General features: G+C 72.6%; 56 protein-coding genes and 1 riboswitch (2 of these 57 running past the window's edge). Of the genes, 26 read left to right on the top strand and 30 right to left on the bottom strand.

Features of this window, described 5'->3' with window-relative positions; translation table 11 throughout:
- On the top strand, nt 1-297 hold the final stretch of the coding sequence (locus CLV70_RS32315) for a neprosin family prolyl endopeptidase (protein WP_158277872.1). It extends 780 nt beyond the left edge of the window; only the last 297 of its 1,077 coding nucleotides appear in the window; its start codon lies off the left edge, out of view; its stop codon occupies nt 295-297.
- A 44-nt stretch (nt 298-341) separates the two neighbouring features.
- Here the strand turns inward: CLV70_RS32315 and CLV70_RS32310 are convergent, their stop codons facing one another.
- The 4 genes from CLV70_RS32310 to CLV70_RS32295 form a co-directional block, all read right to left on the bottom strand.
- On the bottom strand, nt 342-1,037 hold the full coding sequence (locus CLV70_RS32310; RefSeq protein ID WP_158277871.1) for a 2OG-Fe dioxygenase family protein: 696 nt from the start codon (nt 1,035-1,037) through the stop codon (nt 342-344).
- Between the two features lie 51 nt (nt 1,038-1,088).
- Entirely contained in the window at nt 1,089-2,093 is a 1,005-nt protein-coding gene (locus CLV70_RS32305) for a hypothetical protein (RefSeq protein ID WP_106130416.1), read from the bottom strand.
- Between the two features lie 1,285 nt (nt 2,094-3,378).
- Complete coding sequence (locus tag CLV70_RS32300) at nt 3,379-4,224, bottom strand: ABC transporter permease (protein ID WP_106130415.1); 846 nt, start codon at nt 4,222-4,224, stop codon at nt 3,379-3,381.
- Nucleotides 4,221-5,198: an ATP-binding cassette domain-containing protein gene (locus CLV70_RS32295; protein ID WP_106130414.1), complete on the bottom strand. Its 978-nt coding sequence runs from the start codon at nt 5,196-5,198 to the stop codon at nt 4,221-4,223. Before CLV70_RS32295 ends, CLV70_RS32300 begins: the two co-directional genes overlap by 4 nt.
- Before the next feature lie 238 nt (nt 5,199-5,436).
- On the opposite strand from CLV70_RS32295, the gene serA reads away from it, so the two are divergent.
- Entirely contained in the window at nt 5,437-6,651 is a 1,215-nt protein-coding gene (gene serA / locus CLV70_RS32290; RefSeq protein WP_106130413.1) for a phosphoglycerate dehydrogenase, read from the top strand.
- 19 nt (nt 6,652-6,670) lie between these two features.
- Here the strand turns inward: serA and CLV70_RS32285 are convergent, their stop codons facing one another.
- Together CLV70_RS32285 and CLV70_RS32280 are read right to left on the bottom strand one after the other, a co-directional pair.
- A complete protein-coding gene (locus CLV70_RS32285) occupies nt 6,671-8,110 on the bottom strand; it encodes a hypothetical protein (protein WP_158277870.1) in 1,440 nt (479 codons plus the stop codon).
- A gap of 133 nt (nt 8,111-8,243) precedes the next feature.
- Nucleotides 8,244-8,906, bottom strand: a complete 663-nt coding sequence (locus CLV70_RS32280) for a response regulator (RefSeq protein WP_106130411.1) — start codon at nt 8,904-8,906, stop codon at nt 8,244-8,246.
- Nucleotides 8,907-9,146: 240 nt separating this feature from the next.
- On the opposite strand from CLV70_RS32280, the gene CLV70_RS32275 reads away from it, so the two are divergent.
- The 5 genes from CLV70_RS32275 (at nt 9,147) to CLV70_RS32255 (ending at nt 13,191) form a co-directional block, all read left to right on the top strand.
- Nucleotides 9,147-9,824, top strand: a complete 678-nt coding sequence (locus tag CLV70_RS32275) for an AfsR/SARP family transcriptional regulator (protein WP_106130410.1) — start codon at nt 9,147-9,149, stop codon at nt 9,822-9,824.
- 196 nt (nt 9,825-10,020) lie between these two features.
- Complete coding sequence (locus CLV70_RS32270; RefSeq protein WP_106130409.1) at nt 10,021-10,638, top strand: class I SAM-dependent methyltransferase; 618 nt, start codon at nt 10,021-10,023, stop codon at nt 10,636-10,638.
- 61 nt (nt 10,639-10,699) lie between these two features.
- Nucleotides 10,700-11,185: a MarR family winged helix-turn-helix transcriptional regulator gene (locus tag CLV70_RS32265; protein WP_245908591.1), complete on the top strand. Its 486-nt coding sequence runs from the start codon at nt 10,700-10,702 to the stop codon at nt 11,183-11,185.
- Nucleotides 11,182-12,834, top strand: a complete 1,653-nt coding sequence (locus tag CLV70_RS32260) for an MDR family MFS transporter (RefSeq protein ID WP_106130408.1) — start codon at nt 11,182-11,184, stop codon at nt 12,832-12,834. The genes CLV70_RS32265 and CLV70_RS32260 overlap by 4 nt, the downstream gene beginning before the upstream one ends.
- 54 nt (nt 12,835-12,888) lie before the next feature.
- On the top strand, nt 12,889-13,191 hold the full coding sequence (locus tag CLV70_RS32255; RefSeq protein ID WP_106130407.1) for an antibiotic biosynthesis monooxygenase family protein: 303 nt from the start codon (nt 12,889-12,891) through the stop codon (nt 13,189-13,191).
- Between the two features lie 3 nt (nt 13,192-13,194).
- Here the strand turns inward: CLV70_RS32255 and CLV70_RS32250 are convergent, their stop codons facing one another.
- Both CLV70_RS32250 and CLV70_RS32245 read right to left on the bottom strand, forming a co-directional pair.
- The gene (locus CLV70_RS32250) at nt 13,195-14,187 is read right to left on the bottom strand and encodes a GAF and ANTAR domain-containing protein (protein WP_106130406.1); all 993 of its coding nucleotides are present in this window, start codon (nt 14,185-14,187) and stop codon (nt 13,195-13,197) included.
- A gap of 47 nt (nt 14,188-14,234) precedes the next feature.
- Nucleotides 14,235-14,438 (bottom strand): hypothetical protein, encoded by a 204-nt coding sequence (locus CLV70_RS32245; protein WP_106130423.1) that lies wholly within the window; start codon nt 14,436-14,438, stop codon nt 14,235-14,237.
- A 300-nt stretch (nt 14,439-14,738) separates the two neighbouring features.
- Here CLV70_RS32245 and CLV70_RS39935 point away from each other — a divergent pair, with 300 nt between their 5' ends.
- The gene (locus tag CLV70_RS39935; protein WP_158277869.1) at nt 14,739-14,930 is read left to right on the top strand and encodes a hypothetical protein; all 192 of its coding nucleotides are present in this window, start codon (nt 14,739-14,741) and stop codon (nt 14,928-14,930) included.
- A gap of 47 nt (nt 14,931-14,977) precedes the next feature.
- Here CLV70_RS39935 and CLV70_RS32235 read toward each other — a convergent pair whose 3' ends face one another.
- Both CLV70_RS32235 and CLV70_RS32230 read right to left on the bottom strand, forming a co-directional pair.
- Complete coding sequence (locus CLV70_RS32235; protein ID WP_106130404.1) at nt 14,978-15,508, bottom strand: DUF1360 domain-containing protein; 531 nt, start codon at nt 15,506-15,508, stop codon at nt 14,978-14,980.
- 10 nt (nt 15,509-15,518) lie between these two features.
- Nucleotides 15,519-15,764, bottom strand: coding sequence for a DUF6158 family protein (locus CLV70_RS32230; RefSeq protein ID WP_106130403.1), 246 nt, complete (start codon nt 15,762-15,764; stop codon nt 15,519-15,521).
- A 111-nt stretch (nt 15,765-15,875) separates the two neighbouring features.
- On the opposite strand from CLV70_RS32230, the gene CLV70_RS32225 reads away from it, so the two are divergent.
- From CLV70_RS32225 to CLV70_RS32215, 3 genes are all read left to right on the top strand, one after another.
- A complete protein-coding gene (locus tag CLV70_RS32225) occupies nt 15,876-16,307 on the top strand; it encodes a hypothetical protein (RefSeq protein ID WP_106130402.1) in 432 nt (143 codons plus the stop codon).
- A gap of 11 nt (nt 16,308-16,318) precedes the next feature.
- The gene (locus tag CLV70_RS32220) at nt 16,319-16,648 is read left to right on the top strand and encodes a DUF3817 domain-containing protein (RefSeq protein ID WP_106130401.1); all 330 of its coding nucleotides are present in this window, start codon (nt 16,319-16,321) and stop codon (nt 16,646-16,648) included.
- A 219-nt stretch (nt 16,649-16,867) separates the two neighbouring features.
- Nucleotides 16,868-16,994: riboswitch (cyclic di-AMP (ydaO/yuaA leader) on the top strand.
- Between the two features lie 42 nt (nt 16,995-17,036).
- Nucleotides 17,037-17,966: a C40 family peptidase gene (locus CLV70_RS32215; RefSeq protein WP_106130400.1), complete on the top strand. Its 930-nt coding sequence runs from the start codon at nt 17,037-17,039 to the stop codon at nt 17,964-17,966.
- 146 nt (nt 17,967-18,112) lie between these two features.
- Here CLV70_RS32215 and CLV70_RS32210 read toward each other — a convergent pair whose 3' ends face one another.
- The gene (locus tag CLV70_RS32210) at nt 18,113-19,114 is read right to left on the bottom strand and encodes a sigma-70 family RNA polymerase sigma factor (RefSeq protein ID WP_106130399.1); all 1,002 of its coding nucleotides are present in this window, start codon (nt 19,112-19,114) and stop codon (nt 18,113-18,115) included.
- Between the two features lie 547 nt (nt 19,115-19,661).
- On the opposite strand from CLV70_RS32210, the gene CLV70_RS32205 reads away from it, so the two are divergent.
- The gene (locus tag CLV70_RS32205) at nt 19,662-20,348 is read left to right on the top strand and encodes an SDR family NAD(P)-dependent oxidoreductase (RefSeq protein ID WP_106130398.1); all 687 of its coding nucleotides are present in this window, start codon (nt 19,662-19,664) and stop codon (nt 20,346-20,348) included.
- 104 nt (nt 20,349-20,452) lie between these two features.
- On the opposite strand, the gene CLV70_RS32200 is transcribed toward CLV70_RS32205, so the two are convergent.
- Nucleotides 20,453-21,238 carry a dTMP kinase gene (locus tag CLV70_RS32200; RefSeq protein ID WP_106130397.1) on the bottom strand — a complete coding sequence of 262 codons (786 nt, stop codon included), beginning with the start codon at nt 21,236-21,238 and terminating at the stop codon, nt 20,453-20,455.
- A 184-nt stretch (nt 21,239-21,422) separates the two neighbouring features.
- On the opposite strand from CLV70_RS32200, the gene CLV70_RS32195 reads away from it, so the two are divergent.
- From CLV70_RS32195 to CLV70_RS32170, 7 genes are all read left to right on the top strand, one after another.
- Entirely contained in the window at nt 21,423-22,010 is a 588-nt protein-coding gene (locus tag CLV70_RS32195) for a nucleotidyltransferase family protein (protein ID WP_106130396.1), read from the top strand.
- Nucleotides 22,007-22,261 (top strand): hypothetical protein, encoded by a 255-nt coding sequence (locus CLV70_RS32190; RefSeq protein WP_106130395.1) that lies wholly within the window; start codon nt 22,007-22,009, stop codon nt 22,259-22,261. The genes CLV70_RS32195 and CLV70_RS32190 overlap by 4 nt, the downstream gene beginning before the upstream one ends.
- Complete coding sequence (locus CLV70_RS32185; protein WP_106130394.1) at nt 22,258-23,001, top strand: metallophosphoesterase family protein; 744 nt, start codon at nt 22,258-22,260, stop codon at nt 22,999-23,001. The genes CLV70_RS32190 and CLV70_RS32185 overlap by 4 nt, the downstream gene beginning before the upstream one ends.
- A gap of 110 nt (nt 23,002-23,111) precedes the next feature.
- The gene (locus tag CLV70_RS40205; RefSeq protein ID WP_170148689.1) at nt 23,112-23,255 is read left to right on the top strand and encodes a GPGG-motif small membrane protein; all 144 of its coding nucleotides are present in this window, start codon (nt 23,112-23,114) and stop codon (nt 23,253-23,255) included.
- 203 nt (nt 23,256-23,458) lie between these two features.
- Nucleotides 23,459-24,370 (top strand): MHYT domain-containing protein, encoded by a 912-nt coding sequence (locus CLV70_RS32180; protein ID WP_106130393.1) that lies wholly within the window; start codon nt 23,459-23,461, stop codon nt 24,368-24,370.
- Between the two features lie 44 nt (nt 24,371-24,414).
- A complete protein-coding gene (locus CLV70_RS32175; protein ID WP_106130392.1) occupies nt 24,415-25,134 on the top strand; it encodes an HD domain-containing protein in 720 nt (239 codons plus the stop codon).
- Between the two features lie 9 nt (nt 25,135-25,143).
- Nucleotides 25,144-26,772 (top strand): glycoside hydrolase family 13 protein, encoded by a 1,629-nt coding sequence (locus CLV70_RS32170; RefSeq protein WP_106130391.1) that lies wholly within the window; start codon nt 25,144-25,146, stop codon nt 26,770-26,772.
- On the opposite strand, the gene CLV70_RS32165 is transcribed toward CLV70_RS32170, so the two are convergent.
- The 3 genes from CLV70_RS32165 to xylA are packed head-to-tail and all read right to left on the bottom strand — an operon-like array spanning nt 26,750 to nt 30,791.
- Nucleotides 26,750-28,156, bottom strand: a complete 1,407-nt coding sequence (locus CLV70_RS32165; protein ID WP_106130390.1) for an MFS transporter — start codon at nt 28,154-28,156, stop codon at nt 26,750-26,752. The genes CLV70_RS32170 and CLV70_RS32165 overlap by 23 nt on opposite strands.
- 10 nt (nt 28,157-28,166) lie before the next feature.
- Complete coding sequence (gene xylB, locus CLV70_RS32160; RefSeq protein ID WP_106130389.1) at nt 28,167-29,582, bottom strand: xylulokinase; 1,416 nt, start codon at nt 29,580-29,582, stop codon at nt 28,167-28,169.
- Nucleotides 29,583-29,603: 21 nt separating this feature from the next.
- The gene (gene xylA, locus CLV70_RS32155) at nt 29,604-30,791 is read right to left on the bottom strand and encodes a xylose isomerase (RefSeq protein ID WP_106130388.1); all 1,188 of its coding nucleotides are present in this window, start codon (nt 30,789-30,791) and stop codon (nt 29,604-29,606) included.
- Nucleotides 30,792-30,877: 86 nt separating this feature from the next.
- Between xylA and CLV70_RS32150 the strand changes: the two genes are divergently transcribed.
- Nucleotides 30,878-32,020: an ROK family protein gene (locus CLV70_RS32150; RefSeq protein ID WP_106130387.1), complete on the top strand. Its 1,143-nt coding sequence runs from the start codon at nt 30,878-30,880 to the stop codon at nt 32,018-32,020.
- Between the two features lie 5 nt (nt 32,021-32,025).
- Here the strand turns inward: CLV70_RS32150 and CLV70_RS32145 are convergent, their stop codons facing one another.
- Nucleotides 32,026-32,499 (bottom strand): MarR family winged helix-turn-helix transcriptional regulator, encoded by a 474-nt coding sequence (locus CLV70_RS32145; RefSeq protein WP_106130386.1) that lies wholly within the window; start codon nt 32,497-32,499, stop codon nt 32,026-32,028.
- A 50-nt stretch (nt 32,500-32,549) separates the two neighbouring features.
- Here CLV70_RS32145 and CLV70_RS32140 point away from each other — a divergent pair, with 50 nt between their 5' ends.
- Complete coding sequence (locus CLV70_RS32140) at nt 32,550-33,680, top strand: PP2C family protein-serine/threonine phosphatase (RefSeq protein ID WP_106130385.1); 1,131 nt, start codon at nt 32,550-32,552, stop codon at nt 33,678-33,680.
- 45 nt (nt 33,681-33,725) lie between these two features.
- Here the strand turns inward: CLV70_RS32140 and CLV70_RS32135 are convergent, their stop codons facing one another.
- The 3 genes from CLV70_RS32135 to CLV70_RS32125 all read right to left on the bottom strand — a co-directional run bounded on the left by CLV70_RS32135 (nt 33,726) and on the right by CLV70_RS32125 (nt 37,614).
- Nucleotides 33,726-35,423: a VWA domain-containing protein gene (locus CLV70_RS32135; protein ID WP_106130384.1), complete on the bottom strand. Its 1,698-nt coding sequence runs from the start codon at nt 35,421-35,423 to the stop codon at nt 33,726-33,728.
- 217 nt (nt 35,424-35,640) lie between these two features.
- Nucleotides 35,641-36,735: a lactonase family protein gene (locus CLV70_RS32130; protein ID WP_106130383.1), complete on the bottom strand. Its 1,095-nt coding sequence runs from the start codon at nt 36,733-36,735 to the stop codon at nt 35,641-35,643.
- 78 nt (nt 36,736-36,813) lie between these two features.
- Nucleotides 36,814-37,614 carry a hypothetical protein gene (locus CLV70_RS32125; protein WP_106130382.1) on the bottom strand — a complete coding sequence of 267 codons (801 nt, stop codon included), beginning with the start codon at nt 37,612-37,614 and terminating at the stop codon, nt 36,814-36,816.
- A 137-nt stretch (nt 37,615-37,751) separates the two neighbouring features.
- On the opposite strand from CLV70_RS32125, the gene CLV70_RS32120 reads away from it, so the two are divergent.
- On the top strand, nt 37,752-39,404 hold the full coding sequence (locus CLV70_RS32120) for an AfsR/SARP family transcriptional regulator (protein WP_158277868.1): 1,653 nt from the start codon (nt 37,752-37,754) through the stop codon (nt 39,402-39,404).
- A gap of 318 nt (nt 39,405-39,722) precedes the next feature.
- On the opposite strand, the gene CLV70_RS32115 is transcribed toward CLV70_RS32120, so the two are convergent.
- From CLV70_RS32115 to CLV70_RS41875, 4 genes are read right to left on the bottom strand one after another with little or no spacing between them, the layout of a single operon-like run.
- Nucleotides 39,723-40,319: a GTP-binding protein gene (locus CLV70_RS32115; protein ID WP_106130380.1), complete on the bottom strand. Its 597-nt coding sequence runs from the start codon at nt 40,317-40,319 to the stop codon at nt 39,723-39,725.
- Nucleotides 40,300-40,686 (bottom strand): DUF742 domain-containing protein, encoded by a 387-nt coding sequence (locus tag CLV70_RS32110; RefSeq protein WP_106130379.1) that lies wholly within the window; start codon nt 40,684-40,686, stop codon nt 40,300-40,302. Before CLV70_RS32110 ends, CLV70_RS32115 begins: the two co-directional genes overlap by 20 nt.
- A complete protein-coding gene (locus tag CLV70_RS32105; RefSeq protein ID WP_106130378.1) occupies nt 40,676-41,092 on the bottom strand; it encodes a roadblock/LC7 domain-containing protein in 417 nt (138 codons plus the stop codon). The genes CLV70_RS32110 and CLV70_RS32105 overlap by 11 nt, the downstream gene beginning before the upstream one ends.
- Nucleotides 41,093-44,728 carry a sensor histidine kinase gene (locus CLV70_RS41875; protein WP_281260514.1) on the bottom strand — a complete coding sequence of 1,212 codons (3,636 nt, stop codon included), beginning with the start codon at nt 44,726-44,728 and terminating at the stop codon, nt 41,093-41,095.
- A gap of 257 nt (nt 44,729-44,985) precedes the next feature.
- Here CLV70_RS41875 and CLV70_RS32090 point away from each other — a divergent pair, with 257 nt between their 5' ends.
- Nucleotides 44,986-45,630, top strand: coding sequence for a hypothetical protein (locus tag CLV70_RS32090; RefSeq protein ID WP_106130377.1), 645 nt, complete (start codon nt 44,986-44,988; stop codon nt 45,628-45,630).
- 11 nt (nt 45,631-45,641) lie between these two features.
- On the top strand, nt 45,642-46,577 hold the full coding sequence (locus tag CLV70_RS32085) for a hypothetical protein (protein WP_106130376.1): 936 nt from the start codon (nt 45,642-45,644) through the stop codon (nt 46,575-46,577).
- Nucleotides 46,578-46,621: 44 nt separating this feature from the next.
- On the opposite strand, the gene CLV70_RS32080 is transcribed toward CLV70_RS32085, so the two are convergent.
- The 3 genes from CLV70_RS32080 to CLV70_RS32070 all read right to left on the bottom strand — a co-directional run bounded on the left by CLV70_RS32080 (nt 46,622) and on the right by CLV70_RS32070 (nt 50,773).
- Nucleotides 46,622-47,080, bottom strand: a complete 459-nt coding sequence (locus CLV70_RS32080; RefSeq protein ID WP_106130375.1) for a hypothetical protein — start codon at nt 47,078-47,080, stop codon at nt 46,622-46,624.
- A gap of 210 nt (nt 47,081-47,290) precedes the next feature.
- The gene (locus CLV70_RS32075; RefSeq protein ID WP_106130374.1) at nt 47,291-49,126 is read right to left on the bottom strand and encodes a M48 family metallopeptidase; all 1,836 of its coding nucleotides are present in this window, start codon (nt 49,124-49,126) and stop codon (nt 47,291-47,293) included.
- A 180-nt stretch (nt 49,127-49,306) separates the two neighbouring features.
- Complete coding sequence (locus CLV70_RS32070) at nt 49,307-50,773, bottom strand: beta-N-acetylhexosaminidase (protein WP_106130422.1); 1,467 nt, start codon at nt 50,771-50,773, stop codon at nt 49,307-49,309.
- A 212-nt stretch (nt 50,774-50,985) separates the two neighbouring features.
- Between CLV70_RS32070 and CLV70_RS32065 the strand changes: the two genes are divergently transcribed.
- On the top strand, nt 50,986-51,525 hold the full coding sequence (locus tag CLV70_RS32065; RefSeq protein WP_106130373.1) for a GNAT family N-acetyltransferase: 540 nt from the start codon (nt 50,986-50,988) through the stop codon (nt 51,523-51,525).
- A 218-nt stretch (nt 51,526-51,743) separates the two neighbouring features.
- On the opposite strand, the gene CLV70_RS32060 is transcribed toward CLV70_RS32065, so the two are convergent.
- Both CLV70_RS32060 and CLV70_RS32055 read right to left on the bottom strand, forming a co-directional pair.
- Complete coding sequence (locus CLV70_RS32060; protein ID WP_106130372.1) at nt 51,744-52,232, bottom strand: NUDIX hydrolase; 489 nt, start codon at nt 52,230-52,232, stop codon at nt 51,744-51,746.
- A 20-nt stretch (nt 52,233-52,252) separates the two neighbouring features.
- Nucleotides 52,253-53,095: an LLM class flavin-dependent oxidoreductase gene (locus CLV70_RS32055; RefSeq protein WP_106130371.1), complete on the bottom strand. Its 843-nt coding sequence runs from the start codon at nt 53,093-53,095 to the stop codon at nt 52,253-52,255.
- A 142-nt stretch (nt 53,096-53,237) separates the two neighbouring features.
- Between CLV70_RS32055 and CLV70_RS32050 the strand changes: the two genes are divergently transcribed.
- Nucleotides 53,238-54,038, top strand: coding sequence for an ATP-binding protein (locus CLV70_RS32050; protein ID WP_106130370.1), 801 nt, complete (start codon nt 53,238-53,240; stop codon nt 54,036-54,038).
- 286 nt (nt 54,039-54,324) lie between these two features.
- Here CLV70_RS32050 and CLV70_RS32045 read toward each other — a convergent pair whose 3' ends face one another.
- Nucleotides 54,325-54,888: a riboflavin biosynthesis intermediates N-glycosidase gene (locus CLV70_RS32045; RefSeq protein ID WP_106130369.1), complete on the bottom strand. Its 564-nt coding sequence runs from the start codon at nt 54,886-54,888 to the stop codon at nt 54,325-54,327.
- Between the two features lie 80 nt (nt 54,889-54,968).
- Nucleotides 54,969-55,236, bottom strand: partial view of a helix-turn-helix transcriptional regulator gene (locus CLV70_RS32040; RefSeq protein WP_106130368.1) — the final stretch only. 767 nt of this gene lie beyond the right edge of the window; only the last 268 of its 1,035 coding nucleotides appear in the window; its start codon lies off the right edge, out of view; its stop codon occupies nt 54,969-54,971.

Genomic DNA, 55,236 nt, shown 5'->3' with positions numbered 1-55,236 from the left:
TACTTCCTCGACGAGCTGTGGGAGGGGCGGTACACCAAGGCCGGCCTCGTGCAGTGGTTCGGCGAGGTGACCGGCGACGACGCGTCGCCCTGCACCGACATGGGCAACGGCCGGCACGCCAAGGACGAGAAGGCCTCCGTGCTCGGCAACCTGGCCCTGACCGCCGGCCCGCCGGTGAACGCCGAGGTCTTCGCCACCAGCGGTTTCTACACCGCCAAGGCGGCACTGAAGGACGAGACCGACCCCACCGAGCCGGTCCTCAACGTCCGCTACGGCGGCCCCGGCGACAACTGCTGAGCACAGCGTGACGAGGGCCCGGCGGATCTCCCCGCCGGGCCTTCTCAATTCCGGTCGTAGCTGACGAGCAGCATGTCGCGGTGGGCCGGCTCGGCGTCCGCCGGCGAGATCGGCGACGTGTAGTGCAACAGCGCCCGATCGTCGAGGTACAACGAGTCGAGCGGCTGCTCCAGGACGCCCTTGAGCAGGTGGGAGCCGTCCTCGCCGCGGACCTCCGTCTCGCCGCCGACCACGTTCTCGCGCTTCATCAGGTGCATGGAGACGTACGCGAAGCCGTCGCGGTGGACGCCCTCGGGCACGGGTTCGCCGACGACGTCGCGGGAGCCCACGATGCGTACCAGATGGATGTTGACGTCCCAGCCGGTCGCCGACGCCGGAAGCTGGCCGATGTTGAACCGCAGCAGTTCCGCCAGGAACGGGTTGCTGCCGGCCTCGGGCGTCACGGGCGCGAACGTACGCTCCGTGCCGCCGAAGAGCCGGTTGTCCTCCGCCGACTGGTAATACGGCCCGTCGGGCTGCCGCACCAGCTCACCGCCGGCGAAGCGGTAGCGCGCGTGCCGCCGGAACCGGTAGCGGTGCGGCTCCGCGAGGTAGGGGTCGGCGGGCAGGTCGTCCCATGCGGCGGCGAGCTCGGACAGGGCCGCCCGCTCGCCGGGGCCGAGCACGAGTTCGGGTCCTCGCAGGAGGCAGAAGCCGCGTTCGGCGAGGTCGGTGCTGATCAGGTGCCGTGCTGAAATCACGATCGTGTCGCCTCCACAGCGGATCTTCCCATAGTACGGCGTCCGCCGAGGTCAGACGGTTTCGGGCGCCCCGTCGCCGGGTTCGCGCACGCGCCAGGAGATGTCGAAGCCCTGGTGCGGGAGGATCGCGTACGCCATGGTCCAGATGCTCTGGGTCCGGTCGCTGTGCACCTGTTTGCTGAACGCCCGCCACGGCGCCGACTGGAACGCGGAGACCTCCAGTTGCTCGTCGTGCTCGATGTCCAGCTCGACGCTCTCGGTGGCCTGCAGCGCCCGCCAGAAGTTGACGTCGTTGCTGCGCTGGATCTTCGTCCGCCGCACCATGATCATGATCTCGTCGCCGGGATCCACCCGGGGCGTGGGGATGTGATACTCGATCGCGCTGCCGAGGCGTTCCGCGTACCGGGCGAGCTTCTCCTCGTCGAGCGTCTGGTCGTCGTCCGAGCCCACGCCGTCGGCCCGCAGGCGGTCACGGAGGCGGTTGGGCTGGAGGCGGACCTCGGTAAGGCGCCCGTACCCGGGAAACCGGTCCTCGTAGTTGAAGTCCGACATGCAATGCAGATCCAGCACCCGCGACTCGGGCGAGGTGTTGCACAGCCGGTAGCGCTCGAAAATCTTGATGCTGACGAACTCCGGCGCCTCGGGCAGCCGATGAATCTTGAGGTTGAGCCGGTAGTCCCGGTTCACCACCGGCACGTCGATGATCTGCCGCTGGATCGAGAGGAACACCGGCTCGGTGATCTTCTCGGCCAGCAGGGCCCGCACGCTGCCGCGCTCAAGCACGCTCTCCAGCATCCGCTCGGAGATCTCCCGCTGCTCCTGCGAGAGCCGGCGAACGAACCGCTCCATGTCCCGCCGCGACGAGCGTTCCCAGGTGGCGAGGACGATGCCGGCCAGGAGAACCGTCGTGGTCACGTCCGACCAGATCCGGTCCAGAACCGGCAGGTGGGTCTGCAACTTCGCGGTCTCCCGCAGCGTGTAGAGCGTGAGATAGGAGACGACCGAGACACCGAGCAGCAGACCGGGGACCACCCACTGGTTGTTGCGCGCGTTCAACCGGCCTCCCCAAGGTCGCATCCCGGCGTCCACAGTGTCAGCAACGGGCAAGATTGCGCCAGCACCTCCCCGCAGGCGCCGGCGCGACCCAGCCGGTCCTCGGCGCCGACGCGGCTCGGCCCGGCCCTGGCGCGAGGGCGGCCCGACCGGGCACCGACGCGGGCGCGACCCAACCGGGCGCCGGCACGGGCGCGGCTCAGCCTGGCTCCGGCGCAGGCGGGACCCAACCGGACGCCAGCGCGGGCGCGACCCAACCGGACGCCAGCGCAGGCGCGGCTCAGCCTGGCTCCGGCGCAGGGGCGGCCCGACCGGGCCCCGGCGCGGGGCTCCGGGCCGCACTCATTCCGAGCACTCCGGATCGGGCGCGAACGGGTGCCGGTCCGGCCTCCCCCGAGCGAGCCGGGCCGCGTGCCGGTCGGCCAGCCCGTGCCGCCTGCGACGCCGGCGCTGCGCCCGCGCCTCCGCGGCACCGGCCCGCCGCCGCACCGTTTCGTCGGTCCCGCAACCGACGCCGCCAATCGACAACAGCTTCGCTGATCTCTTCCCGCATCCCCCGACGCTATCGACCACCCCCGACACTTTCCGGCGCTCATCCCCACCCGCACCGGACGCTCCCACCCGATCGCGTAGCGGGTACATCCAGCCCCTCAACTTCTCGGGGTCGTAGAACGTCCGCATCGCGACCGGGAACAGCAGGTCGCGCCGCAGCCGCCCGGCACAGCCCGCCGCACGCGACCGACGCCAGCCCGGTAGCCGGCGCAGCACGGCACGCCGCGCAGCCGACACGGACCCGGTGACCGGCAAATTGCTCGCCATGCCCGAGGCGGCGCGGCTCTTTCGCGGTCACGGTCGCGGGCGCGGTAGCGGGCACGGGCGCGGGCACGGGCGCGGGCACGGTCGCGGGCACGGTCGCCCGGTCGCGGGTCCGCCGGCGAGCTCGCTGGCTGGAGCAGGCCGGTCGGCGAGCTCGACGACCGGAGCGGGCCGGTCGCCGCGGCCCGAGGCCCCGGCCACGGGCAAGGTCCGGCGGCCGAGCCCTGAACCGCGCCGGACGCGCCGTTCACCGATCCGGGCCCAAGACGGCCCGTTCACCGGTCCGGGCCCAAAACGAGCCGTTCACCGATCCGGGTCTGGGACGGCTCGTTCGCCGGGGTGCGGGCGGCGCGCGATCGGCCCGGTCTGCGGGGCGTGGCGAAACCTCCGGCCGGGCGCCGGGCGGGCGCCGGGCGGGCGCCGGGCGGGCGGGCGGCGGGCGCCGGGCGGGCGGGCGGCGGGCGGTCCGGGTCTACTTGCGGTTGTAGAGGCGCATTGTGAGGGGGCCGAAGATCAGGACCAGGACGGCGCTGGCCGCGAGGACCCAGATCGTCTCGGTGGTGTTGCGGTCGCCGGCCATCAGGGAGCGGACCGCCGCCACCACGTGGGTGATGGGGTTGACCTTGACGAAGGCTTGCAGCCAGCCCGGCATCGTGCCCGGGTCGACGAAGACGTTGCTCAGGAACGTGAGGGGGAAGAGCACCAGCATGCTCACGCCCATCACCGATTTCTCCGACCTGAGGAACAGGCCGAACATCGTCCAGATCCAGGAGAAGGCGAACGAGAAGAGGACGAGCAGGCCGATGCCCGCGAGGACGCCGAGGACGCCGCCGGCGGGGCGGAAACCGAGGATCAGGCCGACCAGCATGATGGTCGTCGCGGCAAGGACGTAGCGGAGGACGTCGCCGAGGATCATGCCGACCAGGGCTGCGGGGCGCCACACCGGGAGGGTGCGGAAGCGGTCGAAGACGCCCTTCTCGATGTCCGTGTTGAGGCCCACGCCGGTGTACATGGTGATCATCACGACGCTGGTGACCATGATGCCGGGAAGCAGGAACTGCAGGTAGTCGCGGGTGGAGCCGGCCAGCGCGCCGCCGAAGAGGTACGTGAACATCAGCGTCATGATGATCGGGAACGCGGTCACGTCGAAGAGCTGCTCGGGGACGTGCTTGATCTTCAGCATGGCGCGCCAGCCGAAGGTCAGGGACGCGGCGAGGGCGCTCGGCCGGCGGGGGCGTTCCTCGCGGGTGAGCACGGCTCCCAGCGTCTCCGCGGACGGCATGGAAGCCGCGGCGGTGGCCTCCGTCGTGGCGGTCATGCGGGCACCTCCTCGGGGATCGGGCGGTCGGTCAGGGCCAGGAACACCTCGTCGAGGCTGGGCTGGCCGAGGGAGAAGTCGTCGACCACGATGCCCGCCTCGGCCAGCGCGGCGAGGGCGCGGGACGCCTGCTCGGCGGCGCCGCGGTCGGAGCCCTCGACGCCGGCGCGTGCGGTCAGGGCCACCGGGTCCGCCTCGGTCTGCACGTCCGTGCCGAGCACCGCCGCCAGCAACCGCACCGCCTCGGGTCGCTGCGCGCCGTCGCGGAGTCGTACGTGGACCGTGCCCGACCCGATCGACGCCTTGAGCGAGCCCGGCGTGCCCTCGGCGATCACCCTGCCGTGGTCGATCACCGCGATCCGGCCCGCCAGCCGGTCCGCCTCGTCCAGATATTGCGTGGTGAGCAGGACCGTGGTGCCGTGCGCGACCACCACCCGGATGATGTCCCACACCTGGTTGCGGCTGCGCGGGTCGAGGCCGGTCGTCGGCTCGTCCAGGAACAGCAGGTCGGGCGTGTTGAGGATGCTGGCCGCGATGTCGATGCGCCGCCGCATGCCGCCGGAATACTTCTTCACCTGGCGGGCCGCCGCCTCGGTCAGCCCGAACGCCTCGAGCAGCTGGGCGGCGCGGTCGCGGGCGGCCCGCTTGCCGTGGCCCAGCAGCCGGGCGAGGAGCACGAGGTTCTCCGTGCCGGTGAGGTCCTCGTCGACGGAGGCGTACTGGCCGGTGAGGCTGACCCGGGAGCGGACCGTGTCGGCCTCGCGCACCACGTCGTGGCCGAAGACCCGGGCCTCGCCGCCGTCGGGTCTCAGCAGGGTCGCGAGCATGCGCACGACGGTCGTCTTGCCCGCGCCGTTCGGGCCGAGCAGCCCGTACACGGTGCCGGGCGGCACGGTCAGGTCCACGCCGTCGACCGCGCGGTTGTCCTTGAAAGTCTTGACGAGACCGTTCGTCTCGATGGCCGGTGCACTCATCTCATGTCCCTCCGCCGGGCATGGACGCATCTTGCCGCAAGGGTGTGACATTTTCCCCGGTACGGCCGATCACCCAGGATCCTCCCAGCTGAACTCCGCCGGCGCGGGCTGACCGGCTGGTGGGACCTCCGGCACACCCGCCGGGTCCGGGCAATCCGGGGCATTAGGCTGGGACGCCTGTGAGCTGGGCTTCGGCGTGGCGGCCCGGACGATCGACCCCCCAAAGAAACGGAAAGTGATGATCGACCAAGCCAAGGTACGAGTTCTGCTGCTCGAGAGCATCCACCCCGACGCGGTGTCCCGGCTCGAGGCAGAGGGTTACCAGGTCGAGTCCGTCCGCAACGCCCTCGACGAGGTCGAGCTCATCGAGCGCATCCCGGGCGTACACCTGCTCGGCATCCGCTCCAAGACCCAGGTCACCGCCAAGGCGCTGGAGGCGGCCGACAGCCTCGTCGCCATCGGCGCGTTCTGCATCGGCACCGACCAGATCGACCTCGCCGCCGCCTCGCAGGCCGGCATCGCGGTCTTCAACGCGCCGTTCTCGAACACCCGCTCGGTCGTCGAGCTGGCCCTCGCCGAGATCATCGCGATGACCCGCCGGCTGACCGAGAAGAACGAGCTGATGCACCAGGGCGTCTGGGACAAGGCGGCGCACGGCAGCCACGAGGTCCGCGGCCGGCGGCTCGGCATCGTCGGGTACGGCAACATCGGCACCCAGCTCTCGGTGCTCGCGGAGAACCTCGGCATGCACGTGTCCTTCTACGACACCGCCGACAAGCTCGCGCTCGGCAACGCCCAGCGGTGCGGCTCCCTCGACGAGCTGCTCGAGTCGGTCGACGTGGTGACCCTGCACGTCGACGGCCGCCCGGGCAACGCCGGCTTCTTCGGCGCCGAGCAGTTCGCCAGGATGCGTCCCGGCGCGATCTTCCTGAACCTGTCGCGCGGCATCGTGGTCGACCACGTCGCCCTGCGCGAGGCGCTGACCAGCGGCCACCTCACCGGCGCGGCCGTGGACGTGTTCCCGAAGGAGCCGAAGGGCCGCGGCGACGAGTTCGTCTCCGAGCTGCGCGGGCTGCCGAACGTGATCCTGACCCCGCACATCGGCGGCTCCACCGAGGAGGCGCAGTCGGACATCGGCGACTTCGTGGCGAACAAGCTCACCCACTTCGTGCAGGAGGGCAACACCACGCTGAGCGTGAACCTGCCCAGCATCGCCCTGCCGGCGCAGAGCGGGATGAGCCGCATCATCCACGTGCACAAGAACATGCCGGGCGTGCTGGCCCAGGTGAACAGCATCCTGGCCGAGCACAGTGTCAACGTCGAGGGTCAGCTGCTCAGCACCCGCGGCGAGTACGGCTACCTGATCACCGACATCAGCGGCAGCTACAGCGAGGACGTGCTCGACCAGCTCCGCGCCATGAGCCAGACGGTGCGGCTGCGCGTCCTGTCCTGACGACCCGGCCCGGGTGGCCCTACTCTGCGGTCTCGATCGACAGCAGGGTCACCCGGGAGTCGGCCTCGACGTCGTAGCGGTCGTTGGTGGCCCACCCCTTGGGCGTCACCGTCGATCCCGGCGGCACGTCGCGCAGCGTCCGCGCCCCGGCCGCGACGGTCTTGGCGCCGCCCTTCACCTGCACCCGGACCGGGTTGCCGGCCGGCGAGGTCATGGCCAGCTCGTCCACCGCGCCGGTCACCCTCAGCGGCACGGTCCCGGCCGCCTCGGGCAGCTGGATCGCCGTACGCCGGGCGCCGCCCGCGACGTCGATGCCGCCCACCTTGCCGGACCGCAGGTTGACGATCTGCTCGTCGGCCGCCCCGGAGAAGCGCAGCGTCCACATGACCTTCGCGTTGAGGACGACCTCCACCTCCGCGGTGCCGCCGCTGCCGTCCCCGGTCAGCTGGAGGCGTACCCGGTCCTGCTCGAGGACCGGCTTCGGGAGCACGCCGGAGTCACCCGCCGTGGTCATCCGGTAGAGGTCGTCGCCGAGGTCCTCGGTGCGTACGGTCACCCGGTTCACCGCGCTGACCAGCTCGAAGGCGGCGGCCGTGCGGCCCTCGATCGGGGCGACCGCCGTACGCTCGCCGCCCTTGCCCACCCCCAGCTCGAGGACGGACGTGAGGTTCTTGTCGGGGCCGGCGAAGTAGGCGACGCCCGCGACAGTGCCGCCGAACAGGACGGCGGCGGTGAGGGCGACCCCGGCGACCATGACGCCCCGGCCGCGGCGCGGCTCGGCCGGCATCCCGGCGGCCGGGACGGGTGCGGCGGGATGCCGGGGCGCCCGGTGCGGCCGGATCTCGCGTCCCGGCCCGTCGAGCACGTCCCCGATGTGGTCGTCCTCGTACGTGGGCCGCGCCAAGTGGGTGCCGCGGGAGCGTTCGAGCACGGACGCCGGGCGCACCGAGCGCACCGGCGGGGGCTCGTCCATCCATCGGTCCTGATCGGACGGTTGCGCGGGGTAGCCGTCGTCCCACCGGGGGTCGGCCGGCAGGGGCGGATACCCGGCATCGGGGTCCGGCGCGGGGGTGGGCCGGCCCTGGCTGCGCACCGGAAGCGGCAGGTCGGGCGGGGCGGACTGCGGGGCGGCCGGCGCTCCGGAGGTCGGACGTCCGTCGCGCCAGTTCCCACTGATCGGTCCGGCGCTCACTCCGAACGCCGTACGCCCGGACGTGGCCGGCGGCGCGGGTCCGAACTCGGGCTCGGGTGCGGGCTGCCCCCTGCCCGCGGAAGGTGCGGCGAAAGCGTTCCAGCTCCCGGAGTCGGCCATGTTGTCCTCTAACTCGTCACGGAGCGGATCTGCCACGGGCGGGCGACGGGCCGGGGCCGGGTCGGCGGCGGGCCGGCGGTAGAGCGATTCCTGGTCCCGGTTGGCCCAACCTGCGCCGGAGTCGGCCGGCAGGTCTGCCAACGCCACGGACACATCGGACGAATTTCCGAATGATCGGTCCACGCGAAGCCCTCCAACCCGCGCCCGGCACCGGGATCGGACCCGGCTTTCCGGGGAGTGGTACGGATCCCGCGGCTTAGCGGATGAGTGAAGACGTGAATTACTCTGCGTTATGACCGTCGGGGCGGAGCAGGCCCCTGCGGGTGGCGACCGCGACCGCCTCCAGCTGGCTGTGCGCGCCGAGTTTGCCCAGCACGGCCTTCACGTAGCCGCGGCAGGTGTGCACGCTGATGCCGAGCCGCCGGGCGATGGCCCGCGGGTCGAGCCCGGAGCCCATCAGGACCAGCACCTCGTGCTCGCGGGCGGTGAGCCCGCCGGCCCGGGGACCGACCACGGGCGCGGTGCTGCGCAGCAGGCGGGCGAGGATGTCGGTCGACACGGTCATGCCGCCGCCGTGGGCGGTGCGGATCGCGTTCATGACGTCGCCGAGCGGGCCGTTCTTCGACAGGAAGCCCGACGCGCCGGCCGCCGTCGCGCGGCCGACCAGGGCGGACTCGTTGTTCGCCGTGAGGATCACGAAACGGGTGTCGGGCTGGCGGTGCCGCAGCAGCTCCGCGATGGCGATGCCGTCCGAGTCCGGAAGGTCCGGATCGAGCAGCACGACGTCCGGGCGTACCTCTTGGACCATGCGGATCGCCTGCTCACCCGTGCGCGCATGTCCGACGTAGTTCAGCTCGGGCTGCCCGGCAAGCGCCACACCGAGCAGCTCGGCGAACGTCTGATGCCCGTCCACCACGAGCACCGTGATCGCCTCGCTCACCATTCACGCCTCCTGATCCGCCAGCGCTGGAAGTCTATGTGTCCCCCGCGCGAAGCCAAGGCGTACCAACAGTCTGACAGCACATCCGAGCCAAACCGATCGCGCTGGCCGCCCGCCGCGCGGATGAGGCCGAGCGGTCGCCATAACTCGTATCTTCGGTGGAACCTACCCCTTGCTTTCGGGGTGCCAACCACCGTGGCGGTGGCTTGTTCGCCGGGCGCACTCACGCCAGGGTGTTACGCCATGTACGAAATCCAGCTCTTCGGTCGTCTCGAGGTCCGCACGCGCGGTGTGCGCCTTTCCGGCCCCGATCTCGGTGGCGCCGAGCCACGGCAGATCCTGGCCCTGCTCGCCCTGCACGGCGAGGTGCGGACGTCGGAGCTGCCCGGACTGCTGTGGACCGGGCGCACGCCGGCCCGCGCCGAGGCCACGGTGGAGGGTCATCTGTCCCTTTTGCGCCATCGCCTCGATCCCGGCGGGCCGGAACGCGACTCGGTGATCGCCACGACCACCCACGGTTACGCCCTGGTGCCCGATCGGGTACGCGTCGACGTCGCCCGCTTCGACGAGCTGCTGGCCGTCGCCTCCGGCCGTACGGCGAGCCGCGCCCTGCCCCCGCTCACCGCCGCCGCGCACCTCGCCGCCCACCCGCTGCTGGCGGACGCCGAGCCCGCGCCCTGGGTGACCGCCGCCCGCGAGCACTACCGCCGGCGCCTGGTGGAGGCCCTGCTCGACGCGGCCCGGCACGCCCTCACCGTCGGTGACGCACGGACGGCGTTGCGCACCGCCGAGCAGGCCCTGGGCCTCGGCGGGCCCGGCGACCCGGCGAACTCCCGTGCCCACCTCCGGGCCGTCGCGGACGCCGCCCGGCACGCCCTCGACACCGCCCCCCAACACGCCGACGTGGAGTTCGCCGCCTGACCGGACCGCCGCCCGACACCACCAACCAGGCCGCTCACCGGACCGCCGCCCGGCACCACCGGCCAGGCCGCTCACCGGACGGCTGCGGAAGACGGTCCGACGCGGCGGGTGAGTCTCATCACGTCGGCCCGGAATTCGCCGCTCGGCTGGGCTAATTCGGAAGCGCCCCGGCCGAGGCGGGGACAAGAATCGGCCGGTGCATACCGCGCTGCTTCCCGTACCCCTCGCTCCGGAGATCTCCCTGCACCTCGCCGAGGGCGGCACGGGGTTGTTCGACGCCACCGGCGGCGAGTTCCGCAGCGACACGCCGCCGCCGTTCTGGGCCTTCGTCTGGGCCGGCGGCCAGGCCCTCGCCCGCTACGTCCTGGACCACCCGGAGACCGTCGCGGGCAAGCACGTGCTCGACGTGGCGTCCGGCTCGGGCGTGGCCGCCATCGCCGCCGCCCGGGCGGGCGCCGCGAGCGTGGAGGCGGTGGACCTGGATCCCGCGGCGGCGCGGGCCACCGGTCGGAACGCCGCCGCCAACGGGGTGACCGTCCGGGCGCGAGCCGCGGACCTGACCGAGGCGGGGCCGGCCGACGTGATCCTCGCCGGGGACGTGTTCTACACCCGCAGCGTCGCCGATCACATGACCGCCGCGCTGCGCCGGGCCGCCGCTTCGGGGTCGTCGATCCTGGTTGGCGACCCCGGCCGCGGGTATTTCCCGGAGCGGCTCTTCGTCCGCCGCGCGGAATACACCGTGCCCGTCCCGGCCGCCCTGGAGGACGCGGAAACCCTGGTCACCGCGGTGTGGGAGATGCGCGTCACACGATAGGGAAATGCGTTCACCAACCAACAAGTTGTAGGCTGCACGCATCTCGACGGGAGGTGGGTGCGTGACGAAGCAGGACAGCGGGGACGCGACCGGGCGGCTGGCCGACGAACTTCTGCGGTTCTTCCGCCTGGGGACGCGGGCCAAGAGCATGCTCAACGCGGGAGATCTCGGTGCCGAGTTCTCCGCCCTGATGCTGCTGTTCCCGCTCCGCCACCTCGGCCCGATGCGGGTCACCGACCTGGCCGAGGTCAAGGGCGCCGACCCGTCCACCATCAGCCGGCAGGCGGCGCAGCTGGTCAAGGCCGGCCTCGCCCGCCGGGAGGCGGACCCGGCCGACGGCCGGGCGTCGCGGCTGGCCGTCACCGATGCCGGCCTCGCCGCCTGCGGCCGCCTGCACGACATGCGGCACGCCCTGCTCAGCGAGACGCTGAGCCACTGGCCGGCCGAGCGCGTCCGCGCGTTCGCCGACCTCTTCGAAGAATTCAACAGCTCCGTCGAGACGCGCCTGCGCCACGACCCAGCCGTAGCAGCACGGGAGAACGCGTGACCAACTCCAGCACCACCGCACCGGCGGCGGCCGGGCAGGGAGCCGGCGCGAAGGGCGCCCCGGCCTCCGCGGACTTCACCCATCGGCAGATCATCACGGTGCTGATCGGCCTGATGATGGGCATGTTCCTGGCCGCGCTGGACCAGACCATCATGGCGACGGCGACCCGTACGATCGCGGACGACCTCAACGGCTTCAACCTCCAGGCGTGGGCGACGACGGCGTTCCTCATCACCTCGACGATCTCCACCCCGCTCTACGGCAAGCTCTCCGACATCTACGGGCGCCGGCCGTTCTTCCTGTTCGCGATCGCCGTCTTCATCCTCGGCTCGATCCTCTGCGGCCTCTCGCAGAACATGTACGAGCTGGCGGCCTTCCGCGCGATCCAGGGCATCGGCGCCGGCGGCCTCATGTCGCTGGCGCTGGCGATCATCGGCGACATCGTCCCGCCCCGCGAGCGCGCCAAGTACCAGGGCTTCTTCCTGGCGGTCTTCGGTACGGCCAGCGTCATCGGCCCGATCCTCGGCGGCTTCTTCGCCGGCGCCGACACCATCCTGTGGGTCGACGGCTGGCGCTGGGTGTTCTACCTGAACGTGCCGATCGGCATCGCGGCGATGATCGTGGTCGCCCGCGTCCTGCACCTGCCGCACCAGCGCACCGACCACCGCATCGACTGGCCCGGCGCGCTGGCGCTCGTGGTCGGCCTGGTGCCGCTGCTGACCGTCGCCGAGCAGGGCCGCGACTGGGGCTGGGGCTCCGGCCGGGCGATCGCCTGCTACGTGATCGGCGCGGTCGGGCTGGTGGCGTTCGTGCTGGCCGAGCGGGCGTACAAGGACGAGGCGCTGCTGCCGCTCCGGCTCTTCGGCAACCGTACGGTCGCCGTCGGCTCGATCTCCAGCACCATCCTGGGCATGGCGATGTTCGGCGGCCTGATGACCGTCCCGCTGTACCTGCAGATCGTCAAGGGCAGCTCGCCGACCGTGGCGGGCCTGCAGATGATCCCGTTCGTGGTGGGCATCATGGCCGGCTCGATCACCGCCGGTCAGCTCATCGCGCGTACCGGCCGCTACCGGATCTTCCCGATCATCGGCAGCATCCTGATGGCGGCGTCGCTGGCCCTGTTCGCCCTCGTCGGCGCCGACACCCCGCTCTGGCGGACCATGTTGATCATGGTGCTGATGGGCCTGGGCCTGGGCGGCAACATGCAGCCGATGATCACGGCGGTGCAGAACGCGGTGTCGCCCCGGGAGATCGGCGTGGCCACCAGCTCGGTGACGTTCTTCCGATCGATGGGCGGCACGCTCGGCACGGCGATCTTCCTGTCCGTGCTCTTCAACGTGCTCCCCGGCAAGATCCGGAACGCGTACGTGGACGCGCAGGTCCAGCCGCCGCCGCAGAGCGGCGGGGGCGACCTGAGCGACACGTCCTTCATCAACAAGCTGCCCGAGGCGCTGGCGCACCCGTTCAAGGTGGGCTTCGCCGACGGCATCCACGTCGTCTACCTGCTGGCGCTCGCGGTCATGCTGGTCGGCCTCGTGGTGGTCTTCTTCCTGCCGGAGATTCCGCTGTCCCAGCGCTCGGCCCAGCAACAGCGGGCCGAGGACGCCGCGGCTTCCTCCGCTGCCGCCGGTCCGCCGGCCGCGCACTGACAAAGAACGACCGCAAAGGGTACGGGCGCAGCACGCGCTCGTACCCTTTGTCGTATGCCAGTAGTGAAGATCAACGCGATCGACGTCCCCGAGGGCGCGGGCCCCGAGCTGGAGAAGCGTTTCGCCGCCCGGCTGGGCGCGGTGGAGAACGCCCCCGGCTTCCTCGGCTTCGAGCTGCTCAGGCCGGTGGCCGGGGAGACCCGCTACTTCGTCTACACCCGCTGGGAGACCGAGGAGGACTTCCAGGCGTGGTCGTCCGGCGCCGGCCGGGCGGCCCACTCGGGCGAGCGCGCCCGCCCGGTGGCCAAGGGTGCCGACCTCCTCGAGTTCGAGGTCGTCCAGCAGGTCTCCCGCTGACGGTCAGGCGTCGGCGTTGCGGGCCGCCGCGGCGATCAGGCGTTCCGCGACCACCTCGCGGGGCAGGCCCAGCCGCTGCGACGTGTCCCGCAGCACGTCGTAGGCCTCCCGGACGCCGCAGCCGCGCTGGGCGATGATCACGCCGGCCGCCCGGTCGACGGTGGCGCCCTCGCGCAGCCCTGCGCGCCGGTGCACCTCGCCGAGGAGGAGTTCGGCCTGGTTGGCCACCGCCATGGCGGTCAGCAGCACCTCCGGGTCGACGCCGCCGGGCCGGCCGGTGAAGAAGGTGATCGCGCCGACCGCCGACCGCTGGACGTCGAGCGGGATGGCGGCGACGCCGTGCACCCCGTCGAGGCCGGCCTGCTCGGTCAGCTCCGGCCAGCGCTCGTCGGCGGCCAGGTCGTGGACCGTGACGACGGTACGCGTCCGGGCCGCGTCGAGGCCGGGGCCCTCGCCCGTCGCGTACTGAAGATCGTCGACCGCCGCCGCCTGCACGCCGGACGCGGCCATCGTGGGTGGCCCGCCCTCGCCGATCAGCGAGACCGAGCAGCGCAGCGTGCCCGGGATGGCGCCGGAGGCGAAGGCGGCGAGCCGGTCGAGGGCCTGCCGGACGTCGTCGGCGCCGAGCAGCCGTTCGGTCAGCTCGTGCAGCAGCCCCGCGACCTCGACGGGATGCGGTCCGGCGGGCTCCGCCGCGCGGCCACCCCGGGCCGGGACGCTCGGGCGCGTGCCGCCCCGCCCCCGCCGGCCGTTGCGACGCCGCCGGCGCCGCCGCGGGGCGAGCTCCCCGTCCTGGGGTGCGCGGCCCGGCTCCGGCGGCAGCGGGGCGACCGAGACGGCCGCCTCGGCACCACCACGCGCCGGGGCCCCCAGCAGAGAGTCGGCCGCCTCGGGCGTTCCGCCGAGGAGGGACGGGTCGGCCGGGGACGGGTCGGTCGCCGGCGCGGTGAGACGCGACGCCAGACGTCGCCGGGCGCGCCGCTGCGGGGCAGACATTTGCCCGATATTGCCATGCCGATCCGTGAACACGAAAGGGGTGTCCTCTATCGGGTGCCGTCCCCGGGCGTGACCGTCTCGCCCGAGGCGCGGTGTTCCAGGAATGTGCCCGGCGCGGCGCCCGGCGTTTCCTCCCGCTCGTCCGACTCGGCCAGGATCGCCTCGGCCTGAAGCCGCGGGTCGGCGCTTCCCGCGCTGCGCTCCTCCGGCAGCAGGTCAGCGGCCCGGCTCTGCACGCGATCATCAGTCATGCGGGTGGTGTACCCGCCGCGACGGGGGCCGAAAACGGCGGCGGGGCCCCGAACGGAAACGTCGCCCCCGGCCGGAGCCGGGAGCGACGTCACGTAGGTGCCGGTGTGCAGGTCGCCTCGCGGCGAAAGGCTCAACGCGGCTCCAGCCGGACGGTATTCCGCGAAGGCAAAGGGTGAGGCCCGGGGACACTGGGCACACCGACATCTGTCCTCAACCGTCGGCCCCCCGGACCCATTCCGTGAGCATATGTGACTTGGACCACACCGTTTGCCCGGGCCGCGGCCGGGTAGTCGAAGGCCGTGAGTGACGATCAGCAGAACGAACGCCTGCCCGCGATCGGCGACAGCGACGGCACCCCGGACGGCGACAGCGACTTCGCGGGCGAGCACGCCGACACCGCCGTGGACCCCGCCGTCGTCGACGACCGTGACAGCGGCGAGCAGGAGAGCCCGCGCGGCTGGTCCGGCATGGAAGGCGACGGCCCGCCCTGAGCCGAGCACGGCGAAGCCCCGGCACAGCGTCGTGCCGGGGCTCTGCGCTACTCGGGTCTGCCCTCCGCGGCCTCCTTGGCCAGCGAGTACGCCATCTGCAGGAAGTCCGAGGCGGCCACCGCCGTGAACACCGTGGCGGCCAGCCGGGTCAGCTTCGGCGCGAACACCAGGCCGCTGGTCAGCCCGGTGGCCACCCAGACCGCCAGGCAGAACGGGCAGCTCACCAGCTCGCCGATCGAGTGGCGCAGCGGGCTGCCCTCGTCGCGTACCTCCTCGTTGAGCTCCCCGCTGCCGCCGGGCTCGGCGTAACGGGTGAACGGCGCCCGCAGCGGGCTCGTGATGGAGTCCTTGGCGATCAGCCGGCTCAGCTTGTGCGTGGCGATCGAGATGAGCACCACGTCGGCGGTGGCCGGCCGCTCGGGGACCGTACGGCCCGTCAGCTTCGCGGCAACGGCGAGGCTGCCGGCGAGCGCGCCGAACGCGCCCATCGTGGCCGCGTACCCCTCCAGAGGCCGGTGCTCGTGGGGCGCGTACTGCCGCCGCAGCCGGTCCAGCCGGCCGCGTACCGGGGAGGTCATCGAGATCCTCTCAGAAGTCCTGGGTGAGGCGGTGCGGGTCGATCTCGCGGCCGGGATGCCGGGCGAGGTACTCGGTCTCCAGTTCCGCCGTACGCCGCAGGTGGTTGGCGAGCGCCGCGTCGGGGCCGTGCCGCAGGGTCTGCAGCCGCGTCCGGTGCAGGCTGCCGAGCTCGCGGAGCAGGTCCTCGTCGGCAAGACCGGCGGGGTCGATGCCCGTCTCGGAGCCGACGCGGTCGTCGACCTCGGGGTCACTCATGGTCTCTCCCTTCTCGGTGCTTCCCGCAACGGTTGCCCGGCCCGCCTGCCGTCAAACCCGCCGCGCCACCGGCGCCGAGGTGCACCGATCCGCCCCCGGTACGCTCGACGCATGAGAGCGCTGTGGACCCCGGCGTGGATCGCCCGTCATGTGGTCGCGCTCGTGCTCGTCGCCGGCTTTCTCGGGCTGGGCTGGTGGCAGTTCAGCCGGGCCACCGGCGGCAACACCCTCAGCTGGGGCTACACCTTCGAGTGGCCGGTGTTCGCGCTCTTCGTCGTGTTCCTGTGGTTCCGCGAGGTGCAGCAGGAGCTCAGGAGCGGCCGGGCGCGGCAGGAGACGCCGGAGCCCGCCCCGGAGCCGGAGCCCGGCACCTCGGCACCCGTGACCGTGCGCCGCCCCGTACGCGTGCAGTCGTCCTCCCCGGCCGCGCCCGCCGACGACCCGGAGCTGGACGCCTACAACGACTATCTCGCCTGGCTCAACGCCCACCCCGGCGCCCGGCCCGGCGACTACCCCGGACGCCAGAGCAGCACCAAGCAGTAAGGACGTGGATCGTGCAGGGAGCCCTCACCCGCTACCGGATCATCGCCTGGATCGTCGGCGTGATCCTCATCGTGCTCGTGCTGGTGGGCATGCCACTGAAGTACGCCGGTGACAACGACTCGGTGGTGGCCGCGGTCGGGCCGTTCCACGGGTTCCTCTACATGGTCTACCTGGTGGCCACCTTCGACCTGAGCCGCCGCGCCGGCTGGCCGCTGGGCCGGATGCTGCTCGTGATGCTCGCGGGCACGATTCCCTTCTTCTCCTTCTGGGCCGAGCGCGTGGTGACGCACAAGTGGGCCGTCCGGTCGATGGACACCACGGCCGCAATGGCGGAGAAATAGGAAGTCGTCACGCTGCGAACCCGGTGAATTGCGTTCCGTTATCGGGATCATTCCCATTAATGTGACAATTGGCGCAAGTCACTCTTCCGCCCCTTGTGTTAATCGAGATCGCCGATAAGTTGATGCGGTTGGTCCGGTCCGCAGCCACACACCCTCACGTGGCGCCGGCCAGCGCCGCCGAATCACGACGGCGGAAACGGCGATCCCATCCCCCCGGGATCTCCGCGACCGCCTCGGCGAACCGGGGAACCACCGAAGCAGCATCGGGGTGAATCCGCGCAAGCGGTAGGGCCTTCTTCCCGCCCGAATCCGTCAGCTAACCCGGTAGGCGGCCCAGCGGAAGAAAGGCCACGTTCCGTTGCCACACGCCCGTACGAGGCTCCGCACCATGGTGGTCGCCGCCCTGGCGATCGCGATCACCGGCACTGTCGCGCCGGCGGCACACGCCGCGCCGTCGTCCAGTGAGCTCAACAAGAAGATCGAGAAGGCGTCCAACCAGCTGGAAGACGTCGTCGAGTCGTACAACAAGATGAAGATCGGCCTGAAGAAGACGAAGGACGACGAGAAGAAGCTCGCCGCGTCGATCGGGCCCGCGAAGGAGGCCCTCAAGGTCGCCGGCGCGCAGATGGACATCATCGCGGCATCGGCGTACAAGACCGGCAAGGTCGGCACGATGAACGTCATTCTCGAGGGCAGCAACAACCTGATGGACCGCATGTCCATCCTCGAGCAGCTGTCCCGCAACCGTCAGCGCGAGATCAGCAACTACACGGCCACGACGCAGAACTACACCCAGCGTCAGGCCGCGCTGAAGGCGACGCAGGACAAGCAGGCCGCCGAGGTCAGGGAGCTCGCCGCCCGCAAGAAGAAGATCGAAGGCGATCTCGAGGATCTGTACGCCCTGCGCCGCGCGGCGTACGGCCGGGCCACCGAGTCCGGCTCGCGCTACACCGGTGACATCCCGTCGGTGGCAGGCAACGCCGGCGTCGCGGTCCGGTTCGCCTTCAACCAGGTCGGCAAGATGTACGAGTTCGGCGCCGACGGTCCGAACACGTACGACTGCTCCGGCCTGACCTCGGCCGCGTGGCGCCAGGCGGGCAAGTCCCTGCCGCACAACGCCGCGGCACAGTACAGCGCGACCCGCCGGATCACCCGCGGCCAGCTGAAGGCCGGCGACCTGGTGTTCTACCGAAGTCTCAAGCACGTCGGCCTGTACGTCGGCGGCGGCATGATCATCGACGCCTCGCGGGCCGGTGAGCCGGTGAAGCATCGCTCGATCGACATCATGACCCCGTACGGCTACGGCCGGGTGACCTGAGCACCACCGCACCGCTGAGGCCGGCGCCCCCTCGGGGGACGCCGGCCTCTTCGTGTCAGCGCAGAAAGGCAGCGCAGGAAGAAGGCCGGTGCCCTCGCGGGGCACCGGCCTTCGACTGTCTCAGGGGAGGGTCGGGCGGATCAGCCTCAGGCGGCCTGCAGGCCCTCGGCGCGGGCCAGCTCGCGCAGCCGGCCCAGGGCCTGGATCTCGAGCTGGCGGATGCGCTCGCGGGAGAGTGAGAAGCGCGACGCCACCTCGGTCAGCGAGTGCTCGCGGCCGTCCTCGAGGCCGTACCGGGCGCGCATGATGCCCGCCGAACGGTCGTCGAGGTGGTTGAGCAGGCCCTCGATGCGCTGACGCTCCAGCGCGGTCAGCACGATCTCCTCGGGCGACGGCGCGTCGCTGTCGGCGACCAGGTCACCGAGGTTGGTGTCGCCGTCGTCACCGACCGGCGTGTCCAGGGAGACGGTGTCCTGGGCCCAGCGGGTGAGCTCGCCGACCCGCTCGACCGTCACGCCCAGCGCCTTCGCGATCTGCTCCGGCTCCGGGTCGGCGCCGAGCTCGCGGACGAGCTGGCGGGTGACGTTACGCATCCGGTTGACGTCCTCGACGAGGTGCACGGGCAGGCGTACGGTGCGCTCCTGCTGCGCGATCGCCCGGCTGATCGCCTGACGGATCCACCACGTCGCGTACGTCGAGAACTTGTAGCCGCGCTCGTAGTCGAACTTCTCCACGGCGCGGACCAGGCCGGTGTTGCCCTCCTGGATGAGGTCGAGCATCGGCATCCCCGACCGCACGTACCGGCGGGCGATCGAGACGACCAGGCGAAGGTTGGCCCGGATGAACAGGTCCTTGGCCCGTTCGCCCTCGACGACCAGCCGCTCCAGCTCCTCCCGGCTCACGCCACGACGGACGTCATCGCCCTCGAGCAGGTGCTCGGCATAGAGGCCGGCCTCGATTGCCTTGGAGAGGTCGACCTCCCTGGCGGCGTCCAGAAGCGGCGTCCGGGAGATCTCGTGCAGGTAGACGCCGACGAGGTCGCGCTCCTCGGCGACTTCGTCCGTCCGCATCACGGTGTTCTTCTCCACGTTGCCCACGGTCCCCTCATTGCCTTCACTAACCCTGTTACGGGCAATTCCTGCGTCCATCAGCCCTCCCCGTAACGTCCGCAGTTCGTGCATTGCGGTGCTGACACCTACACAACAAGTGGCGCCCTGCACTGATTCCGGCTGGTGGGTCGAAAGTGTCACGAATGCCTGAGCGCCACCTGAGAGCCGCGTGGATACTTACTGAAGAGGGCTCTCTGCGGAGGCATTCGGAGCCGAACCCGGCGGTGGATGCGTGACGTGACGCATACCCGTCGCCCGATACATGACACCATCAGCCCCTCATCCGTCACAGCGACGGGCGTCACGGATTGCGTTGCGACGCTCGTCACTACCCAGTACGGCCCGGTAGCCAATTGGGTTCACGTCCAGCATCGACAGGTTGCCGCCAGGCCTGATGCAAATGCCGCGGCAAAGATCCCGGCGCCTGGGGAGCGCGGGGACATCTGCCACCATGCGGCAGATCGCGCCGCAGATCACTAGCCCGTGCGGGTGACCCCCGCGCGGGCGACTCGTTCTTCCGATGCGTTACCGGAATCCCGGCCCGCCACACGAACAGTGACGCATCACACAGCATTACCGTGGTCACATGGCACAGCGCACGGCACTGGTGACGGGTGGGACGGGTGGTCTCGGTGGGGCGGTCGTGGCGACGCTCCGGGATGCGGGCTGGCGGGTGGTCGCTCCCGTACGCGGGGGTGGGCGGGACAGGTTGCCGGAGGGTGTGACGGGCGTCGAAGCCGACGTGACGGTTCCCGAGGAGGTGGCGGCGGCTGTGACGCTCGCCACGGCGGAACCGGAGGCACCGCTGGGCGCGGTGATCAACCTCGTGGGCGGGTTCGCGATGAGCGGGCTGGTGCACGAGACGCCGGTGGACGACTTCGAGGCGATTTTGCGGCTGAACCTGCGGCCGGCGTACCTGGTGACGGCGGCGGCGCTCCCGCACCTGGTGGCGGCCGGGGGCGGCTCGGTGGTGTGCGTCTCGTCGCGGGCGGCGGTCGCCCCGTTCCCCGGCGCGGCCGGCTACGTCACGGCGAAGGCGGCGGTGCTCGCGTTCGCCAACGCCGTCGCGGTGGAGTATCGGGGCAAGGGCGTACGGGCGAACACGGTGCTGCCGAGCGTGATCGACACCCCGCTCAACCGCCGCGAGCAGCCGGACGCGGACCACAGCCGCTGGGTGACGCCGGCCGAGATCGCCCGCGTCATCGCCTTCCTGGCGAGCGACGCCTCCGCCCCGACCAGCGGCGCGAGCATCCCGGTCTACGGCAGGGCGTAGGGGGCGTCCCGCGGATCATGAGGGCCCGCGCCGGGGCCGGGCTTCCGCCTCGCGACGCGAGGCTGGGCCGACCCGCGGGTCCGGGCGGTGCGGGCCGGCCGCTCCTAGAAGACCTCGGTGAACTGGAGGGTGAGCGCGGTGGCCGCCGCTGCCATGGTGGCGGCGGCCAGGACCAGGGCGCGGGCGTGGGAGACCAGGACGGCCGGGGCCTCGCGGGCCGGGGCCGGGGTAGGTGCGCTCAGGTGGGCGAGCAGGGCGGCGTGCACCTGGTCCGGCGTACCGTTCGCGTCGATCACCACGAAGGTGTCGTGCTCGGGCAGGGAGCGGTAGGCCGCGGTCGCCGCGCGCAGGTAGTCCATCTCCTCGTGGTCGTAGCCGCGCCGCTCGATCCGGTCGTACGCCACCTCGGGGTCCACCGCCAGCAGGAACGTGACGTCCGGCCGCGGGAAGACCCGGTACGCCAGCCGGGCCCGGCGCTCGGCCCGGTTCAGCCGTTCGGGGCGCGGGTTCTTGGCGTGCGCGCGGATGCTCGCGTACTGGCATACGGCGTAGCGGTCCATGACGGCCGTCTCGCCGGTGAGGCGGCGGCGCAGCAGCGTGCGCAGGATCGCCAGCCAGCGCAGCACCGACTCGACCAGCAGCATGGCGCGGCGGCCGAGCAGGTGCTCACCGTCGCGCCGGCCCAGCGCCACGGCCAGCCGGCCGAACCAGCGCCGGCCACCCGCGTTGCGGCGGTACGTCGCCGGCCAGCCCCGCTCCGCCAGGGCCGTCGCGAGCAGGTGCGCCTGGGTGGTCTTGCCCGACCCGTCGATGCCGACGAGGGCGATGGTGCGGGGGCGGCGGACGGTCGGGGCAGTCGGGGCGCTGGGGGTACGCGGGCCGGGGACCATACCCACCGACGGTAGCTCGCCCTGTCACCCACGGTTCGGGGCGTACGCGGTGCTCTGGACGTACAAAATGGGTCTCAGCAGTGGAATTCGGTCTCGTGGCACGGACCGCTCGCGTTACAACGATGGCCGCGAGGGGTAGTCGTTCCGACTGGAAACGGACAATCACTCGACTCAGGGAGACGCCATGCCGCACCGGGTGGACGAGGGCCTGGTCACCACGCTCAAGCGGGTCGCTTCCGTGCTCAAGCAGGCCGAGGTCCCGTTCGCACTCGGCGGCAGTTTCGCCGTGTACGCCCACGGCGGCCACTCCAGCGACCACGACGTCGACTTCCTCATCCGCGAACAGGACAAGGAACGGGCGCTCGCCGAACTGTCGGCGGTGGGCTTCGAGGTGTCGCAGCCGCCCGAGGACTGGCTGGTCAAGGTGTACGACGAGGGCCGGATGGTGGACCTGATCTACCGCCCGGTCGAGTCGCCGGTGACCGACGCCACCCTGCGCGACACGGTGATGCGCCCGGTCGAGGCGATCAACATGCCCGTGCTGTCGGCGACCCAGCTGATGGTGCACAAGCTGCTGAGCTACACCCAGCACTACTGCGATTTCGCCACCGGCCTGCCCGTGGCCCGGTCGCTGCGCGAGCAGATCGACTGGGACAGGGTGCGCGCCGAGACCGCCAAGTCGCCGTACGCCGAAGCGTTCCTCGTACTGCTGGACCGCCTCGAGGTGGTCCCGGAGCCGGCGAACGCCCAGCTGACCGGGGGGACGAGATGACACCACAGCTCGACGAGTACGTGGAGGCGGAGATCCAGCGCCTCCTGACCGAGAACGGCGCGGTCGCCGAGCAGGGGATCACCCTGCAGCGCCGGGAGCACCTGCTGGTGCTCGGCGGCGAGGTGGAGAGCGCCCAGCGCCGGGACGAGATCTGCCGGCAGATCACGACGAAGTTCCCGGACGTGGAGATCGCCTGCGACATCGGCATCGTGCGCGCCGCGGCGCCCAGCGAGGTGGAGGAGATTTCATGATCCGGATCGCCGCCGTGGGCGACGTCCACGTGGACAAGGACGTGCTGGGCCGCTACCGGCCCGCGCTGGAACAGCTGCCCGACGTCGCCGACGTCCTGCTCATCGCGGGCGACCTGACCCGCCACGGGACGGTCGAGGAGGCGAAGTGCATGGCGACCGAGTTCGGCGACCTGGCCGTACCGGTCGTCGTCGTGCTCGGCAACCACGACCACCAGAGCGACCTGCAGGACGACGTGTCCCGGGTGCTCACCGACTCGGGGCTGACCGTGCTCGAGGGCGACGGCACGGTGCTGGAGCTCAACGGCCACCGGCTGGGCGTGGCCGGCGCGAAGGGCTTCGGCGGCGGGTTCGCCGGGGCGTGCGCCAGCTCGTTCGGCGAGCGGGAGATGAAGAACTTCGTCGGCACCACCGAGGCGATCGCGGAGCGGCTGGGCGCGGCCCTGCGCGGGCTCGAGTGCGACGCGCTGGTGGCGCTGACGCATTACGCGCCGGTGCCCGAGACGCTGGTCGGCGAGCCGCTGGAGATCTATCCGTTCCTGGGGTCGTACCTGCTGGCCCGGGCCATCGACTCGGCGCCGACCGCGCTGGCCCTGCACGGGCACGCGCACCACGGCTCGGAGCGGGGGCGGACGCCGGGCGGGGTGCCCGTACGGAATGTGGCCCATCCGGTGATCAAGCAGGCGTACAACGTCTACCAGCTGCTGTCGGAGGACGCGGACACCGGCCTGGTGTCCGTCTGATCCGCGTTTGCCCCGCGAGGCCCCGCTCCCCCGCCGGGAACGGGGCCTCGTCGCATGTGGACCTGCTCGGAACAGGTTTTCGATTTCGCGCGGTCGGGTATCCGCTGACCATGGAACTTTTGCTCTGGATCCTCGCAGTCGTACTCGTGGTCGCCGGCGTCCTCGCGCTGTTCCGGCGGCAGATCCTCTGGGGCGTCGTCCTCATCGTCGTGGGCCTGCTCGTCGGCCCCGGTGGTGTGAGCATCTTCAGTTGACGCACCCTGTCCCCCCGGCAGTTTCCTGACCGGTCTCCTACGACCGCACCGGGGCTGCCGTATGGCTACCTCTCGCAGGCAGCCATACGGTGGCCCCGGTTCACTATGTAGTGACACGCACACGAAGTGCGATGTCCTCGATCCGACCCGTGGCTGAATTCCCAGCGAAACGATCCCCCCGACGTTCGCGAGGAGTCTTGGCTGTGGCCGAGGTCCATCACTTCACCTACGGTGCCTTCAATCCGATCGCCGCGTACCTGGTAGCGGTCCTGGGTTCCTTCCTCGGCCTGCTCTCCACCGGACGTGCCAGATCGGCTCCCACCCGGGGCCGCCGCACCAGGTGGCTGATCATCGCCGCCTTCTCGATCGGCGGCGCCGCCATCTGGCTCATGCACTTCACCGCGATGCTCGGCTTCGACGTGCCGCAGAGCCCGGTCCGCTACAGCCCCGTGCTGACCATGGCCAGCCTCGCGCTGGCCGTCGTCGCCGTCGGCTTCGGACTGATGGTGGTCGGGCACGGCAAGCGCAGCCTCCCCCGGGTCGTCATCGCCGGGGTGTTCACCGGCGCGGGCGTGCTGGGCATGCACTACACCGGCATGGCGGGCATGCACGTCTCCGGCGCGGTCCACTATCGGCTGCCGCTGGTCATCGCGTCCGGCATCATCGCCGTCGTCGCCGCCACCGCCGCGCTGTGGTTCACCGTCTCGGTCCGGGGCTGGCTGCCGATGCTCGGCGCCGCCGGGATCATGGGCCTGGCGGTCTGCGGCATGCACTACACCGGCATGGCCGCGATGAGCGTCGAGCTCAGCCGCGAGGTCTCGTCCGGCGGCGGTGGCATCCGGCCGCTGCTCATGATCGTGCCGATCACCCTGGTCAGCGCCGCCACCATCATCGGCGTCGCGCTCAGCGCGCTGCAGGCGATGACCGAGGAGGAGTTCACCGACGGCGCCGGCATCCGCCGCCGCGGCATGCACGCCGAGCATCCGCATCCCTGGTCGCTCAAGCAGGCATCGCTCACGGCGGTGCGGCGTACGCCGGGCAACCGGCCCTCGCCCCGGCCGATCCCGCCGCGGCCGGTGGTCACGGATGAGCCACTGATCGACGTCGCGGGCTGATCGCGGGCGGCGTACCGGGCCCCGGTCCGGTATACCTGTTCGGCATGGCGCCAAGGATGCTGCTGTCGATGCCGCTGCACGCGATCACGGAGGTGTACGGCGAGGCCGGCCTGCGGGAGCGGTTCCTGCTCGAGATCGAGGAACTGCCGGCCGGTGAGCGGCGGCAGCTGGAGGAGGCGCTGGCCCTGGCCTCCCGGCTGCACGCCGGCGACCGGCGGGTCCGCGAGCCGTACCTGAACCATCTGCTGCGGGTCGCGATCCGGATCATGCGCTACTACGGCGTCCGGGACGTGGACGTGCTCGTCGCCGCCCTGCTGCACGACGCGGTCGAGGACCATCCCGCCGAACTGGCCGGCCTGCCGGAGGACCTGGGGCACCGGGAGCTGACCGAGGCGGCGATCGCGGAGCTGGCCCGGCGCTACAACCCGCGGGTGGCCGGCCTGGTCCGCTCGGTCACCAACCCGGAGTACGACCCGGAACGCGACCGGCACGAGCAGTACCGCACCCACGTGGCGGACAGCCTCGACCGGGACCCGTGGGCCCGGGTGATCAAGGTCAGCGACTTCACGGACAACGGCGTCGGGGTCATCCACACCACGTACGACAAGGCGCGCAGCTCCGCGATCAAGTACCGCCCGCTGGTGCCGAAGCTCCGGGAACTGGTGGGGCGGCCGGACACCCCGCTGTCGGTGGAGGCCAAGGACCACATCCTCGATCAACTGGACCTGGCGGAGGAGCGGTTCGCCGCCATCCTGGACGGTTAGCCTGGGCCCATGTCCTCCCCCACTGAATGGTGGCGCGACGCCGTCATCTACCAGATCTATCCACGCTCCTTCGCCGACAGCAACGGCGACGGCATGGGCGACCTGCCCGGCATCACGGCACGGCTGAGCGACCTGCGCGGCCTCGGGGTGGACGCGGTGTGGCTGTCACCGTTCTATCCGTCGCCGCAGCACGACGCCGGGTACGACGTGGCCGACTACCGCTCGGTCGACCCCCGCTTCGGCGACCTCGGCGACGCCGACAAGCTGATCGCCGAGGCGAAGGCGCTGGGCCTGCGGGTCATCGTCGACCTCGTGCCCAACCACACCTCGAGCGCCCACCCCTGGTTCGAGGCGGCCCTGGCCGCCGCGCCGGGCGGTGCCGAACGCGAGCGCTACATCTTCCGCGACGGGCGCGGCCCGGGCGGCAGCGAGCCGCCGAACGACTGGCTCAGCGTCTTCGGCGGGCCGGCCTGGGAGCGCGTGCCCGGCGGCCAGTGGTACCTGCACCTGTTCGACGTCACCCAGCCCGACCTCAACTGGGGCAACCCCGAGGTGCGGGCCGAGTTCGTGGCGATCCTGCGGTTCTGGCTCGACCGCGGCGTCGACGGCTTCCGGGTGGACGTCGCGCACGGCCTGATCAAGGACGCCGAGCTCGGCGACTACGAGTACGCGAGCGAGGTGCTCGGCGGCCTCGCGCCGGAGGGCGCCCCGCCCCCGCCGATGTGGGACCAGGACGGGGTGCACGACATCTACCGGGAGTGGCGGGAGGTGCTGAACGCGTACGAGGGGGACCGGATCCTCGTCGCGGAGGCCTGGGTGCAGCCGGCCGAGCGGCTCGCGCACTACGTCCGGCCCGACGAGATGCACCAGGCGTTCAACTTCCAGTATCTCGACACCCCGTGGCAGGCCGCCCCGCTGCGGGCGGTCATCGACGCCACGACCACCGCCAACGCCGCCGTCGGCGCCCCGACCACGTGGGTGCTCTCCAACCACGACGTGGTGCGGCACGCGACGCGGCTCGGCTACCCGGTCAGCGAGCCGCGCCGGCACGGCATCGGCGTGGACGACCCGCAGCCGGACGCGCCGCTGGGGCTGCGCCGGGCGCGGGCGGCCTCGCTGCAGATGCTGGGGCTGCCCGGGTCGGCGTACCTCTACCAGGGCGAGGAGCTGGGGCTGCCGGAGCACACCGCCATCCCCGACGAGCTGCGGCAGGACCCGACCTGGGCGAGGTCCGGGCACACCGAGCGCGGCCGGGACGGGTGCCGGGTGCCGATCCCGTGGGAGGCGGACGCCCCGTCGTACGGCTTCGGCCCGTCCGACGCGAGCTGGCTGCCCCAGCCCGCGTCCTGGGCGGAATACGCCCTCGACCGGCAGCGGGACGTGCCGGGATCGACGTACGAGCTGTACCGGTCGGCGCTGCGTCTGCGCGCCCGGCACCGCCTCGGCGCCGGCGCGCTGACCTGGCTCGACACCCCCGCCGACGTGCTGGCGTTCCGCAACGGCGACGTGCTGGTGCTGACCAACTTCGGCGCCGAGCCGGCCGGGCTGCCGGCGGGCGCCGAGGTGCTGCTCACCAGCGAGCCGCTCGGCGCGGACGGCCGGGTGCCGCAGGACGTCACGGTCTGGGCGCGCGTGTAGCGGTCGCCTGCTCGTGGTCCGCGTAGGTGGCCAGGGCCGCATGGGTGTCCGCCATGTCCCTGGCCACCGTCCGGCCGGCCAGCCAGTACATGATCCCGGTCGGGATGAAGAAGAACTGGAACGCGGCCAGGCCGACGGCGTAGTTCAGCGGCGGCGGGAACGCGCCGGACAGGCCGCGGAAGGCCACGCCGACCAGCGCGTTCCCGCCCGCCCGGCCCACGCCGTTGACCAGGTTGCCGAGGCTGTAGACGGTGCCGCGGTGCTCGGGCGGGTTGACGTCGGCGATCAGCGCGAACCAGTTCGGCGAGTTGGCCGAGGTCAGCGCCAGCGCCAGCACGGCGATGGCGAGGCTGAGGCCGACCGAGGGCTCGGTGACCACGTCGGCGAGCACGGCCCGGATCACCGCGCCGGTGCTGCCGCCGTCCGGCACGTCGATGCGGAACGGCACGAAGTACAGCACCACGTAGAACGGCACGGCGGCCAGGATGCCGACGGCGGCGACCAGGGCCCGGCCCCGCGGGGTGCGGCGCTGCAACCTGTCCCCGACCAGCCCGCCGAGGATCGACAGCGCCCCGCCGAGCTGGAACAGGGTGGCGAAGACGCTGCCGACGACGACCGCCGTCGCCGTCGAGTAGCCCTGGTCCTCGGCGCGCGCCCGGAACAGCACCGGCAGCCACACCAGCGAACCGAAGGCGGCCTGCGCGGTGAGGCCCTGCAGGATCAGCCAGACGTTGGTGCGGCGGGCCAGGATCGTCGGCAGGGCGTCGCGGTGGATGCGTTCGTCGTACGCGACGCCGCGCAGCTCCGGCTGGCTGTCGCCGCGCGGCACGTCGTAGGTGAACAGGTAGGCCACCGTCGCGACCACGCCGGCGACGGCCACCACCAGGAACGGCCGCCGCCAGTCGCCGGCGCCGAGCAGGCCGCCGGTCATCGTCCCGGCGAGCGTGCCGACGCCCTGCGACAGGCCCCAGAAGCTCATCGCCAGGCCCCGGCGGCGCGGCGAGATCAGGTCGCTGACCACGGCGAAGCTGACGCTGGCCACGCCGCCCAGCCCGATCGCCGCGAGGATCTGCGCCAGCAGGAACGACGGGTAGCCGCCGGCCAGGCCCGACCAGGCCGTGCCGGCGACCCAGATCACGGTGCCGGCGATGAGGACCGGCTTGCGGTCGGTGCGGTCGCCCGCGTACGCCCACCCCACCGCGGCGACCGCGCTGAGCAGGAACATGACCGTGGTGGCCAGCGCGATGTGCCCCTCGCCGACGCCGAGGTCCGAGCCGATGCTGCCGTAGAGCGGCGGCACCAGCCCGATGGCCACGTTGTCGAGCGAGGCGAGAAGGACGAACACCACCACGCTGTACGCGCGATGCGCCGGGCCGCCCCTCACCCGGTGAAGGTTAGCGGGCTGCCCGGTCGATGACGCTGTCGCGGGCGGCGGCGTACTGCTCCCGGATCAGGGGGACGCTGTCGTCCTCGTACACCTCGGGGGTCTCGGCCGACCAGGTGGGCGGCGCGTCACCGCCCGCGGTGACCCAGGCGGCCTGCCGGGCGGCGCCGTCGGCGACGTATTCACCCGGCGGCGGGACGAGCACCGGCAGCCCGAACAGCGCGGGGGCGATGCGGCGGACCGCCTCGCTGCGCGCGCCGCCGCCCACCAGCACCACCCGGTTGGCGGCAGCGCCCTGCGCCACCAGCGCGTCCAGCCCGTCGGCGAGGGCGCACAGCATGCCCTCGACGGCCGCGCGGGCCAGGTGGGCCGGGTCGGAGGTGCGCAGGGTGAGGCCGTGGATCGCACCGGTCGCGTTCGGCCGGTTCGGCGTGCGCTCCCCCTCCAGGTACGGGATCAGCACCAGCCCGTCCGCGCCGGCGGGCGCGCTCAGGGCCAGCCGTGACAGCTCCGCGTGGTCGACGTTCAGCAGCCGGGTCGCCGCGTCGAGGACCCGGGCGGCGTTGAGCGTCACCACGATCGGCAGGAACCGGCCGGTGGTGTCGGCGAACCCGGCGACGGTGCCGCTGGGGTCGTCCGGTGCCACGTCGGAGGAGACGAAGACCGTGCCCGACGTACCGATGGAGATCACGACGTCTCCCGGCGCCGCGCCGGCGCCGAGTCCCGCGGCGGCGTTGTCACCGGCGCCCGGGCCCAGCGGGGCGCCGTTCGGCAGGTGGCCGGCGACGCCGGTGGGGCCGAGCACCTCGGGCGTGATGATCCGCCGGCCGAACCCGAGCTCGAGCAGGTCGGGCCGGTACGCGTTCGCCGCGGCCGACCAGTAGAGCGTGCCGCTGGCGTCGCTGCGGTCGGTGCGCAGGGTGTCGAGCCCGTGCGCGCCGGACAGCTTCCAGGTGAGCCAGTCGTGCGGCAGGCACACCGCGGCGACCCGGGCGGCGTTCTCCGGCTCGTGGCGGGCCAGCCAGCGCAGCTTGGTGAGGGTGAAGCTGGCGACCGGGACAATCCCGACCGCGTCCACCCAGGCACGCCGGCCGGCGTCGCCCCCGCCCAGGTCGTCGATCAGGTCGGCGGCGGCGCCGGCGCTGCGGGTGTCGTTCCACAGCAGCGCCGGACGCACCACCTCACCGTTCTCGTCGAGCACGACCATGCCGTGCTGCTGGCCGGCCACCGAGGCGGCGGCGACGTCGTCCAGCCCGCCCGCCTCCTCGATGGCCTGCCGCAACGCGGTCCACCAGGCTTCGGGATGCACCTCCGTGCCGTCGGGGTGGCTCGCCCGGCCCTGACGGACCAGCTTGCCGGTCTCCGCGTCGCGGATGACCACCTTGCAGGACTGTGTGGAGCTGTCGATCCCGGCGACCAGTGTCATGCCCGTATTCTCCGTCCGAGGTCAGCGCGCGCGCAGCAGGTGGTCGATGGCCAGCTGGTGCAACTTGACGAAGTGGTAGCCCTGCGCACCGGCGGCGTCGACGTCGTACTCCTCGAAGGCGCTCTTGTCGTTGAGCAGGTCCTGGTAGGTCTCGCCCTCGTTGAGGGTGGGCTTGCCCAGCTCGAGCACCTTGGACTCGGCCAGCGCGGCCTGCACCTCGGGGTCCGCGCGGAAGGCCTGCGCGCGCTCCTTGAGCAGCAGGTACATCCGCATGTTGGCCTTGGCCGACTCCCAGACGCCGGTGTAGTCCTCGGTGCGGGAGGGCTTGTAGTCGAAGTGCCGGGGGCCGTCGTAGCCGGGGCCGCCGCCGGGCGCGCCGTTCTCCAGCAGGTCGACCAGCGCGAACGCGTTGAGCAGGTCGCCGTGGCCGAAGACGAGGTCCTGGTCGAACTTGGGACCGTGCTGGCCGTTCAGGTCGATGTGGAAGAGCTTGCCGTGCCACAGCGCCTGCGCGATGCCCTGGGCGAAGTTGAGGTTGGACATCTGCTCGTGCCCGACCTCGGGGTTGATGCCGAACAGCTCGGGGCGCTCCAGCTCCTGCACGAACGCGATGGCGTGTCCGGCGGTGGGCAGCAGGATGTCGCCGCGGGGCTCGTTGGGCTTGGGCTCGATGGCGAACCGCAGGCCGTAGCCCTTGTCCTCGGAGTACTGCGCGAGCAGGTTGAGGCCCTCGCGGTAGCGGTCGAGCGCGGCCTGCACGTCCTTGGCGACGTCGTACTCGGCGCCCTCGCGGCCGCCCCACAGCACCAGGGTCTTGGCGCCCAGCTCGGCGGCGAGGTCCATGTTGCGCAGGACCTTGCGCAGCGCGTACCGCCGGACGTCGCGGTCGTTGCTGGTGAAGCCGCCGTCCTTGAACACCGGGTGGGTGAAGAGGTTGGTGGTCACCATCGGCACGATCAGGCCGGTCTCTTCGAGCGCCTTCTTGAAGTTGGCGATAATCCCGTCGCGGGTGTGCGCGTCGGAGCCGAACGGCACCAGGTCGTCGTCGTGGAAGGTGATGCCGTACGCCCCCAGCTCCGCGAGCTTGTGCACCGCCTCGATGGGGTCGAGGGCGGTGCGGGTGGCGTCGCCGAACGGGTCGCGGGCCGTCCAGCCGACTGTCCAGAGGCCGAAGGAGAACTTGTCATCGCGGGTGGGCTGGACCGACACGGTTACCTCCACGTAACAGGGCGGATTTGTTTATTGGTTGAATTATTTGAGGGCGGTGTGGCATTGTCAAGGGCGTGACGGGCCGAATGATGACTGCCTCCAGTGCCCCCGTCCGGCAATCGAGCGTGCGCGCCCATAATCTCGCGTTGGTGCTGCAAACCGTGGCGAACAGCGCAGATCCGATATCTCGGGCTGCCGTCGCCGCGGCCACCGGCCTCACCCGGGCCACCGTCTCGGCGCTCGTGGACGACCTCATCGCCGGGAAACTGCTGGTGGAGGTCGAGCCCGCGCCCCGCAGCGGGGCCGGCCGCCCCGCCGCCGGCCTGCGGCTCGCCCCCGACGGCCCCGCCGGGCTGGGCCTGGAGATCAACGTCGACTACCGCGCCGCGTGCGTCGTCGACCTCACCGGCCGCATCCGGCACCGCCTCGTGGAGGCCGGCGACCAGCGCCCGGTCGGCGCCGGGAGCGCCCTGGCCGCCCTGTCGCTGCTCGCCACCGAGGCGCGGCGGCGGGCCGAGGCCGACGGGCTGACCGTCGCCGGGGCCGCGCTGGCCGTGCCCGGCCTGGTCACCGGCGACGACACGGTCCGGATCGCGCCCAACCTCGGCTGGCTCGACGTCGCGGTGGGCGAGCTCGGCGGCCTGCCGGTCGCAGTGGACAACGAGGCCAACCTGGCCGCGCTGAGCGAGCTGGGCACCGGAGAGCTGCCGCCCAGCTTCGTCTACATCTCCGGCGAGATCGGCATCGGCGCCGGCATCGTGCTCGACGGGGCGCTCTTCCGGGGCGTACGCGGCTGGAGCGGCGAGATCGGGCACCTGGCCATCGACCCGGACGGCCCCCCGTGCCGCTGCGGCGCCCGCGGCTGCCTCGAGCAGTATGCGGGCCAGGAGGCGATGCTCCGCGCGGCGGGCGCCGCCACGGTCGCCGACCTGGCCGCCGCCGACCTGAGCACGGCCGGCCACGCCCTCGGCACCGCGATCGCCGCCGTCGTGAACCTGCTGGACGTCGGCACGGTCGTCCTGGGCGGCATCTATGCCCCGCTGCTGCCCCGGCTGCGCGACGCGATCGGGGCGGAGATCGACCGGCGGGTGCTGACCGCCGACTGGTCGCCCGTCCAGCTGCGCGCGGCGAGCTACGGGCCGGACGCCGCCATGCGGGGCGCCGCGGGCGCCGTGATCCGGGGCGTGCTCGACGACCCGGCGGGCTGGCTCGCCCGCACCCGGGCGTGACCGGCTCAGGCCGAGCGTGCCTCGGAGTCGCCCTCCGCGCCCGAGGCCGCCGCGCTGAACTCGGTCAGGCCGCGGATCAGGGCGGCCCGTCCCGCCGGGCTCATCCGGCGCAGCACGTCGGCGAGGATCTCGCGCCGGGTCCGCCGGAGATCGTCCAGCAGCTGCCGGGACGACGGGGTCAGATAGAGCGCGATCTCCCGGCGATCCGCCCGGCCCGGCACCCGTTCGACCATGCCGGAAGCCACGAGACGGTCACAGAGCCGGCTCGCCGAGGAGAGAATCATCTTCAACCGGCTCGCCAGCCCGCGGAGGTTGATGCCCTCCTCGCGCTCCACCACCAGCAGCGCGTTCAGCTGCGGCCAGGAGAGCCGGGGCGTGGCGCGCTCGCGGGCGGCGTCCCAGGCGGCCAGCAAGGCGGGCGCGGCGTCGTCGACCGCCGCGGCATGGAGTGGCCCATCCGGCCCATGGTGTTCGGCCATGGTGCAGCAGAGACTACCCGTACGGGGCACGCTGTCGAGGGGGTGAACGGTTGTCCGAACGGCTGACCGCCGCCCGGCGCGCCCTGGCGGACGCCCCCGCCGAGCGCGTGGTGGAGTGCCTCGCCGACGTCCTGGCCAAGGAGTACGGCTCCGGCGACGTCGACCTGCTCCTCGTCGACTACCGGCTCGCGGCGCTGATCCCGCTGCTCGGCGGCGCCCCCGTCACGCGCCCGGGAGATCCCGCCTGGCGCTGCTTCGACCACCAGTCCGAGGTCTCCGCGGGGCACGTCGCGTACCTCCCGGTGACCGTGCGCGGCGAGCGCCTGGGCGTGCTGCGGCACGCGGCCGCGCCGTCCTCCGAGGTCGAACGCGCGGAGCTGGCCGAGATCGCCACCCTGCTGGCGCACGAACTCGTCGCGGCGCGCACCGGCACCGACCGGTACGCGGTGGCCGCCCGTACCCGCCGGCTCACCCTGGCCGCCGAGATGCAGTGGGAACTGCTGCCGGGGCGGTCCCGGATCCGGCCGGCGTTCGGCCTCGCGGGGCAGCTCGAGCCGGCGTACGCGGTCCGCGGCGACGGCTTCGACTGGGCCGAGCACGACGGCCGGCTCTTCGTGACCGTGCTCAACGGCATGGGTGACGGCATGAACGCGGCGCTGCTGACCTCGCTCGCCGTGCACGCCCTGCGCAACGCGCGCCGGGCCGGACTGGGACTCGCCGACCAGGCCGCCCTCGCCGACCAGGCGATCTTCTCCCAGCACCGGGGCGACGCGCACGTGGAGGCGCTGCTGCTGGAGCTCGACCTGGCGACCGGCGAGCTGCTGATCGTCGACACGGGGTCGCCGCGGCTGCTGATGCTGCGCGAGGGCGAGGTCGTCGACCAGCCGCTGGAGGCGCAGTTCCCGCTCGGCATGTTCGAGTCGTCCGACTTCGAGACCGTGACGCTCCGGCTGCGTACCGGCGACCGGCTCTTCATCGTCAGCGACGGCGTCGCCGACGCCGTCGGCCGGAGCGGACGGTACGGCGAGGCGGCCCTGCACCGCTTCCTCCGGCGTACGGGCTCGCTGGCGCCGCTGCAGGCCGTGAGATCGCTGCTCGGCGACCTGCGGGCGTACGTGAGCGCCGACCTCGAGGACGACGCCGTGGCCGTGTGCCTCGACTGGACCGGCCCCGCACACTGAGAAGGCCACCCGCGGTGGGGTGGCCTTCTCAGTGCGTACGGGAAATCAGCGGGCCGCTCCGGAGCGCGACGAGATCGCCTCGAGGAAGATCTCCGAGATCTTCGCCGGGTCCGGGGCGATGAACACGCCGCCGGCGCTGGTCGCCTGGGTGATCGCCTCGAGCTCGTTGGCGTCGACCTCGTTACCGATACCGATGATCACCATGCGGACCGGGCGCTTGGGGTCGTAGAGCTTCTTGAGCTCGCTGATCAGCGTGCCCCGCGAGATGCCGTCCGGGTTCTCGTTCTTGCCGTCGGTGAAGAGCAGCACCGAGTTGACCCGGCCGGCCTGCCAGCTGTCCTGCACCGACCGGTACGCGGCCAGCGCCGTGTCGTACAGACCGGTCGCGCCGCCCGTCTTCGGCTGGATCTTCGTGATCGAGTCCTGCAACCGGGCCCGGCCCGACGTCAGCGGGGTGATCGGCACGATCTCCTTGTACGGCCGCTTGCCGTCCATCTCGGTGGAGAAGATCCAGGTGCCGACCGCCCACTTGTCGTCGAAGAGGGCGAGACCCTGGGACGCCGCACCGCGGGTCACCGCGGCCCGGTCGATCCCGCCGGCCGTGGGCACCTTGGTCTTCATCGAGCCGGACACGTCGAACACGGCGAGCACCCGGCCCGGCAGCGTGATGGCCGCCCAGCTGCCCAGCGCCTGGTTGATCGCGCCGGCGTCGAGCCCGGCCGCGGCCTTGCCCTCGGTGCCGCTGGCGGTGCTCGCCGCGGGGGTGGCCTGCGGCGCACCGACCGGGGTGGCGAAGCCGGAGCCGACCGTGCCGTCCGGGCCCCGGAGCCCCACCTGGGCGAGCTCGTTCTTGAAGGCCGGCTGCTGCAACGCCTCGCGCAGCCCGGTGGCGGCGGCCGACTTGGTCAGGTCGACCTCCGGCATGACCGCGAACGGGTAGTCCAGCGACGGCGGCTGCGGGTCCAGGTAGAGCGCCGCGAGCGGGACGACCGGCTTCTCCGCGTTGTACGCGACCACGTCCTCCTCGGACAGCGGCGCCGCGCTGATGCCGCTGGCCAGGTCGGCCGCGTCGGTCGAGCGGGGGAACTTCTGGAGCAGGTCCTCGCGCAGCGACGAGCTGCCCGCGGCGAGCGCGCGCAGCGCGCCGACCTGCTGGGCCTTCGCCTCGGCGCCGCCGCCGGCGGCGCTGCCCAGGGCGAGCAGGCCGGCCAGGCCGGCCGCGTCGCGGGTCGGGTCGACGACGCCGGTCCGCAGCGAGTTCCCGGTGGTGATCCGCTTGAGCAGGTCGTTCCAGCCGAGCTTGCGGTCCGGCCAGCCGACGCTCTGCGCCACGGGCTCCGGCATGGCGACGACGACCGGGCTGGTGGCGACCGACTTGCCGTCGGTGGGCACGAAGCCGGAGGCCTCCGAGCGCAGGCGCATGAGCCAGGTGGTGGAGTCGGCGATCCAGACGTCCGGGACCGTGCCGCTCTTGCTGGCGGCGCCGAGGCCGGTGAGGGCCACTCCGTGCTTGAAGGCGATGGTGGACGCCATGGTGGCCGAGTTGACCCCGGTCACACTCACGGCCACGCAGGTCCCGTTGACCGCGGCACCCCCGGTGGTCCACTGCTGCGCCGCACGATCCACGGCGGGCGCTATCTCCGTCGCCGCGGCGACGTTCAGTTTGATCTGACCTGAGCAACCTTTGTCGGCGAGACGCTGATAGCCAAGCCAGGATCCGGCGAGGACGACCACGATCGCCATCGCAGATGCGACGACGCCGGCTCCTCTGAGATTGAAGTTTCTGCGATGGCGGCCTGACACGCGCTCCATACTGCGCATAGCGAGACCCGAATGCCATATACGTTCGGACGAAAGTTACTCGGATTGGAAATTCCGCGTACTTAATTTACTGTCCGTGTCGGCGTCGTCTCGATGAGTGGCCGCCAAACCTCCGCGATTGCCGGATTCCGGCGGAAGATCACGACACGCCGATGGTGTCCGCCTCCTGCCCGGCCATCCCCTCGCCGACCTTGGCAGAGTGCCATCGCAGCAGACACGTGGGACTGCTCTCCGGCACCGGTTCCCCCTGCGACCACGGAATACCGGTATCGGGGTCCACCCGGAAAATCGTGACAGTGTGTGAACGCTCATTTGCTACGTACAGGTGGTCGGCGATCAGCGCGATATGGCGCGGCCACTCACCGCCGGTGGCCACCTCGGCCACCAGGGTGCCGCCGCCCGGCTCCCACGCGAGCACCGACACCGTGTCCGGGCCACGGTTCGCCACATAGACGAAGCGCCCGTCGCCGCCGGCGGTCACCTCGGACGGACAATTCCCGGGCGTGGCGCTGAGCACCCGGACGCCCGCACGCTGCAACGTCCCGTCGCCGCCGGGGCGGAACCAGCTCAGATCGCCGGTCAGCTCCCCCACCAGCAGCACCGTGCCGTCGGCCGTACGCAGCAGATGCCGGGGACCGGTGCCGGGCTCGGCGACGATCGCGGGCCCCACCAGGGTCAACCGGCCGGACAGCGGATCCAGCCGGGCGTGCCACACCCGGTCCGAGCCGAGATCGCTGATCAGCACGTCCGGGCCGTGCGGGGCGGGCACCACCATGTGCGTGTGCGGGCCGTCCTGCCGGTCGGACACCGGGCCCTTGCCGTCGAGCGCCAGCAGATCGGAGCGCCGGCCCGGCGCCCCCTGTCCGTCCAGGGGGAACACCGCCACGTCACCGCTGGTGTAGTTGGCGGCCAGCAGATGCCGGCCGTCGGCGGACACCGCCAGGTGACACGGCGCCGCGCCGCCGGTCGGCTGCACCGCCAGCGGGAGCAGGGACGCGTCCTCGGCGACCGCGAAGGCGCTGACCGTGCCCGCGTCCAGCTCGTTCACCGCGTACAGCACCGGGAGGGTGGGGTGCCGGGCCAGGAAGGACGGCGACGGGGTACGGGCGACGAGCCCGAGCCGGGTGAGCGCGCCCGTGCGGCCGTCACGCCGCAACAGCACGATGCCGTCCCCCTCGCCGCCGGTCTCGCCGGTGTAGCAGCCGAGGAAGACGTACTCGTCGTTCGGACCCATGCCCAGATCCCACCACACGCGGGCAACGGGCGCGCGGACCCCCGTCCGACCCGCGCGACCGCCGCCCCGCGTGCGGCATCAGGCGTTCAACATCGCGTACGCGTCCTTGGTCGCCTTCTGCTGCTCCGCCGGCGCGGGCTCGGAGGGGGACTCCACGGTGCCGTAGCCGTCGTAGGTGACCGCGTAATCGGCGGGCTTGGTCTTCCCGGCGGCGGGCACCTTGACGATCGTGCTGGTCAGCCGGCCCTGAGCGTCGACGGTCGCCTCGAACGGCACCGCCTTCGCCTTCGCGCCGAGCGCCCGCAGGACCTCGTCGGTCACGATCCCCGCCTCGCCCTGCCGGGTGAGATCGGTGGTGCCGGCGTACGTGCCCGGGCCGGTCGACCGGACGTCGACGATCGCGCGCAGCACGGCACCCGCCTCGCCGGGGTCGGTCTCGCCGTCGTACTCCAGCGGCGCGTCGTCCTTGTCGTCGATCCGGGACGGGTCCAGCAGCATCCACTTCTTCGGCAGGCGGGGCAGGCCGGTCAGGCCCTCCGTACCGGAGAAATTGACCTTCATCCAGGTCGTCTCGTCCACGACCAGGAACTTCATCGAGAGGGTGAACCCCAGATCCGGGTCCTTCTCGCTCACGTCGATGCGGAACGCCTTATTCCCCGCGTCGAGCACACCCTGCATCGGCTGGGTGCCGCCCCTCACGCGGAAATGGAAGGCGCCGGTGTGCCGGTCCGGCAGCGCCCCGAGCAGCTGCTCCTTCGGCCCGGCCGGGGCCGGCTTCCCCGGCGCGCGGTCGCCCGCGCCGGTCGCCCCGCAGCCGGCCGCGGCCAGCACGCCGAGGGCGAGGAGGGCACCGGCCGGTCGCGCCATGCGTACGTTCATGTCGTCATCTCTTTCGGGTGCAGGGGGTCGATGCACCGAAGCCTGAGGGACAGTGCTGCCGTGCCGCTGCCGCTATGCTGCTGCCGGCTGCCGTTCCACTGCCGTTTCACATCTGTGCTGCTCCGAGGGGGTGTCGTGTGGCCGACGCGGCGCCGGGCCCGGGGTTGACGTTCGAGCTGCTGGGTGAAGTTCGCGCCATCCGCGACGGCGCGCCGCTCGAACTCGGCCCCGCCAAGCAGCGCGCGGTCCTCGCCGTCCTGCTCCTCAACGCGGCGCGGCCGGTCCCCGTCCACCACATCGTCGACGCCGTGTGGAACGACGAGCCGCCCGAGAACGGCGCCAACGTCGTCCAGAAGTACGTCGCCGGGTTGCGCCGGGTGCTCGAACCGGACCGTTCCCCGCGTACGCCGGGAGAGCTGCTCGCGCTGACCGGGGCCGGCTACGTGCTGCGCGCCGAGCCCGACGCGGTCGACGCCGACCGGTTCGAGACCGCCCTCGCCCAGGCATCCGTCCAGCGCAAATCGGGCAACCTGGCCGACGCGGCCGATACGCTGCGCAAGGCGCTCGCCCTCTGGCACGGCCCGGCGCTCGCCGGCCTCACCGGACCGGTGTTCGACGCCGCCCGCACCCGGCTGACCGAGGCGCGGGCCACCGCCTGGGAGAAGTGGGCCGAGGCCGAGCTGGCCCGCGGCAACCACACCGGCGTCATGCCCGACCTGGTGCGCCTGGTCGAGGAGTTCCCGCTGCGCGAAGGGCTGCGCGCCCAGCTGATGATCGCGCTGCACCAGGGCGGGCGGCAGGCCGAGGCGCTGGCCGCGTTCCGCGACGCCCGGGCGTACTTCCTGGAGGAGTTCGGCGTCGAGCCCGGCGAACGGATGCAGGAGACGCACCGCCGCATCCTGCGCGGCGAGGCCTTCTACGCGGAAGCGGTCGACCCGTGGGCCGACAGCGACGACCTCGCGGCGGTCACCCCGCCGCCGGCACCCGCGTCACCGGCGCCGCCGCCCACGTACGTCCAGCACTACGTGCCGCCGGACCAGACGTTCCCCGCGCCTGGCTGGGGCGCCGGCCCGCCCCCGCAGCTGCCGCCCCCGCAGCCGCCGCCCTCGCTGCCGCCGCCGCCTCGGAAACGGTTCCCGGCCGGCGAGGTGATCTTCGCGTCGCTGCTGCCGATCATCGTGTGCTCCTTCGGCTGCTGGATCTACTTCACGTACGCGGGCTTCCACCGCCGCGAACCCCGCCAGTTCGCCGTCGCGGGCGGCTACGCGTTCCTGTTCCTGGTGGCGTTCATCGTCGCCGCGATCGACCCGACGCCGGTGGAGAGCAACGACCTGAGCACCGCCGAATCGATCGGCTTCGGCATGTTGTTCCTGCTCGCGGCGGTCTCGGCGATCCACGGGGGCATCCTCGCGGCGCACCCGGGCGACACGCCGCGCGCCCGTACGCTGCGCGAACAGTCCCGGCAGTTCGCGGCCTTCGACCCGGTCCGCGCCCGCCTGCTCGGCGTGGGCCGCCCCGACCTGGTCCGCCTCTTCGACGACGGCGGGCTCGTCGACCTCAACCACGCCCCGGGCCACGAACTCGCGCGGCTGCCCGGAATCTCGCCGGAGGCGGCCCACCGGATCGTGATCGGGCGCTTCGAGCGGCCGTACTCCCACCCGGAGGAGCTCATCATGCGCGGGCTGGTCTCGCCCCGCACGATGCACCGGATCGGGTCGCGGCTGATCTGCATCGCGCCGGCCCGGTCACCGGAGCAGGCGCCGTGGACCAACCCCTACCAGCCCCACTGACCCCGGACCCGCTCCAGCCGGTTGCGCTCCAGCCGGTTGCGCTCCAGCCGCCTCGGCCCTGCCGCCCTGGTTCGGGTGCTCTGGCCCGATCGTCCGGGCCCGGCCGCCCTGTCGCCTCGGGGCGGGCGCCTCGCACGGCCACCTCGGCCCGGCCGCCCTCGCCCGGTCCAGCGACCCGGCGAGGCGCGGCCCCACGACGAACTCAGCCCGGCCCCGCCGGCCGGCCCAGCCCAGCCGCCTCGCGCAGTAGGCACCGCAGCGACCGGCGAGCCGCGGATCCGGCTGCCCGGCGCGCTGCGTCGCCGACCGACTGCCCGGTCAGCGGGCTCCGGCCGCCGCGAGCTGCCGGCGGGCCACGTACTCGACCAGCTCGATGAGGACGTTGCGGGCCGCGAGGGGTTCGCGGGCGTCGAACTCGACCACCGGCACGTCCGGGTCGAGGTCGAGCGCGCGGCTCACCGCCTCACCGCCGAAGCGGCGCTCGTCGAAGCAGTTCACGGCCACCACGAACGGCGTGCCGCGCTGCTCGAAGTAGTCGATCGAGGGGAAGCAGTCGGCGAGGCGGCGCGTGTCCGCCAGTACCACCGCGCCCAGCGCGCCCTGGGACAGCTCGTCCCAGAGGAACCAGAAGCGGTCCTGCCCCGGCGTGCCGAACAGGTAGAGCTGCAGATCGTCGGTGATGGTGATGCGACCGAAGTCCATCGTCACCGTCGTCGTGCGTTTGGTCTCGACCCCCGAGGTGTCGTCGGCGCCCTCGGCACCGGTCAGCACCTCCTCGGTCTGCAGCGGCCGGATTTCGCTGACCGAGCCGACCATGGTGGTCTTGCCCGCACCGAAGCCGCCGGCGATGAGGATCTTGAGCGCGACCGGAATGCGCGAGCGCGCACCGTCACGGTCAGAGCGCACGGAGTCCATTGACAACCGCCTTGAGTACGTCGACGTCATGCGGCTGGGACGCCGCGGGTGGCTCGTAGAGCGAAATGAGGCCTGCAGAGCGTAGATCACCGAGCAGGACCCGGACGACCCCGATGGAGAGGTCCAGTTTGGAGGCTAGTTCCACGACGGACGTGGGCTCCCACGCCGCGCCGACGATAGCGTGATGCTCCGGTTGCAAAGACGGCGCGAGGGGCGCGTCGGGCACCGTGGCGACCACGAAGGCGACAAGATCGAACTCGCCGCCGGCGGGTGCCACCCGGCCCTGGGTCATCGCGTACGGACGCACGACCGGACCCGCGTCGTGGTCCAGCCAGTCGTGCGGCGCGCGCCTCGGGTCAGCTGGCATCGGACCCGGGGAGCCGCTCCGGCGCTTCCATCGTCTGGCCGACCCGGGTGACGAGCATGGCCATTTCGTACGCGATGAGCCCCAGATCCGCGTCGCTGGCAGCCACCACGGCGAGGCACGCACCCAGCCCGGCCGCCGTGACGAAGAGGAACGCGTCCTCCATCTCGACCACGGTCTGGCGCACCGGGCCCGCCCGGAAGTGCCGGCTGGCACCCTTGGCGAGGCTCTGGAACCCGGCGGCCATCGCCGATAGATGCTCGGCGTCCTCCCGGCTCATCTCCGCCGACGCGCCGAGCAGGAGCCCGTCGGCGGAGAGGACCACCGCCTGCTGCGCCGACGGCACCCGCTCGACCAGCTCGTCGAGGAGCCAGGTGAGGTTGGCGCTCTGGTTCGTCGTCTGTGCCACTTATGCGTCCTTCTCCGGCCGGTCGATCGGGTGGTTCTCGTCGGATGCGCTGTCCGTAATGCCGTCCGCCCCCGCCGCACCGCTCGGCACGGCCGGGAAAGTGACGGTAGCCGCCTCGGACCACGTCGGCTCCCCCGCCGTCCGCTGTTTGTCAGTTTCGACGAGGGATTCGTCACCCGGACCGCCCCCACGGTCACTACCAGCAGCGACACCCTCACTCGCCGCCGTTTCCACCCCGATTCCGGGCGAAGGATCGGCGCGGCTTCCGGGCGGAACCTCGACGGGGGCGCCGGGCGGAGAATCGGCGGCGGCGGGCGGCAGATCGGCCAGGGTGCCGGGCCGCGACTCGGCGGCACCGCCAAGGGCTGGACCGGTCGGCTCGGCGGTAGCGCCGGTGTCTGGGCCAGCCGACTCGCCAGCAACGCCGGGGGTCGGATCGGTCGGCTCGGCGGTAGCGCTGGTGTCTGGACCAGCCGACTCGCCAGCAACGCCGGGGGTTGGGCCGGTCGGCTCGGCGGTGGCGCCGGCGGTTGGATCGGCCGGGGGGCGCGGGGGTGGGGCGTCGGCTGCGGCTTCGGTGGCCGCGGCGGCGAGGGCGGCCGCTTCGCGGCGGCCGCGGGTGGTGCCGCTCTGGAGGGCGCTCATCAGGCTGCGGACCTGCTCCGGCGACCGGACCGTGGTGGCCTCGGCACGCTCGACGATCGGCCCGCGCAGCTGCGGCGCCAGGTGAGCCTGCCGCACCCGGCGAGGCAGGAGCCGCGCGTCCGCGACCGGCCCCTCCGGCGCGACGGCCAGCGGCTCGGCCCGGTCGGCGAGAGGCGCCGGCGCCGGCGAACCGTCCGGCGACACCGGCCCGGCCGACGACACCGGCTCCACCGGGGACACCTGCCCAGCCTCCGGAACCTGCCCAGCCGACGAGACCTGCTCGATCGGGGACACCCGCTCAGCCGGGGACACCCGCTCAGCCGGGGACACCCGCTCAGCCGGGGACACCCGCTCAGCCGGGGACACCCGCTCAGCCGGGGACACCCGCTCAGCCGGGGACACCCGCTCAGCCGGGGACACCCGCTCAGCCGGGGACACCCGCTCGGCCGGGGGCGCGGGCTGGACCGGGGGTACGGGGCGGACCGGGAGCGCCGGCTTGAGCGGGTCGGTCGGTGGCGCCGGGGTGTCCGGGTTTGCCGGCTCCACGGCTCGGCGCGGGGCCGGGATTCGTGGTGGCAGGCCCGGCGGCGGGGTGGTGGCGCCCGGGAGGCGGACCGGGCCGTCGCCGTGCAGGAGGGTCGGGCCGGTCGGGGTGTGGCCGTTGGGGCGGTCGCTGCCGGAGGGCCAGTCGACGTCGAGGCCGTCGCCGGTGACCAGCGGGATCTGGGCCGTGATGTCGCTCGGGCCGCCGATGCCGGAGAGGGCCGCCGGGGAGGTCAGGTTCGGCGGGAGGTGGGCCGGCGGTTCGGCCGGGGTGCCGCGGCGGCGGGGGGCCGTGCGGCGGCGCTGGACCAGGCCGTCGGCGGTCAGGCCGTCCACCACCGCGCTCGGCGTCGGGCCGGTCACCGGGCGTAGGTCGTCGGCCGGGTCGTCCGCGTGCTCGGGGTCGGTGGCGGAGGCCGTACCGTCGGCGGTTGATCTGCCGTTGAGGGCCTGCTGCCCCGCGGGCGCGGTCGCCGGCAGGGCCGGGGTGCCGGCCGCCGGAGCCGCCGGCAGGACCGGGGTGCCGGCGGCCGGAGTCGCCGGCAATGCGGGGCTTCCCGGGGCGGCGGTGATCAACTCGCCGGGGATGAGGACGATCGCTGTCACCCCGCCGTACGCGCTGGCCCGCAGCGACACGCGGAGGTTCTGCCGGGCGGCGAGCTGGGCCACCACGAAGAGGCCGAGCCGGGCGCTGTCGGAGGGGTCGAAGTCCGGCGGCTCGAGCAGCTTGCGGTTGGCCTCGGCGAGCGCGTCGGCGGACATGCCCAGCCCGCGGTCCTCGATCTCCATGGCGTACCCGTTGGGCAGGGCCTGGCCGACCACCTGGACCCGGGTCTGCGGCGGCGAGAACGACGCGGCGTTCTCGATCAGCTCGGCGAGCAGGTGGATGACGTCGCCGACCGCGCGGCCGAGCACCGCCGAGGGCGCGATCGAGGCGATGTCGATGCGCTTGTAGTCCTCCACCTCGCTGATCGCGCCGCGCACGACGTCGATCACCGGCACGGGGTTGCGCCAGCCGCGGCCGGGCGCCGCGCCGGCGAGGATCACCAGGTCCTCGGCGTGGCGGCGCATCCGGGTGGCCAGGTGGTCGACGCGGTACAGGTCCTCGAGCTCGTCCGGGCCGGTCTCGCGGCGTTCCATCTTGTCCAGCAGCGCGAGCTGGCGGTGCAGCAGCGTCTGGCTGCGCCGGGCGATGTTGAGGAACACCTCGTTGATGCCGCGGCGTACGCCGGCCTCCTCGACCGCCGACTGCACCGCCGTGCGCTGGACCTCGTTGAACGCGTGGCCGAGCTGGCCGATCTCGTCGCGGCCGTACTCGAGCGGCGGGGTCTCGGCGTCGACGTCGACCGCCTCGCCGCGCTGGAGCCGCCGGACGACCGACGGGAGCCGGTCGCTTGCCAGGTCGAGGGCCTCGCGGCGCAGGCGGACGAGCCGGCCGACGATGGAGCGGCCGACGCGCACCGAGACGACGACCGAGACGACGAAGGCGAGCAGCCCGAGGAGCCCGGTGAGGCCGAGCTTGACCAGTACGTCCACCGCGACCGGCCGGGCGTCCTCGGTGAGCGAGTCGGCGGCGTTGTTCTGGAACGTGCGGAACTGCTCGACGGTGGCGTCGTACGCGGGCTGCCAGGCGGAGGCCTCGACCGGTGACGCCGCACCGGGCCGGCTCTCCGTAATGATCTTGTCTTGCAGCTCGCGGAGCCGGTTGACCGCGGCGCCCGTGTTCAGCTGCTGATACGCCGCGCGGTCGCGCTCGGGCAGGTCGTTGACGCCCTGCGCGAGCAGGAAGCGGGACGTGCCGACGGCCTGGATCAGCTCGGCGCGGGTCTCGGTGCTGAACCGGCCGGCGGCGAGCGCGCCGGCGAGCAGGGAGTCGATCCGGCTGAGGTATTCCTGGCCGCGCCCGACCGTGATGAGCGCGCGGATCCCCCGGTCGACCCGCTCGTCGCCGAAGGCGGCGGTGGCCTGGAACATCTGGAAGGTGGCGTCGATGATGCCGTTGAACAGGTTCTGCGCCCCGACCAGGTCGATCTCCCGGCGGTCGATGTAACCGCGCGCGTCGCCGAGGCTGTCGAGGTCGGTGAAGATCTGCCGGATGCGCGATTCCAGGGTGGCGCCCGCGGCGCGGCGCGCGTCGGAGCTGCCGGCCGCACGCCGGAACTCGGCGGCCGCGCGGTCGGTGGCGGCGCGCTGGCCGGTGAGGCTGCCGAGGGTCGCCTTCGGATCCGCCAGGTACACCATCGAGAGGCGCCGCTCCCGCTGGAGCTCATCGCTGAGGGCCTCGCCCGGGTGCCCGACGGTGTCGCTCAGCGTCTGCGCCGACAACAGGTTGACCGCCGGGCCTGCGGTGATGACCGTGGCGAAGACCCAGAGCGCCAGCAGGGCGGTGAGGGGCACCGCCGCCAGCGCGAAGATCTTCGAACGGATCGACCAATTGCGGGTTCTCATCAGACTCCGCCCGAGGGATGTGCGGGACAGCGCACGCGACACCCGTCTATGTGCTGCGTACGCCCTCGGCAGGATACGTAACGGCGCCGTAGCGAGCCAATCTCTCTCCGTGGTGACCAGGCACGGGAGCCGTGCTGTCGTGAGATTGACAGGACGCCGCCGCGAACACGGTGGGAGGGTTTTCACCTCGGCCTGTCGAATTGGATTGATGACCCTGGTTGGGTGGGCATACCAGCGGGTGAAGAAGGAGGCGTCCGATGTCCCCCACCCTCGTGATCATTCTCATCGTCCTCGTGCTGCTGGTGATCGCCGCGATCGCGTTCGGCGTCCGTGCCAGCCGCCGCAAGAAGCTCCAGCAGACCTTCGGGCCCGAGTACGACCGCGTGGTCGGCGACGCGGACAGCCGTACGGCGGGCGAGCGCGAGCTGGAGGAGCGCCGCAAGCGGCACGCCGAGCTGGAGCTCAAGCCGCTGTCGGCGGAGAACAAGGCCCGCTACTCGGTGGCATGGGAAGAGGTGCAGATCCGGTTCGTGGACGCGCCGGAGCAGGCCGTGGCCACCGCGGACGAACTCGTCACCCGGCTGATCGCCGAGCGTGGCTACCCCACCGGCGACTACGACGAGCAGCTCGCCACCCTGTCCGTCGAGCACGCCCGCACCCTCGAGCACTACCGCGACGCCCACGCGATCAGCGAGCGCAGCCGCACCGGTGAGGCCGACACCGAGGATCTCCGGCAGGCGCTCGTGCACTACCGCGCCCTCTTCGCCGACCTGCTCGGGGAGAATCCGGTGAGGTCCGAGGGCGCCGCCGATCCGGCCGAGGAGCCGAAGGTGCCGTCCCAGAAGATCAATGACCACGACAGCGACGTCGCGGGCTCCCGTCCCGACGCCACGAGCCGCTGAGGAGTGCGACGATGCGTTTCTTCTCCAACGATGCCCGCGAGTCCGCCGACGACGAGGGCGCGGCCGACCGCCCGGAGCGGGTGCAGTCCGAGCCGGTGGCGGTGCCCGGTCAGCGCCCGCCCTCCCCGTGGTCCGACGCACCCGCGGACGACACGCACGACCGCGTGGAGCAGGACACGCGCGACCGCGTGGAACAAGTGGAGGAAGACCGCGCGGACCGGGCCGACGAGACCGCCGTCGTTCCCCGGCACGCCGACGGCGACGACGACCCGGACCGTACCCGCTTTCACGAGCCGGCCCCACAGCCGACCGCCTTCGGAGCGTCGACCGTGGGCGGGGCCGTGGCCGCCTCCGCCATGGCCAACCCGGCCGACGACAAGTGGAAGGCCACCGACCGGGACAGCGACGCGGCGTCCGGCGCCGCCGACGACGACAGCGTCGCGCCCGGGGACGGCGTCGTCGAGTCGCCCTCCGAGGCCAACACCACGACGTACGCCAGCAGCAACGCCACCGACGACGACGTGGTGGACGTCCCCCTGGACGACGACGGCACGTTCGAGGACCCGAAGGTGCCCGACGCGACCCCTGAGGTGACGGACGCGGCCCCCGAGGTAGCGGCAGCGGACACGACCCCTGAGGTGGCAGCGGTCGCGGCACCGGCGGCGACTCCGGCCGCGAAGCCGCCGGCCGAGCCGGACGCGTTCTTCGCCGCCGACGACGCGAAGGCCCTTCAGGAGCGCTGGCGCGACGTCCAGCTCCGCTTCGTCGACAGCCCGAAGGAGGCCACCACCGAGGCCGCCGCGCTGGTGGACGAGGCCGTCGAGAAGCTGACCGCCGGCCTGCGCTCGCGCAAGGACGGCCTCGGCGGCGACAGCGACGACACAGAGACACTGCGGGTCCAGCTCCGCGGCTACCGCGACATCCTGAACCGCATTCTCGGCCTGTAGAAGGATTCGGGCCGTGCCCTCACCGCGGTGAGGGCACGGCCCGTTCAGGCCTTCTCGGTCTCCGGCTCGGGTTGAGCCTCGGGGAGCGAGGGCTCGTCGTCACCGTCCTCGGCGGACGGTGTCGTCGGCTCGGTGGTCGATTCCGTCGGCGGGGTGCTCGGCTCCTCCGACTCCTCGTCCGCCGGCGGCGTGGACTCGGTGGGCTCGGTGCTCGTCGGCTCCTCGGAGGGTGACGGATCCGGGCTGGGCGAGGACGAGGTCGGCGCGGGCCTGGGCCGGGTACGCAGCGGCTCGGTGACCGCCTTCGGCTCGCTGCGAATGATCCGGGTCTGATCGGCGGGGCCGTCGCCGGCGCCCGTACCGCCCCTGGGCTGCACCGGCTCGTTCTGCTGCACGGTCACCGCCGGCGGCCGCTGCGGCGTCAACGTCACGTCGCCGAACTGCGCGCCCAGCCACATCGCCGGTCCGAGGCCCACCGCAACGATGGCCCCGAAGAGCGTCATGGGTCCCCGATCCATCACGCCCCTCCCCCCTGTCATGGCGATCCTCGCCGGTCCGCGTGGCTTTTCTCTACCCAATTCCGCGAACGGTAAGCGAATGGCGCCTGATCCCAGTGTGACGGTCCGTGATGACTTGACTACGACTTCGTCGGACATGCGACCGTCCAGTGAAGAACACGGGTCACCCGGCGGAAGAGTTCACCCCGGGACGGACTATCTGGTACGCGACAAGAACGCCACGGCCTCGTCGAGCGCCGCCCAGCCGCCGGGCAGCTCGTCCGAGTCGAGGGCGCCGCGCACGGTCAGCGTCCCGCCGTCGCCCAGCGTCAGATCCCAGCTGCGCCGCTTGACCTGCGTCGCGTTCACCACATCGGCGTACGCGACGAACCGGCTCTGCGGCGCGATCGCCTCCCGCTGCGGCACGTCGGCGGCGGCGAACTCGGCCAGCCGCCGCTTGGCGGAGCCGTTCTGCGACCTCGGCAGACCCGGTACCAGGAACAGTCCGGTGTCGACCACGAGCACGTCCGTACGCGCGCCCTCGACGACCAGGTTCACCACGCCGCCGACCACCTCGGGCCGCGGCTGGGCACCGTCCGCGGCCGGCCCGGCGGCGGGGTCCACGCCGAGCGCGGCCAGCTTCTCCCGCGCGGTCGCCACGGTGTCCGGCTCCACGGCCAGCGCGGCCAGGCCACCGAGGTCGAGGTGCGCGCCGTCCGGCGCGACCAGCTCCGCCGTACCCGTCCAGCTGTGCCGCCAGCGGGCCGCCCGGCTGCGCAGCGCGGCGAGCGCCAGCAGCAGCGTCAACAGCTCGGTGATCCGCGCCGCCGTCTCGTCGGCGGGCAGGCCGGGGAAGACCGACTCGGCGATCTTGTGCAGCCGCCCGTCCGCGGACAGGTCCAGCACGTCGGACGCGGTCGCGACGGGACTGCCGGCCACCCGCGACAGGGTGGCGAGCGCGGCGGCGGCCTCGCGCTCCATCTCGACCGTACGGGCGGCACCGAAGAACTCGTCCCACCCGACGGCGGTCCGGCCCTGCGGCGGGAAGGCCACCCGCTGCAACGCCCGCCCGAGTCCGGGAAGGTCCGGGATGAGTTCCTCCTCGGGCCCGGCTTCCGTACGCGCGGAGTCGCCCAACCCGGCCAGCGCGGCGAGCCGGTCGGCGCGCGGCGGATGGGTGTCCCAGGTGGACGGTGGCGCCGCCTCCCGCGCCCGCAGCACGGCGACGTCCTCGGCCCGCGCCGCCAGCACCCGCAGGAAGCCGCCGAAGATGTCGTCCGGCACGTGACCCGCCTGCCAGCCCGGCCCCAGGTACTGGGCGTGGAACACCCGTACCAGGCCGTCGAGCACGGGCAGGTCGCGGAGCACGCCGGCCGCGGCGGCCGGTCCCGCGTACTCGGCGGCGATCCGGTCGGCCAGCAATTCCTGGGCGGTGCTGAACGGCGCGTCGACACGGCGATAGAAGCTCGCGTACGCCCGCAGCCCGCGGCCCGCGGGGTTGCGCCGGGAGATGCGCGGCACCACCCGGCCCACGACCACCCGGCCCCGGTACGCCATCGGCGCGAGCCGCCCCAGCCGCGGCGAGAAGTGGCCGAGCTCGTGCGCGACCACCGCCTTCAGCTGCGCGGTCTCCCAGGCCTGCAACAGCGGCAGACCCAGGTAGAGATCCCGGCGCCCGCCGACGAGGCCGAGCAGGCGGGCGTCCTCGATGACCTTCGCGGCGGCGTCCGCCACGATCGTCACCCGGTCCGGCGCCCTGGTCCCGGCGACCGCGGCGGCGCCGTCGACGAGCGCCCAGAGGGCGGGTGCGTCCGTACGCGACACCGGAATGCCGACCGGCTCGGGCCGGCGGGTGTGCAGGGCGCGCCAGATCGCGTACGCCATGACCCCGACCGTGGCGATGCAGAGCGGCAGGCCGATCCGCAGAGCGACGGCCCCGGACAGGGCGGACAGCGCCACCAGCACCGGCACCACGACGAGCGCGAGCTGCACCGCCGCGGCCACCAGGAACCCGGCCAGCGCGGCCGCGGAGGCCCACACCCTCTTCTGCACCCGCCCAGCGTAGGGCCGGGCCTGGCGGGGGCGTCGCCCGGCGTCCGGCCCACCCACCCGGGGAAACCCCGCCGACGTGCGCAAACACGGCCTGACCGGCGTACGGAGAATTAAGACTCGTTTCAGGTACGGCGGCCGGACCGGAGGCTCCCGGTCCGGCCGCTCATGCCGCGGGCGTCTTTACGCCCAGGGGATCTCCGGGGCGGGGTGGAACGCGACGCCCTGGGCCCGCCAGCGCGGCCCGCACGCGGCCAGGCGGCGGCGGAACGACTCCCAGTCCCGGTGCTCCCGCCGGGACCAGCCGATCTCCGCGATGGCCGGGAGCCGGGGGAACGTCATCGTCTGCACGTCGGCGAGGCTGCGCAGGGTCTCCGACCACAGCGGCGCCTCGACGCCGAGCACGGACTCCTCGCCCACGCCGGGGAGGCGTTCGGCCGGGTCCCAGCCGTACGCCTTCTCGACATCGAGCAGACCCGCCCAGTCCAGGCCCAGCGAGCTGTCCGCGGTGTACTTCATGTCCAGGTACGTCCGGTCGGCCGGGGACATGAGCACCTTGTTGCCCCGCGCCGCGGCCCGGGCCGTGCCCTCGTCGGCCGCCTCGATGCGCCAGAACTGCGGCACGGCCGAGGCGGGCAGGTCCACGGCGGCCATCTCGTGCCAGCCCATCGGCCGCTTGCCGTACCGGGTGACCATCGGCAGCACCCGCTCGATGAACGCGCGGTAGTCCTCGGCGGTGGTGGCCTGCGCCTCGTCGCCGCCGATGTGCAGGTACGGCCCCGGCGTCAGGGCGGCCACCTCGCGCACCACGTCGTCGACGAAGGCGTACGTCTCCTCCTTGCCGGCGACCAGCGAGCTGTAGCCGACCTCGACGTCCGTGCGCTGCGGCGGCGCCACCCCGTCGGCGGTGAGCTCCGGGTACGCCACCTGCGCCGCGTTGACGTGCCCCGGCATGTCGATCTCCGGCACGATCGTCACGAAGCGCGTGGCGGCGTACGCGATGATCTCGGTGTAATCGGCCCTGGTGTAGAAGCCGGGCCCGGTCCCGTCGACCCCCGTGCCGTCGCCGCCGCTGATCGCGGTGAGCTTGGGCCAGCTCTCGATCTCGAGCCGCCAGCCCTGGTCGTCGGTGAGGTGCAGGTGCAGGTGATTGATCTTGAACTGGGCCAGGCTGTCGACGTACGACTTGACCTCGTCGACGGTGAAGAAGTGCCGGGCCACGTCGAGCATCGCCCCGCGGTACCCGAACCGCGGCCGGTCGGCGATGGTGCCGCCGGGCAGCGTCCAGTCCACCGGCTGCGGCGTGGCGGCGAAGACCTCGGCGGGCAGCAGCTGACGCAGGGTCTGCACGGCGTGGAACAACCCGACGGGCGCCCCACCGGTCAGCGTCACGCCGCTGGTGCCGATCTCCAGCCGGTATTCCTCGTCGTCCAGCGCCTCGTCGAGCCGCAGCCCGATCCCGCCCGGCCCGTCGCTGACCGGCAGCGCGAAGCCCGTCGCCGGGCGCAGGACGTCGGCCAGGTACGCCGCCACCTGCTCCGTGCCGGCAGCCGCGCTGATGGCCGTACCGTCGCCGATCGTGAAGCGTGCGGCCGCGTCGGGCCGCACCTCGCCCGGCGCCGGAATCACATCGCCCAGTTCTCTTGTCACCACTACGCCCTTCTCGTAGGGGCCGTTCCTCGACCCGCCGGAAACTCTAAACCGTCTTTCCAGTTTCCGTACGGCCCGATGAACCTCGTCACCCCACGGTTACACGCCGTTCTCGGGCGCGGCCGGTGTCGCGGGTTCACTGCGGCGTCGCGCACCGGTTCGCTACGCCGCCGCCGAGCCATGCCGGTCCGTTCCGCCGTTATCGTGACGTCATGCCGATCTCCACCCGGCGCGCCACCGCGGCCGACGCGCCCGCCCTGCACGACCTCGCCGCCCGCACGTTCGGGCTGGCCACTCCCCCGGGCACGCTCCAGGCCGACATCGACGCCTTCATCTCGTCGCACCTGTCCCTGGCGAGCTTCGAGCGCTACCTCGCCGACCCCGCGCGCGTCCTGCTGCTCGCGGAGGACGAGGCCGGCCGCCCGATCGGCTACGCGATGCTGGTCGCCGGCCCGATCACCGACCCGGACCTGGCGGCGACCGTGGCCACGGCCGGCCCGGACAGCATCGAGCTCAGCAAGTTCTACGTGGCCCCGGACAACCACGGCTCGGGCGTAGCGGGCACCCTGATGACGGCGACCCTGCGAGCAGCGGCGGAGGCGGGCGCCAAGGCGTGCTGGCTGGGCGTGAACCAACGCAACGAACGAGCGGCGAAGTTCTACACCAAGCACGGCTTCGACATCATCGGCACCAAGAAGTTCCAGGTCGGCGACATCTGGCACGACGACCACGTCCGAGCCCGCAGCCTCTGACCACCCCGCCAGGCCCCGCCCGGCAGGTGCGGCCCCGCCCGGCAAGTGCGGCCCGGCACGCCCGGCAGGTGCGGCCCGGCACGCTGGGCCGGGCCGGGGTGCGCCGGTCCAGACCGGCCCGCTCAGCCCAGCCCAGCCAGCCAGCTCAGCCCAGCCCGCTCAGGCTTGGCCGCTCAGCCCGGCCCGCTCAGGCTTGGCCGGGCGGCGCTTCGCCGCCGTCAGTCGAGCCGGATCGCGGGCGTGCTGAACCAGGCGGCGTCTCCCGGGGCCAGGGCCGCCTCGAGGCGTTGCCGGGTCAGGTCGGCGAGCGGCGGGAGTTCGTCCGGCGCGAACCAGCCCACGGCCAGCGACTCGTCGTCGTTGACGCGGGCCTCGCCCCCGATCGCGCGGCAGCGGAAGGTGATGTCGACGTATTCCGTGCGGTCTCCGTTCGGGTAGGTGTTCGGGGGCTGGGTCAGCACACTGGTGACACGCTCCGGCACGACGTGCACCGCCGTCTCCTCGTAGACCTCGCGCACCACCGTCTCGGCCGGCTGCTCGCCCGGGTCCATCACGCCGGCGATCAGCGACCACGAGCCGTTGTCGGCGCGCTGCCCGAGCAGGATCCGGCCGGCGTCGTCGAGCACCACGGCCGTGACCCCCGGCAGGAGCAGCAGGCGCGGCCCGACGACAGCGCGAAGACTTTTCAGGTACGGCGAAATGGGCATACGCCCACGATAGGTGCGCGTCAGTTCACCAAGGGTCGCACCTCCTCGGCGACGAAACGGACGAAGCCCTCCGGCGACGGCTCCTCGGGCGTCGGATCCAGGATCACCGCGTCGGCTCCCGCCTCGGCGAGCTGCCGCACGACGTCCGCCACCTGAGCGGCGTCACCCGCCACACCCGGCCACTCCGCACCGAACTTCTCCTGCTGGCGGGCGAGTCGTTCGGCGGCACCCGGCCCGGTCGAGGCGGGCAGGAAGACGACGACCTTGTGGCCTTCCGCCGGCCCGATCCGGTCGACGGCAGCGCGTACGCCGGCGGGGGTCGTGTCGCCGGCCAGGATCGTGCCGTCGCCGAGGCGTCCGGCCAAACTTACGGTCCTGGGGCCGGTCGCCCCGATCAGCAGGGGCGGCGGCGGGCTCGGCGGCCACTCGAGACGCACGCCGTCCAGCCGCACGTAGCGGCCCTGGCTGGTCACCGTCTCGCCGTGCAGCAGGGCGCGCAGGGCCGTCGCGTACTCGTCGAGCAGCGTCATCGGGGAGGCCGCGCGGGCGCCGACCTGGCCCATCCAGTCCTGGACGCCGTGCCCGATGCCGACGATCGGGCGGTCGCCGAAGAGCCGGTGCAGCGTGGCGATCTCCATGGCGGCGAGCGCCACGTTGCGCAACGGCACCGGCAGGATGCCGATCCCCACCCGCAGCCGGGACGTGAAGGCGAGCGCCGCGGCGGCGGCCGCGACGCCACTGGTGAAGAAGCAGTCCTCCCACAGCCACAGCTGCTCGAGGCCGGCGTCCTCGGCGGCGCGGGCCACGTCGCGCAGCCGTTCGGGAGGTTGCTGGGGCAGAAAGATGGCGCCAAGTTCGGTCACCGGCCCATCGTCCACCCTGCCTCCGACAAAAACCGGCGCATCAAATCCACTGAACGGACGATCCCGTACGGGTGACAGCAACGTTGACGGCATCGGACCCGAACCGAAGACTGCGAACACCTCAGCGGCGGGAGGCCGTGGCATGCAAGAAAGATCCCCGTACCTGTTCGACGGCGGCGACGAGCACCTCCGGGTCACCGCGGACGCCGACGGGGCCGTGATCGACCTGGCCGTACGCGGAACGTGGCAGCCCGCGCTGCACACCGCCGTAGGGCGGACGCTGCGCAGGTGCCTCGCGGAGAGCCCCGCCGGAATAGTCGTCGACCTGAGCGCCGTGGACGATCCGGGCGCGGCGAGCGTGCCGACGTGGCTGGGCGCGGCCCTGACAACCGCCTCCGCCGAGCCGGCCGCGAGCATCGCGCTGTGCCTGCCACCGGACGCGTCCCTCGCCGCCCCACTGGGAAGTGCGGGCACGCTGCCGGTGCACGCCACGGCAGCGGAGGCACGCGCCGCGCTCACGGCCCGCCGCACCCATGAGGTGATCCGCCTCTCGCTGCCGCCGTCGCCGATCTCCCCGAGCCGCGCCCGCGACTTGATCGGAGCCGTGTGCCAGAAGTGGCGGCTGCCGCACCTGCTGCACCCGGCCCGGGCGGTCATTTCCGAACTGGTCACCAACGCGGTCGAGCACGCACGGACCCGGCTGGACATAGCCGTCTCCCTGCGCGGCGCCGCCCTGCACCTCGCGGTCCGGGACCGCGACCCGATGCTGCCCCGCATGCTCGACATGGCCCCGGTACGCGACGGCCACCCCCTGGATGAACGAGGCCGCGGCCTGCGCGTGGTGCACGCCGACTCCACGGCATGGGGCGCCCTGCCGACAACGGGCGGCAAGGTCGTCTGGGCAACGGTCCGCGACCGCGCCGGCCGGGCCCGCCGCTGGTGAGAGCCGGCCGGCCGGCGACTGTCCCGCACGAAGCGCGGCGAGGCTGAACGCCACCACCAGGGCTGAAGGACGCGAGAGGCACGCCGGCAGAACCCTGCCAGCGGGCGCCGGCGGAACCCGGCCAATGGGCGTCGGCAGAACCCGGCCGACGGGCCCCGGCAAAACCTTGCCAGCGGATGCCGACAGAACCCGGTCACCGTGCGCCGACAGAACCCGGCCGACGGGCCCCGGCAGAACCCGGCCAGCGGGAAGCACCACTGGGTCCCGGGGATCGGCGCCGGAGTCGTCATCGCGGGACCAGCAGTCGGTGCCGGGCCTCCATCAGGGCGAAGCCCAGCAGGTTGAGGCCCCGCCACCGCTCCGGGTCATCCGCCCGCTCGTCGGTGGCCGCCAGGCCGATGCCCCACACCCGGTCGGTCGGGCTGGCCTCGACGAGCACTCGCTGCCCGGTCCCGGCAAGGAAATCGCCCAGGTCTTCATGCTGCCCGAACTTGGCGACGCTCGCCTCGACCACGATGCCGAACCGCTCCCCCGCCCACATCGCCTCGTCGAAGCCACGAACGCGCCGCCCCAGCATCTTGGCCTGCCGGGGGTGACCCGCCGTGACGATCCGGGCGGCCGCCTCCTCGTCGCCGAACAAGAGAGCCTTGCGCCACATCATGTAATGCTCCGACGTCGCGAAGCGAACGCCGTCGACGGTGAACGCCGCCGGCCACCACTGGCTCAGGCAGCCGCGTCCGACGGTGCCGTCGGGCTGCGGGCGGTGGCCCCAGAAGTGCAGGTATTTCACACGGCCGCCGGAGCGCTCCAGCCTGACGACATCTTCCACGGTGCGGGGCGGGTTCTCCATGTCGGCAGTATGCCGACACCCACCGACACTTTCCCGGGCCACTGTGGACGACGGCCGCGAAAAAATGTCAGAGGGTCCCGCTAGGTTCCTGAGTGCGGATCGGCGCCACGGGGGCGCCGATCCGCGACTCCCGCGCGGGGGTGCCCGGATGCCCCCTCCTGCGCCGGCTGGGCGCGCAGCAGGGTCCGGGCCACGTTGCGGGTGTGCTCGTGCAGTTCTGGAGGGGATTCGATGGTGAAGTCAGCACCTACGACGCCGAGGATCATCACCGGCCAGCCCAGGTCGTCGACGCTCATCCGCAGGCGGCAGCTGTCGGCGGTGACCGGTTCGATGACGGCCCACTGTCCC

The sequence above is a fragment of the Pseudosporangium ferrugineum genome (assembly GCF_003002065.1).
Lineage (GTDB): Bacteria > Actinomycetota > Actinomycetes > Mycobacteriales > Micromonosporaceae > Actinoplanes > Actinoplanes ferrugineus_A.
The sequence above is the reverse complement of the archived record's forward strand: the minus strand, read 5'-3'. Positions and strand labels throughout refer to the sequence as shown.

Bases quoted from the DNA above. Each gene is read 5' to 3' on its own strand.
- CLV70_RS32300 (WP_106130415.1), bottom strand. From the start codon at position 4,224: ATGACCGCCACGACGGAGGCCACCGCCGCGGCTTCCATGCCGTCCGCG.
- CLV70_RS32295 (WP_106130414.1), bottom strand. From the start codon at position 5,198: ATGAGTGCACCGGCCATCGAGACGAACGGTCTCGTCAAGACTTTCAAG.
- serA (WP_106130413.1), top strand. From the start codon at position 5,437: ATGATCGACCAAGCCAAGGTACGAGTTCTGCTGCTCGAGAGCATCCAC.
- CLV70_RS32280 (WP_106130411.1), bottom strand. From the start codon at position 8,906: ATGGTGAGCGAGGCGATCACGGTGCTCGTGGTGGACGGGCATCAGACG.
- CLV70_RS32275 (WP_106130410.1), top strand. From the start codon at position 9,147: ATGTACGAAATCCAGCTCTTCGGTCGTCTCGAGGTCCGCACGCGCGGT.
- CLV70_RS32255 (WP_106130407.1), top strand. From the start codon at position 12,889: ATGCCAGTAGTGAAGATCAACGCGATCGACGTCCCCGAGGGCGCGGGC.
- CLV70_RS32250 (WP_106130406.1), bottom strand. From the start codon at position 14,187: ATGTCTGCCCCGCAGCGGCGCGCCCGGCGACGTCTGGCGTCGCGTCTC.
- CLV70_RS32245 (WP_106130423.1), bottom strand. From the start codon at position 14,438: ATGACTGATGATCGCGTGCAGAGCCGGGCCGCTGACCTGCTGCCGGAG.
- CLV70_RS32235 (WP_106130404.1), bottom strand. From the start codon at position 15,508: ATGACCTCCCCGGTACGCGGCCGGCTGGACCGGCTGCGGCGGCAGTAC.
- CLV70_RS32230 (WP_106130403.1), bottom strand. From the start codon at position 15,764: ATGAGTGACCCCGAGGTCGACGACCGCGTCGGCTCCGAGACGGGCATC.
- CLV70_RS32225 (WP_106130402.1), top strand. From the start codon at position 15,876: ATGAGAGCGCTGTGGACCCCGGCGTGGATCGCCCGTCATGTGGTCGCG.
- CLV70_RS32215 (WP_106130400.1), top strand. From the start codon at position 17,037: ATGGTGGTCGCCGCCCTGGCGATCGCGATCACCGGCACTGTCGCGCCG.
- CLV70_RS32210 (WP_106130399.1), bottom strand. From the start codon at position 19,114: ATGGACGCAGGAATTGCCCGTAACAGGGTTAGTGAAGGCAATGAGGGG.
- CLV70_RS32205 (WP_106130398.1), top strand. From the start codon at position 19,662: ATGGCACAGCGCACGGCACTGGTGACGGGTGGGACGGGTGGTCTCGGT.
- CLV70_RS32200 (WP_106130397.1), bottom strand. From the start codon at position 21,238: ATGGTCCCCGGCCCGCGTACCCCCAGCGCCCCGACTGCCCCGACCGTC.
- CLV70_RS32195 (WP_106130396.1), top strand. From the start codon at position 21,423: ATGCCGCACCGGGTGGACGAGGGCCTGGTCACCACGCTCAAGCGGGTC.
- CLV70_RS32190 (WP_106130395.1), top strand. From the start codon at position 22,007: ATGACACCACAGCTCGACGAGTACGTGGAGGCGGAGATCCAGCGCCTC.
- CLV70_RS32185 (WP_106130394.1), top strand. From the start codon at position 22,258: ATGATCCGGATCGCCGCCGTGGGCGACGTCCACGTGGACAAGGACGTG.
- CLV70_RS40205 (WP_170148689.1), top strand. From the start codon at position 23,112: ATGGAACTTTTGCTCTGGATCCTCGCAGTCGTACTCGTGGTCGCCGGC.
- CLV70_RS32175 (WP_106130392.1), top strand. From the start codon at position 24,415: ATGGCGCCAAGGATGCTGCTGTCGATGCCGCTGCACGCGATCACGGAG.
- CLV70_RS32170 (WP_106130391.1), top strand. From the start codon at position 25,144: ATGTCCTCCCCCACTGAATGGTGGCGCGACGCCGTCATCTACCAGATC.
- xylB (WP_106130389.1), bottom strand. From the start codon at position 29,582: ATGACACTGGTCGCCGGGATCGACAGCTCCACACAGTCCTGCAAGGTG.
- CLV70_RS32150 (WP_106130387.1), top strand. From the start codon at position 30,878: ATGATGACTGCCTCCAGTGCCCCCGTCCGGCAATCGAGCGTGCGCGCC.
- CLV70_RS32145 (WP_106130386.1), bottom strand. From the start codon at position 32,499: ATGGCCGAACACCATGGGCCGGATGGGCCACTCCATGCCGCGGCGGTC.
- CLV70_RS32135 (WP_106130384.1), bottom strand. From the start codon at position 35,423: ATGGCGATCGTGGTCGTCCTCGCCGGATCCTGGCTTGGCTATCAGCGT.
- CLV70_RS32130 (WP_106130383.1), bottom strand. From the start codon at position 36,735: ATGGGTCCGAACGACGAGTACGTCTTCCTCGGCTGCTACACCGGCGAG.
- CLV70_RS32125 (WP_106130382.1), bottom strand. From the start codon at position 37,614: ATGAACGTACGCATGGCGCGACCGGCCGGTGCCCTCCTCGCCCTCGGC.
- CLV70_RS32115 (WP_106130380.1), bottom strand. From the start codon at position 40,319: ATGGACTCCGTGCGCTCTGACCGTGACGGTGCGCGCTCGCGCATTCCG.
- CLV70_RS32110 (WP_106130379.1), bottom strand. From the start codon at position 40,686: ATGCCAGCTGACCCGAGGCGCGCGCCGCACGACTGGCTGGACCACGAC.
- CLV70_RS41875 (WP_281260514.1), bottom strand. From the start codon at position 44,728: ATGAGAACCCGCAATTGGTCGATCCGTTCGAAGATCTTCGCGCTGGCG.
- CLV70_RS32090 (WP_106130377.1), top strand. From the start codon at position 44,986: ATGTCCCCCACCCTCGTGATCATTCTCATCGTCCTCGTGCTGCTGGTG.
- CLV70_RS32085 (WP_106130376.1), top strand. From the start codon at position 45,642: ATGCGTTTCTTCTCCAACGATGCCCGCGAGTCCGCCGACGACGAGGGC.
- CLV70_RS32080 (WP_106130375.1), bottom strand. From the start codon at position 47,080: ATGACGCTCTTCGGGGCCATCGTTGCGGTGGGCCTCGGACCGGCGATG.
- CLV70_RS32065 (WP_106130373.1), top strand. From the start codon at position 50,986: ATGCCGATCTCCACCCGGCGCGCCACCGCGGCCGACGCGCCCGCCCTG.
- CLV70_RS32060 (WP_106130372.1), bottom strand. From the start codon at position 52,232: ATGCCCATTTCGCCGTACCTGAAAAGTCTTCGCGCTGTCGTCGGGCCG.
- CLV70_RS32050 (WP_106130370.1), top strand. From the start codon at position 53,238: ATGCAAGAAAGATCCCCGTACCTGTTCGACGGCGGCGACGAGCACCTC.
- CLV70_RS32045 (WP_106130369.1), bottom strand. From the start codon at position 54,888: ATGGAGAACCCGCCCCGCACCGTGGAAGATGTCGTCAGGCTGGAGCGC.